This is a genomic window from Mesorhizobium prunaredense (assembly GCF_900156895.1).
Lineage (GTDB): Bacteria > Pseudomonadota > Alphaproteobacteria > Rhizobiales > Rhizobiaceae > Mesorhizobium > Mesorhizobium prunaredense.
On the sequence record NZ_FTPD01000023.1, the window covers coordinates 6,892 to 61,256 of the forward strand.

Consider the following 54,365-nt stretch of genomic DNA (forward strand, 5'->3'; position numbering starts at 1 on the left):
TCGGCCAAGAGCGCCAGCACTTCGCTCTCGCGCGGCGAAAGCGCCGGCCGGCCGGCGCTTTCGCCAAGCGGCTCCTCGTCGGAGAGATCGTCGTCATGGAAAGCGAAATCGTCATGCCGATCGGATAAGGGGCGGCCCTCGCCCGAGATCCGATAGCCAGCCGCCGCCAGTCGCGCGGCGGCGGCGATCAGCAGATCGTCCGCTGCCGCCGGCAGCACGGCAAACACGGTATCGGCCGGCCGCTGCCGGCTCGCTCGTTGCGACAGGAGCACCCGAGGTATCGCGGGATCGTTGGGCCCGCCTTCCAGGCCCCCTCTTTCCAGGTAAACGCCATCGACGATCGCGACATCCGCTCTGTCGGCGCTATTGCCGCTACCGGCCACAATCGGCAGCAGATCGCCGCTCGCGGCAAGGGCGGTGGACAGGTGCTCGGCGCGCACGACGTCATCGAGCGCGATCAGCACCGTCAGCCGCCGCCCAGTGATCCCATGACTTGCCATCGATCTTCTCAGTTCAGCGGCTTTTCGCCGATGGTCAGCACGACGTCGCGCCGTTCGCCGCCGCGCACCACGCCGAGCGTCACCGACGCGCCGGCGCTGTCCGGCCCGAGCCTGCGGATCAACTCGCGCGGGCCATGCACGGCCTCGCCGTTCCAAAATGTGATGATGTCGCCAAGATGCAGGCCGGCCGCCTTCGCCGGGCCATTGTCGTCGAGGCTCATCACCATCGCGCCCTGCGTGTCGCCGGTGCGGATTGGATGCAGGCCGGCGCCGAGATAGCCGCGCGCGACATGGCCCTTCTCGCGCAGCGTCGCCACCGCCCGTTCGATCGTCTCGTAAGGCATGACCAGCGCCCGCCGGCGCGGCCCGAACAAAAGCATGCCGATCAGTGCGCCGTTGGCGTCGAGAACCGGGCCGCCCTCGAAACGGCCGCCGGCATTGACGGCCAGATTGATGCGCCGGTCGATCGTGCCGCCGCGCATCGAGCGCCAGGCCGGACCGACCTCACCGACCGTGCCGAATGCGACGAGCCCCGCACCGTCGCTATTGCCCACAGCGATGGCCAGATGGCCCGGCCGCACCGTGCCCGCCTTGGCCAGCGGCGGCACGTCCGGCGCGCCGGTCGGCTTCAGAAGGGCGGTACCGGTGGATGGATCGCGGCCGACCAGCTCAGCCTTCACCTTGTCGCCCGAAGAAAGCGTCAGCTCGATCTCCTCGCCGGCCTCCACCGCCTCCTCGGCAGCGATAAAATAGCCGTCGCGCCAATGGAAGGCGGTCGCGGTGCGATGCTGATGCGTGGCAAAGCTCGCCGTCGCCGGCGCCGCTGCGGCGGCGATATCGGCGATGGCGTCGGAAAATGCGCTCAGATTGAAGTCGCTCATGTCGGTCTCCTGGGTTTTTATCGCATCGGCCCGAAAATCGGACTCGATTTTCGGAAAGCACGATGCGAGATCTCAAAGTCCTCGAGCGCCCAATGGACGCTCGTCGCTCTAACCCAGATATCGCTCGGCAGCGCGTTGGCGGATACTCGCCTGACGGCTAGTTGGGCGTTGGACTGGCCATCTGGTCAGGTCGCGGCCGATCCGGCCGCTCCGCACATATAGGCATCCTTTGCTCTAAAGACACGGAGCCCTGCCATGTCCCTCCCCGCCCAGCAACTGCAATTCGATGATGCGCTGCTCGACGATTATTCGGCGACGGTCGCCGATGCCGTGGACCGCATCGGTCCCGCCGTCTGCCGCATCGAGCGCGTCGGTGGTGCCAGCGGCCAAGGCTCCGGCTTCGTCATCACGCCGGACGGGCTGGTCGTCACCAATTTCCACGTCGTCGGCGATGCCCGCAGCGTCCGCGTCACCATGCCGGACGGCGTCTCCAGAGAAGGCCGTGTTCTCGGCCGCGACCCCGACACCGACATCGCGCTGGTGCGTGCCGACGGCAGCTTTGCCGATATCGCGCCGCTCGGCGATTCCAAGCGCCTGCGGCGCGGCCAGATCGCCATTGCCATCGGCAACCCGCTCGGCTTCGAATGGACCGTCACGTCAGGCGTCGTCTCGGCGCTCGGCCGCTCGATGCGTGCCTCCACAGGCCGGCTGATCGACGACGTCATCCAGACCGACGCGGCACTCAATCCCGGCAATTCCGGCGGACCGCTGGTGTCGTCGGCTGGCGAGGTCATCGGCGTCAACACCGCCATGATCCATGGCGCGCAAGGCATCGCCTTCGCGGTTGCCTCCAACACCGCCAATTTCGTCATTTCGGAGATCATTCGCTTCGGCCGCGTCCGCCGCGCCTTTATTGGTGTCTCGGCCGACACGACAAACCTGCCGCGCCGCGCCGCCCTTTTGTCGCAAGTGTCGAGCAGCACGGCGGTGCGCCTGCGCAGCGTCGAGGCGAACAGCCCGGCCGCCAGAGCAGGCCTGAAAGAGGGCGACATCATCGCCGCCATCGACGGCCGCCCGGTCACCGGCGTCGACGATCTGGTGCGCTTGCTCGATGCCGACCGCATCGGTCGCGAAACGCTGTGCACGGTGGTGCGCCGCTCCGGCATTGCTCAGGTCACGGTGATGCCGGTGGCGCGAAGCTGACCTTTAACGCGGCGCAAACATCTGGCCAAGCAGCGAAACCAGCAGCACTGCCAACTCACCGGTCGGATCGAGGTCCGGATCGAAAATGGTCATGTCCATTCCGGTACAGCGCGAATCCGCCACCAGCGTCGCGAGGATGGCGATGAGATCGTCGGGATCGATGCCGGGACTGCCTGGTGAATCGACCGCCGGCATCACCGTCTGATCGAGCGCATCGACATCGAAATGCACCCAATAGGGCGAGCCGGTTCGCGCCAGCGTGTTCCAGGTCTTTTCCAGGACCTTTGCCGCGCCAAGCTCCCGCACGGCAAAGACATCGATCAGCGTCATCGCGGTCGAATTGATGTCGGGCCAGGCGAAGTCGGGGTCGCGGCTCTCGCGTTCGCCGACCTGAATCACCTGTTCGTCCGCAACAAGCGGGCGCGCGATCTCAGGCCAGTCGGTCAGCAACGGCTCACCACGTCCGGTGGCGAGCGCAAGGTCCATGCCGGCGGCCGAGCCGAGTGAAGCATCGACGTCGTAGTTGCCCGGATGGCGGAAATCGCTGTGGCCGTCGACATGGACCAGCGCCAGCGGACCAGATCGCCGTGCGCCAGCCAGCGCGCCAAGCAGGACCGCGCAGTCGCCGCCGACGACCAGCGGGAACTCGCCTCGTCTCAGCGCGCCGGCAACAACTTCGGCAAGTCCGAGATTGAAGCTGCGTAACGCATTGCCGTTGCGCAGCCGGGTGCCCGGCTGCGGCTCCGTGCTATAGGCGGGCCAATCAAGATCAACCACTTTGAGGGGCGAAAGCGTCTCGATCAGGCCGGCTTCGGTCAACGCCTGCGGCGCACGCCACGTCCCCGGAATATGACCTGGCCTCAGCGGACGGAGGCCAAGGTTTGAGGGCGCGCGGACAAGGCAGATTTCACGCATGGAACGGGCCTAGGCTGATGAGCTCAGCTTAGACCGCAAAGACGTGGTCGGCCACGCGGCTGGAGGCTTCAGGTGATATCTACAGACAATTCCTGCCAGCCGCTATCCCGCTCAGCCCGCCGCGCCTTCGACAAACTGCTCCAGAAACTCGGCGCTCGGGGGGATCGGCTTGATCACGTCGATCAGCACGCCATTGGGGTCTTTTGTGATGAAATGGCGCTGGCCGAAGGCTTCGTCGCGGAGCGTTCGCAGGATCGGCAGGCCGGCGGCGACGACCCGCTCATAGATTGCATCCGGGTTCTTGACCTCGAAATTGATCAGCAGGCCGGAGGCACGGCCGCGCCCTTCCTCAGGAATCGTTTCATGATCGCCCTGGACGATGCCGAGATTGACGCGGCGATCTTCGGTTGATTGCAGATGCACGTACCAGTCGCTCTGGAACAGCGGCTTGAAGCCGAAGTGCGTGACATAGAAGGCCTTCGTGCCTGCAACGTCGCCCGTCATCAGCACCGGGTAATAGCTTGTCGTCTTCATCTTTCCTTCTCCCGTCGAATAACATACAGTCTGCATGTAAATGCGTATTAACATACAGGCTGCATGTATGCAACAGGAATCTGCGCGCCGCTCCAACCGCGATCGCACCGAAGCGACGCGCGCCGACCTGATCGCCGCGGCGCGAAAACTGTTCACCGAGAAGTCCTATGCGGAGACCGGCACGCCCGAGATCGTGGCTGCGGCCGGCGTCACGCGCGGCGCCCTCTATCATCACTTTGCCGACAAGCAGGCGCTGTTCGCCGCAGTGGTCGAGCAGGAGGCGGCGGCTGTGGCGGAAGAGATCGAGCGCGCCTCGCCGCCCTCGCTGTTTGCCCGCGACGCGCTGATCGCCGGCTCGGATGCCTATCTTGCCGCCATGCGCGCACCCGGCCGCACTCGGCTGCTGCTGCTCGACGGACCGGCCGTGCTCGGCCGCGCCGCCATGGACGAAATCGACAACCGCCACGGCAACCGCTCGTTGCGCGAAGGCCTGGTTGCAGCGATGCGCTCACAGTCCATGATGAGATTGCCGGTGGAAGCGCTGACCGCGCTGCTTGCCGCAGCCTTCGACCGCGCGGCGCTCGCTATCGAAGCAGGCGCTTCGACCGAGGACTACCGCGCCGTTCTCATGGCGCTGATTGATGGGCTGTCGCCCCAGGCGCCTGGTTCGGTTCGAACTCGTTGAAACAGCCAAGCTGGCGCTTGAACTGGTCGATCAGCCAGGCCGCAGCCGGCTTCGGGCTGCGGTCGGCGCGGTGCATGGCATAAAGCGGCGAGCGGACTTCGCGATACGGCTCCAGATCGAGTTCCACCAGCCGGCCGTTGGCCACATCGTCAGCAATCAACCATCGCGGCAGTCCACCCCAGCCCAACCCTTCGCGCATCAGCGCATGCTTGGTTCGCATGTCTGTAAGTCGCCAGGTGCGGTAGGCATAGACGCCGTAGTCGCGCCCTTTGGTGCGCTCGGACTGGTCGCTGACGACAAGTTGGATGTGTTCGCGCACCTCCTCCAGCGGCACCGGCTTGGGAAGCAGCGCCAGCGGATGGCTTGGCGCGGCCGCCGGCACCATCGACATGAAGCCAATGCGCACAAGATGCGCGTCGACCTCGCCCAGCAGGCCGCCAATACCGAGATCGGCATGTCCATTGGCGACATGATCGGGGATCAGCCCGAGCGTGCCGGCATGCAGGCGCAGCATCACGGTTGGAAATTGCGCCTCGAACGCCTTCAACACGCGCACCAGCACGGTGGAAGGCAGTGCCACATCGACCGACAGCGCGACTTCAGCCTCCAGGCCCTGTTTGTGGCTGTCGACGCGAGAGCGGATGCGCTGCAATACGCCGACCATGCGCCGCGCATCTTCCAGCGTCGCCCGGCCGACATCGGTCAGATGCGGCTCGCGCGTGCCCTCGCGCTCGAACAGTTTCAGCCCAAGCTGTGCCTCGAGATTGGCGATAGCGTAGCTGATGACCGACTGCGCGCGGTTGAGCTTGCGGCCGGCGGCGGAGAAGCTGCCGGTATCGGCGACGGTGACAAGGATCTGAAGCTGATCGAGAGTCGGGTTTGGCTGCATCGTCGTATCCACTATTTAGATGGAACATACATAAAATATACCGGTTTTTCAAATGGGTCGGCTCGCCCATATAGGTCGGGACAGTTCAGCCCAACCCTGGAGATCCGCCATGTCCATCCTTCTCGTCACATCCAGTCCGCGCGGCAACGCCTCGCATTCGACCCGCATCGCCACTGAACTTGCAGAAAAGCTGCTTGCTGCCGATCCTTCGGCCAAGCTTGTCGTGCGCGATCTCGTGGCAGACCCGCTGCCGCACATCGATCCGGACTATTCGACCGGCATCTATATGCCCGTTGAGGCCCGCACCCAGCGCCAGGCCGAGGTCGTCGGCGTTTCCGACGCCGTGGTGGACGAGCTGTTTGCGGCCGACACCATCATCCTGGCCACCGGCTTCATCAATTTCGGCATTTCGTCGACACTGAAATCCTGGGTCGATCACGTCTCCCGCTCCGGCAAGACTTTCGCTTATGGCGAGAATGGCCCGAAGGGCCTCGTCACCGGCAAGAAGGTCTACATCGTCCTCGCCTCAGGCGGCATCTATTCGGAAGGCGCTGCCGTGCAGATGGACCACGCCATCCCTTATCTGCGCAGCGTGCTTGGCTTCATCGGCATCACCGATGTCGAAGTCATCCGCATCGAAGGCGTCGGCATGGGGCCGGATGCGGTCACTGCCGCTCTAGCCAAGGCGTCAGCCAAGGTGGATGCTTTGGTGACCTCGACTGTAAGCAAACAGGCTGCTGCGGCGGCGTAGGCCACCAGCCGTCGGTAACTCTAGATTAAAGGCAGGCGCCTGACAGGGCGCTTGCCTTGTTCGTTTTTACGGAAGATGCGCCGGAGACCGAACGGGGTCTCACCCGAACATCTTCTCGCCCTGCTCGTCGACCAGCTGAATGCCCTTTTTGATCGAGATGTCGACAGCGTCGTCGAGCCCGGCAAAACGATCGGCGCGGATGAATTTGTGCTCCTTCATCACGCCGTCGATCTCCTTGGAAACCACGCCGCAGGTCTGGTATTGGCCTTCCGCCTTGTACGGCGTGGCGCTGATCAAAAATCCCTTGTGCTCGATCTGCTTTGCCGGTGCAGCACTCTTTGGCTCGCCCGCGTCACCGCCGCCACCGCCGAAAAGACGTTTCAGAAAAGACATGGGAGCGCCCTCCAACGGCAATCATCCTGCATCACATAGCGTGGTGCAGGATGATTTCACTAGCGGTCCTTAGGCAAACGGGCAAGGGCCGCATCCGGCCCGGAAGTCAGTCGCGCGACAGCCCTTCGAGGGCTTCGGCCGCCCCTTTCAATATCGCGATCGCCTCGGCCTGTTTTTCAGCGGGCGCGTCGACGATGTCGCCGAGGGCTGCGCGCAGCCGGTGGCGCACGGCGCGGAATTGGTCGCGCTTTTCCGAACCGCCGCGGCCGCGACGTCCGCTATCCTCGCCATCGTCATTCCAGCCGAACCAGTCGCGCGCCTTTGCCATCTTGCGGCCGAAACGCTCGAGATGATCGAGCACATGGTCGATCATCTTGCGATTGTCATTGAGATGCGCCTGCCCTGCCTCGGTAATCGAAAACACCTTCTTGTTGCCTTCCGCCGACGAGACGGCATAGCCGGCCTCTTCCAGGAAGGTCAGCGTCGGATAGACCACGCCGGGGCTCGGGCTGTAGACGCCGCTGGTGCGTTCCTCCAGCGCCTTGATGATGTCATAGCCGTGGCGCGGCGCCTCGGCCAGCAGCGACAGCGTGATCAGCTTGAGATCGCCGTCGGCCAGCATACGCCCGGCGCGGAACATGTCGCCCGGCCCGCCGCGCCCGCCGCCCCTCATGCCGTGGCCGAATGACCCGAAGCCGCCGCCACGACCGCCGAACTTGCCGGCCATATGCATGAAAACGCGCTCGGCATGCGCGCCGAAATGATGATGTTCGTGCATTGTCTGCTCCTTGAGTTATGTCTTACGATATATCTCAATTATGCAGGCGAGACCGTTGAGTCAAGATATATCTTACGATGTATCTGAGAACGGTGCCAACCCGATCGATTTCGTCACCGAGCTTGGCTAATACCGGTTACCAGCGGCCCTTGCGCCGGTTCCAGGCATAGAGAAGATCGGCGAAGCGATCATAAGCATAGCGCGTCAACGGCAGCGCGGCGGGGTTACCGAACAGCGTTGCAAGCCAGCCCTCGCCCGGCGTTCTCAGCCAGACGGCAATTGCGACATCGGCGCCAACCAGCAGTTTACCGTCCGCCTCGGTTGCGTGCAGCCGCCGGCGGATGTCCTCCAGCGACACGCCGTATCCGGCCAGTGCCGCCGGTTCGGCATTGACGTCGCGAAACGCGATCCGCCCGGCCTTGACCGCCTCGACCAGCCGCCGCTTTTGCCGGCTGATCCCGGCATCGCAAACCGGGCAACGGGAGTTGTACCAGACGGTCAGCAGAGGCTTGGACATGTGTTTTGAGACGCGAGCTGAAGGGCTGCGCCGATTATCCGGGAAATGCCTCGGCCCCGCGACATTTCCGGATTAGCCTGGCCGCGACGAGCCGTCTTCGGGATATGGAGAAAATGAAGTTCTTTTCGAGCGAGAGCAGCATTCCTCCTCATGATCAGCGGATCGGGCGCCGTCAAGCGGCGCCTGACCGTTCTATATCAGGAACTCGGCAGTTTGCGCAGATCTGTAGCCGCGCACGCCTCAGCCGAGCGAGGCGATGATCTCGCGATAGGCCAATTCCGGGAAAGCCTTGAGCGTCCGCGTCCTCACGTTACCGCCTGTCGCCAGCATCAGCGAGAAACGAGCGAGCACCGCATCGTCGGGCGCTTCGACGACCGCCACCATATCGCATTCGCCCATGGTGAGATAAAAAGCCTTGAACGAGCCGCCCATGTCTCCAAGCAGCTTCTTGGCGGCATCGAGCCGCTTCGGCGACTCGCGCACATTTTTGGCGCCCTGCTCCGTCCAGTTGATCAGCACGATATAGGTTGTCATGCACACCTCCCTCCGGGGCCTCGGAGCACGGCGTCACTGCCGGGGCGGGCATCCGGGTTTGTCGCCCAGAAATTGCATCCGACACGAGATTATCCTCCCACAGCCGGTATGCTGCAAGAACAACCGCACCGTCTGGCAAGATAATCCCTGTGCGACGAACGAAAAAGGGTGCCGCACAGGCTGTGTTAAAACGATGAGGGCCCTGCAAAAGCGCTGGGCCTTCGCTCGATTCTTGACGTCGTGAACAAGCAGGAAATGTCTGAATCGGATGGAATGTCGCCCTTCTTGTCGCCGAACGGAAGGACCAGGGAGCACCATTTTTTTACAGACGTTTCTGGCGCTTCTCCGAAACGGACCTTCGCGTTTCGGCCGTGGTCGGACCGGGAGCGGACGTAATGCGATCGGACCTAGCTTTGCGCGATAGCGTCATCTTAGATTGTCGCTTGGATCAATCTTCGGCGATCGCCTATGGGCGCCTCTCTCTACGAGCCTATCAACGTATACAAACCCGTCGCGACGAACATCGGTGTCGTCGACGGGCCGTTCGAGTATCTGAACGTGGCTGGCGTAAGATTGCCGCTCCCGTTCACGACGCGAATGACGGTCGTGCGTCTTTCGAATGGCGATCTGTTTCTCCACTCGCCGATCAAGTTCGACCAGAGGCTGGCGAACGAGCTACAGGCGCTAGGGACGCCCCGTCACCTCGTGTCGCCCAACCAATTTCACTACGCTCATATCGGAGAGTGGGCGAAGGCCTTTCCCGAAGCGATAACCTGGGCCTCGCCGCGCGTCCGCCAAAGAGCCCGCGCCCGCCGTACAGCGATCGAGTTTGCCAGAGACCTCGGCCCTACTCCGCCTGAAGAGTGGGGTCGGGAAATCGACCAGACGCTTTTCCCTGGTGGGTACTTCAAGGAGTACATTTTCTTCCACAGGGACTCGAAGGCGCTGATCCTCACCGACACGATCATTAACCTCGAGTTGGACAAGATTGCCGAGCCTTGGCGAACGGCCACAAAACTGACCGGTATGTATCATCCTCACGGTCAGATCTTCTTCGGTATGCGCCTGCCGCTCCTTCTTCAGCGGCGGAAGGCGAAGGCAGCGCTGCGAAAAATCCACTCATGGCAGCCAGACCGTATTTTGCTCAGCCATGGCCGATGTTTCGACACCCGCGCCGACGAAGTCATCAGGAGGATTTTTCGAGAGCACCATAGCTGGTAGCTCGCTCCCAAGCGATGATTTGCCACGCCAGGCTGGGAAGGTCTGCTCCCTGACTCGGGACAATTCACGACGTCGAGGCTGCGACAGCCTGTAACTGGACATGACGCAGAAACAGGCTAGCATGCAGCGTCATGCGCAGACTTGCCCACACCTTCGCAATTGTACTGCTCGTAGTGTTCGCAGCAGGCACGGTTGCGCATGCAACTAACGCAACGAGCATGGCATTGGCGATGTCTTCCGCCGCGATGGCTGACGGAGACATGGGCGATTGTAATGCCTGCCCTCCCGACGACAGCGGCAAGCCTCAGCTATGCGGTGCGGCCTGCCTTGTGCCATTCGCAGCAATTCCTGCGCGGATCAGTCTCGTGCTTTCCTTTGTGGCAGCCGAAATTGCGACTTCACCGCTGGTGGAATTGGTCGGCCACACCGGCCCACCCGATCCCTCTCCTCCCCGAACCATCATCCTGTAGCTGACGCCGGCAGGGCTTGCCCCGGTTGCCGGTGTAACGACCATGGGCGCTCGTACCGCCCGTGATCGCAGTTTCGCGTGAGGTGTCTTTCCGCGCCGCCATGTGCGCGAACGACCGACTTTTCAGGATGATTGAACCATGTCCAGATTTCCCATGCCGGCGCTGACGCGTCGAGCCTTTCTTGCATCGGCGGCCGCGAGTACCGCGGATGCGATGCTTCCCGTGTTGTGGCGGTCGCCCGTCCATGCCGCGGCTCCGCAAGAGGTGCAATTGCGGGCGGCGCCGGATCGTACGCGGCTTATGCCCGGACCATCCGGCGAGATTGCCGCCTGGTGCTACGGCGGGACTGTTCCCGGTCCCGAGATACGGGTCCGGCAGGGCGAGCGGCTGCGGGTCGTGGTCGAGAACGGCCTCGCCGAGGAAACGACAGTGCACTGGCACGGCGTGCGCGTGCCGCACGCCATGGACGGCGTCCCGCACCTTTCCCAGAAGCCGATCGGAGCGGGAGAGCGCTTCGTCTACGAATTCGATGCGGTCGACGCCGGCACCTTCTGGTATCACCCGCACCAACGGAGCTTCGAGCAGGTCGAGCGCGGGCTTTACGGACCGCTGATTATCGAGGAACGCGAACCGGCGCGCGTCGACCGCGACGTGACCTGGGTGCTCGACGACTGGCGGCTGACCAAATCGGGCGCAATCAGCGAGGATTTCGGCAACCGGCACGACATCCACCACAACGGCCGCGTCGGCAACACGGTTACCATCAACGGTCGCGTGCCGACCACCTTCGCCGTCAGGGCGGGTGAGCGCATCCGCCTGCGGCTGATCAACGCCGCCAATGCGCGCATCTTCAGCCCCGACTTCACAGGTCTTCAGCCCATCGTCATCGCGCTCGACGGCCAGCCGGTCGCGCCACACGCGCCGGATGGCGGGCTGGTGGTGCTCGGCCCGGCCATGCGCGCCGACCTGATCCTCGACATGACGGGCAAGCCCGGTAGACGGATTTCGATCTTCGACCGGTTCTACGAAGGGCTGGAATACAAGCTCGTCGATATCGCGTATTCCGACACTCCGCTCCGCGAGCGCGCGCCCGACTGGCCGCTGGCCTTGCCGGCCAACCCGCTACCGGAGCCGGACCTCGAAACCGCATCCCGCAACGAGGTCGTTTTCACCGGCGGCATGATGGGCCAGATGGTGGCCCAGGACATGGGTGAAAGCCCGGGTGCGCCGGGCGGCACGACGCGCGACATGAATTCGATGATGGGCGGAGAGAGGATGACGCAGACCATGAACTCCAGCACCGCTTGGTTCATCAATGGCATCGCCGCCGACCAGGCTCGCCACGACATGAAACCGGCGCTGACGCTTGCGCGGAACAAGAACCATGTCATCGCAATGACCAATGCGACAGCCTGGCATCATCCGATCCATCTGCACGGCCATTCATTCCGGGTGATTTCCCGCAATGGCCAGCCCACCCGTCATCGCGAATGGCAGGACACGGTGCTGGTTTCGCCGCGCGAAAAGGTCGAGATCGCCTTCGTCGCCGACAACCCCGGTGACTGGATGTTCCACTGCCACATTCTTGAACACCAGGCCGGTGGCATGATGGCGGTCTTCCGCGTCGCCTAATCTTCCGAAAAACCCGAAAGGAGAAAAAGCATGTCCAATATTCTGAAAGCTCTCGCCCTTGCGTCCTTGCTCTCCAGTGCCGCTCCGGCGCTTGCCGGCGAAAAGGACGTCACGCTTTACAAAAACCCGCAATGCGGCTGCTGCGAAGGCTATGCCGATTATCTCAGGGAGAACGGCTTCGCGGTCACCGTCAAGCCGACGCACGACCTTTCCGCCATGAGCCGGGAAGCGGGCATTCCGGCGGAAGCCGAGGGCTGCCATCTCTCCTTCATCGACGGCTATGTGGTGAGCGGCCATGTGCCGGTCGGCACGGTCAAAAAGCTCTTGACCGAGCGGCCCGATATCAAGGGCGTGACGCTGCCCGGCATGCCGATGGGTTCCCCCGGCATGACCGGCACGAAGGAGGGTCCGTTCGAGATTCTCGAAATCCAGAAGTATGGTGGGACCGGCGGCGTCTACGCCAAGGAATAGGAGGCTGCGATGATGGAAGGCACGAGCGGAATGATGATGTGGGGCATGAGCTTCGCGTGGCTGCTCGCCATGCTTGTGCTCGTCCTTGGGGCGGCCGCACTGGTCAAGTACCTGTTCTTCGGCGGCGGCAAATGAAAAGGACGTCGGTCCTCTTCTCGATGCTCGGCGTGGCTGCGGTAGTCCTTGGATTTTCCTGGCCCTGGCTCGCGAACCGGACGGCCGGCGGCGTCTCGGCTGCCACTGTCGCGCTCGGAAAGACGATCTATGCCGAGCGTTGCGCCACATGCCATGGCGCCAACCTCGAAGGACAACGCGACTGGAAAAGCCCGCTGCTTTCGGGACGCATGCCGGCACCGCCGCACGATGCCTCCGGCCACTCCTGGCATCATCCGGACGGCGTGCTCTTCCGTGTCACCAAAGAAGGACCGGCCGCGGTCGTCCGCGGCGGCTACGAGAGCGACATGCCGGCATTTGCGGGTATGATGACCGACGAGGAAATCCGGGCCGTGCTCACCTTCATCAAGAGCACCTGGCCTGAACGGGAACGACAATATCAGGCGGAGATGAGCCGCCGGGAGCAGGAGCAGGCGCAGTTGGACCGCGCCCCGCCAAATCCCTCCTCAACTGGAAAGCATGGGTTATGAAAGTAAGAATCCTGATCGCAATGCTTTCTCTGTTGCTGGCCGCCGCGCCGCCCGCGCGGGCGCATCATCCGGGCGCCGATCTCGACAAGATGATGGGCAGTGAGGAGAAGTTCTTTCAGATCATCGACGAACCGGCTGCGCCGCCGTTCGAACTGGCCGACGCGGACGGAAAGGCCGTCCGCCTTTCTGATTTCTCGGACAAGATCGTGGTGCTCTACTTCATCTTCGCGAGTTGTACCGATCTGTGTCCGATCCATTCCGAGGTGATCGCGGACATTCAGCGCAAGGTCAACGCTACGCCGATGAAAGACAGGGTGCAGTTCCTGGCAGTGACGACCGACCCGGTAAGGGACACGTCCGAAGTCCTCGATGCCTATGGTCCAGCGCACGGATTGGATGCCGGCAACTGGATGTTTTTGACGACACGGCCGGGCCAGCCGGACGGCACGACCCGGAAATTGTCAGAGGCTTACAATGTACGCTTCGAGCCGCTGGAAGACGGCCAGCAGATGCATGGGGCCGTCACCCACGTCATCGATCGCGGCGGACGCTTCGCTGCCAAGTTCCACGGCCTCAGGTTCGACCCGCTGAATATGGTTCTTTATATCAACGGCCTCACCAACAACGTCCGGAAACCGTCAAAACCCGAGCCCGGCTGGTGGGACAGGCTCAAGGTAATGTTCCGATGAACATTGACCCACTGAAAAGGCACTTTCGGCGATGCCGCGGTTCACGACAACATATCCATGAGGAAGCGCTGCAACGCATGAATGATCGCGGTTCCTCATCAGAAGCCTCTAGGGGATCAGAACCGAAATGGTCGGTCCTAGCCTACAACATCATCCGCAGCATCAACCTCAGACCAGCCCAACCCGCATAGGGCTGCATCATCGAAACGACCCCGCCAATCTGCGGGATCGTTTCGATTCTCACACAGCCTGCGCAGCGCCCTTCAAATTGCTATCCGTTGCCCGGCATCAGCTATCGAGGAAGCTCCGCAGCTTGCGCGAGCGGCTCGGGTGCTTGAGCTTGCGCAGCGCCTTGGCTTCGATCTGGCGGATGCGCTCGCGGGTGACCGAGAACTGCTGGCCGACTTCCTCCAGCGTGTGGTCGGTGTTCATGCCGATACCGAAGCGCATTCTGAGCACGCGCTCTTCACGCGGGGTGAGCGACGCAAGCACCCGCGTCGTCGTCTCGCGCAGATTGGCCTGGATCGCCGCGTCGATCGGCAGGATCGCCATCTTGTCCTCGATGAAATCGCCGAGATGCGAATCCTCCTCGTCGCCGACCGGCGTTTCGAGCGAAATCGGCTCCTTGGCGATCTTCAGCACCTTGCGCACTTTTTCCAGCGGCATGGCGAGCTTTTCCGCCAGTTCCTCCGGCGTCGGCTCGCGGCCGATCTCGTGCAGCATCTGGCGCGAGGTGCGCACGATCTTGTTGATCGTTTCGATCATGTGCACCGGAATGCGGATGGTGCGCGCCTGGTCGGCGATCGAGCGGGTGATCGCTTGCCGGATCCACCACGTCGCATAAGTCGAGAACTTATAGCCGCGGCGGTATTCGAATTTGTCGACCGCCTTCATCAGGCCGATATTGCCTTCCTGGATCAGATCGAGGAACTGCAGGCCGCGATTGGTGTATTTCTTGGCGATGGAAATGACGAGGCGCAGATTGGCCTCGACCATTTCCTTCTTGGCGATCGCGGCTTCGCGCTCGCCCTTCTGCACCTGGTTGACGATCTTGCGGAATTCCAGGATCGAGATCGCCGTTTCGGTGGCGAGGTTCTGGATCTCGGCGCGCAGGTCGCGGATCGCGTCCTTTTCGTTCTTGGTGAATTCCTTCCAGCCGCGCGAGGTCAGATTGCCGATCGAACGCGTCCAGTTCGGATCGAGCTCAGAGCCCTGGTACTCCTTCAGGAATTCCTCGCGGCGCACCCCATAGCTTTCGGCCAGCCGCAACAGCTTGCCTTCGTTCTGCACCAGGCGCTTGTTGATGTCGTAGAGCTGCTCGACCAATGCCTCGATGCGCGCCGTGTTCAAGGATAGCGACTTCACCGCCTTGATCAGCTGGTCCTTCAGCTCCTTCAGCCGGCGGTCCTGGCTGGGCGACAGCGTGCCGGCGGCAGCCAGCCGGTTCTCGACCTGCTGGTCCTGCAGCTTGCGCAACTTCTTGTAGGTGTCGGCGATGACGTCGAGCGTCTCCATCACCTGCGGGCGCAGCTCCGCTTCCATCGCCGCCAGCGACAGGCTGGCTTCGTCCTCGTCTTCCTCGTCGTCGTCAGTCAGACCGCGCGTATCGCCGCCGACATTGGTGATGTCGTCCTCGTCCTCGCGCGAACGGCGCGGCTTTTCGTCGACCTTGGCTTCCTCGATCCGCTCGACCACCGGCGCCTGCTTGGCCTCCGGCCCGGCATAGGTCGCTTCGAGGTCGATGATCTCGCGCAAGAGGATCTTCGATTCGTTGAGCTCGTCACGCCAGATGATGATGGCCTGGAAGGTCAGCGGGCTTTCGCACAGGCCCGCGATCATCGTCTCGCGGCCAGCCTCGATGCGCTTGGCAATCGCGATTTCACCCTCGCGCGACAGAAGCTCGACCGAGCCCATCTCGCGCAGATACATGCGAACCGGATCGTCGGTACGATCGGTCGGCTCTTTCTTGGTGGTCGTCGCAGCAACGGCGGTGCCGGTCTGCTCGGCCAGTTCGTTGGCGTCTTCCTCGGCGTCGGCAGCCGCATCGGCGGCTTCGGGCTCCTCGCCCTGCTCGTCGTCCTCGACCACGTTGATGCCCATGTCGGAGAGCATGGCCATCGTGTCCTCGATCTGCTCGGAGGTCACTTCCTCCGAGGGCAGCACCGAATTCAGTTCGTCCATGGTGACATAGCCGCGCTTCTTGGCGGCCTTGATCATCTTCTTGACAGCATCGTCGGAAAGGTCGAGCAGAGGGCCATCGGTGGCGCCTTCACGTTCGGTCTCGACCTCTTCCTTTTCTTTTGTCGCCATTCTTTATTTTCTCCAAGCGGCCAGGTATCTAGCCGCATAAATATCAAGCCGCGTAAGCTGCCGTACCGGTTAGATCAGATGCGCTCGCGCTAGAACGCGTTTCCCCGGGCCAGTAACTGCATCTCTCGTTAAGTCCAGATTAACCCTGGTATCTGTGGCAGGCTGACTGCCTGTCCAGTGACCGGTACCTCACATCGCTGCATTTCCGTCGACGCCGGCGCGGGTTAACGTTTCGAATCGTCCTGATTCCGTTATTCTGCCAGAAGGTCAAGCGCCTCTCGCATGATTCGCATGAAAAAAGCGAATCAATTACCCGACTTAAAGCGCCGCGGCTGATTCGGCGCGCAAGCACGGTTCTGCACTTTCACTCTTTCGTAAGCTTCGACCTACACCCGCCCGGCCCTGCCCGAAGACACGCCGAACCCTTCAATCAGCGCTTCCGTTGCTTGCACATCACGAAATTGCGCCTGGATCTCGACGAGATGCCGGTAATTTTCGTCTGTGGGATCGCTGGCGAGCGCCGCTTCTGCCTGTTTCAGCTCCTTATGTAAGGTGCGCGCGCTGCGCTGCAAGTGGAGCGCCTGGCTGAAGGCGTCGCGGGCATCGTCAAGTCCGGCCGTTTCCAGCGCCGGCCATTGCCGCGCCCGTTTGATCAGCGCCACCACGCGTGCCCAGATCTCGCCGCAGCCGGCCCGTTCGATCGTCGCGATCACCGCGTTGCGGTCGTTGGCCATGTCATGCGCCATCGCATCGAGGATCGCCGCGTGCAATCGCTTCAGATCAGTGTTGGCGAGGTCGAGGAACTCGACATGCGCGAAATTCTCGTCGATCAGCGCCGGATGATTGACAAGAGCTGCGATGATCGTCGCCTCGCGCACCGACATCCCCTCGCTGCCGCGCTTGACCAGCGCCGAGCGGCCAAGGCTTTCGGTGATCGCGGTGCGTCCACCGGCATTGCCGCCGCGTGCGAACTGTCCGCCAGGAGCTGAGCCCTTGCCCTGAAAGCGCCCGCCGGGCCGCCCATCTTGACGCCCGCCTGGATAGCCTTGGCGCGCGCCGAAAAAGCTTAGCACCCGCTCGCGCATTTCCTGTTGGTAGTGGTAGCGCAAGCTCTCGTCGCGGATGCGGCTGGTCAGTTCGCGCAGCGTTTTTTCCAGTTCCGCCCGTCGTTCCGGCGTGTCGAAGATGCCGCCGGCCGTTTCGCGCATCCACAAAAGGTCGGCGAGCGGCCGCGCCTCGGAAAGTACGGCGCCAAACGCGTCCGGCCCTTCGGCCTTGACCAGATCGTCGGGGTCCTTGCCTTCCGGCAGAAGCGCAAAGCGCACCGAGCGGCCTGCCTGAACCGCCGGCAGCGCCATGTCGGCGGCGCGCCATGCCGCCTTCAGTCCGGCTTGGTCGCCGTCGAAGCACAGCACCGGCTCGCCGGCCATCCGCCACAGCAGTTCGAGCTGGTTTTCGGTCAGCGCGGTGCCGAGCGGCGCCACGACATTCTCGAAACCGGCCTGCGCCAGCGCGATCACGTCCATGTAGCCCTCGACGGCGATCACCGTGCCGCCCTTGGCCACTGCCTTGCGTGCCCGGGCGAAATTGTAGAGCACGTTGCCCTTGTGGAAGAGCTCGGTGTCGGGCGAATTCATGTATTTGGCGAGCGCATCGGCTGCCAGCGCGCGCCCGCCAAAGGCGATTATCTTGCCTCTGGAGTCCGGGATCGGGAACATGATGCGGTCGCGGAACCAATCGTAGGAAACCGGAACGTCGTCGCCATGGCGCACCAGCCCGCATGCCTCGATATCGGCCTTGGGCACGCCCTTGGCGGCAAGATGCTCCTTCAGCGCATTGCGGCTGTCGGGCGCATAGCCGAGCCGGAACGACTGCTGCGTCGCCGGCGTCAGCCCGCGGTCGCGCAGATAGGCGCGGGCTTTTGCGCCTTCCGGCCCCTGCAGCCGCTCCTGGAAGAAGGCGGTCGCCATTTCCATGATTTCGGTCAGGCTGGCGCGTTCCTTTTCGCGCCGTTCCTCCTGGGCATCGCGAACCGGCATCGGCACCCCGGCCATGTCGGCGATCCTCTCGACCGCTTCGGGAAAGCTCATCCCGTCGAGTTCGGTGAGGAATTTGAAGTGGTCGCCCGAAACCGAGCAGCCGAAGCAATGATAGCGTCCCTTCTTGTCCTCGCAGTGGAAGGACGGGCTCTTCTCGCCATGGAAGGGACAGCACGCCCAATAATCGCCGCGCGGCGCGTTGGTCTTCTTCCTGTCCCACGCCACGCGCTGGCCGATCACCGAGGAAATCGGCACGCGGTCGCGTATCTCATCGAGGAAGGCAGGTGGAAAGCGCATCGGGAACGGCTCGTTTGCCTCCATATAATCACGCCGGCGAAACCCGACGACTCCTAATGCGAACCATACCCGGTTTTCACAGGGCAGAAAGAAGGCGGCCGTTGCAGGCCGGCTTCTTCCTATCCGGCATTGTGCCGGGCGAGGCCCTGCAGGGACGTCGCAGCCAGCATCGATACGGCGACGGCGGAATGGATGATGCGTTTCATGACGGGGTACTCCTTGGTTGTCGATGCCCAAGCAATAGAACCCGAAGAATGAACCGAAACTGAACACGCTGATTACGTTTTCGTAATGATTTCATGTATTTATAACAGCGGCTCAAACCTGATCTGAAGGGGTCGTCGCCACTTGACCGCGCGGTCATCCAGAAGCCGGTCGGCAATGCAACCATTTTGCGATCCATCCATTTCCGACACGCCCTGTCGCGCACCAACAGCCGGCCGAATTGGGCAAAATTTATTACCCGGCTAAGAGTAATCGTAGTAGTATCGACCCTTGCAATGTCCTTGATTCGCCCCCTCTTTTGCCTCTTCGCCGTCATGGGTGCTCGCATCGCTGACGCCTGTCGGAATGCGAGCCTGACATGAGCGGTTCGGTCGTTTTGCTGCATCTTGCCGGCGCGGTGGCGCTGATGCTGTTTGCCACCCGCTTGGTGAAGACAGGTGTAGAGCGGGCTTATGGCGATGTGCTGCGCCACAAGCTGCGCGCGACCATGCGCAATCCTTTCATGGCGGTTCTGGCCGGCTGCGGCCTGGCGATCGCCCTGCAAAGCTCCACCGCCGTCACCTTGCTGGTCGGCTCGTTCGCCGGCGCCGGCATCGTCAGCGGCATATCGGGCCAGCTTGCCGTGCGCGGCGCCGAGATCGGCTCGGCGCTGGTGGTCAAGCTGCTCACCTTCGACCTGTCGCTGCTGGTGCCGGTCTGTCTTGTCGCCGGCACGGTCATGTTCATGGCCACCGAGCGGCGCGACTGGCGCCAGTTCGGCCGCATCCTGGTCGGCATCGGCCTGCTGGTGTTGTCGCTGGAAATGATCGGCCAGGCCTCGGAGCCGCTGCGCCAGAGCACTTTGATGCCGGTTATCGTCGACTACTTCTCCAGCGACCCGGTCACCGCCTATCTGCTGGCGGCGCTGGTCACCTGGCTGTTTCATTCCTCGATCGCCGCGGTCCTTTTGATGGTGACGCTCGCCGGCCGCGGCTTCATCCCGCCCGAACTCGGCATCGTGCTGGTGCTCGGCGTCAATCTGGGTTCGTCGATCATCGCGCCGCTGCTCACCCGCAACGCCGAGCCGGGCGTGCGTGTCGTGCCGATCGGCAATCTCCTGATGCGCGGCATGGGCTCGCTGGCCATGCTGATCCTGTTCCTGTGGTTGAAGCCGTCGGTCGCCTTTCTCGGCGCCACCGTGCCCGACCAGATCGTCAACGCGCATATCCTCTTCAACGTCCTGATCCTGGTTGCCGGCCTGCCACTGGCCGGCCTCGTCTACCGCGTTTCGGAAAAGATCGTGGCGCTCGGCACCAAACCGGCGCCGGCAGAAGCGCTCGACGTCGTCGAGCTGTCCGCACTCAACGACAGCGCCCTCGATGTGCCGAGCCAGGCGCTGGCCAACGCCACCCGTGAGGTGGTGCGGGTCTGCGAGACGGTCGAGATCATGCTGAAGCGGATCATCGAGCTCTATGAGAGCGCCGACGCCGACAAGATCAAGGCGCTGGCCGCGCTCGACGACCGCGTCGACAAGAAACATGCGTCGATAAAGCTCTATCTGGCCAAGGTCACCAGGAACCCGCTGAGCGAGGACGAGGCGCTGCGCTGCCAGGAGTTGATCGGCGCCTGCGTCAAGCTCGAACAGGTCGGCGACATCATCGTGCGCAACATGCTGGTGCATGTCAGGAAGAAGCTCGAGCGCGGGCTGGAGTTCACGCCCGAGGGTTGGCGCGAGCTTAGCGCCTTCCACGCTTCGGTGCTCGCCAACGCGCGGCTCGCCTTCAACGTGCTGGTCTCGCGTGATCCGGAGACCGCCCGCCAGCTGGTGCTGGAAAAGGATCGGCTGCGCGACCGCGAGAAGGAGACCAGCGCCAGCCATTTCGTGCGGCTGCGCGACGGCACCGCCAAGAGCGTCGAGACCAGCGCCATCCATCTCGACACTATCCGCGACCTGAAGCAGATCAACTCGCTGCTCGCCTCGATAGCCTACCCCGTGCTCGAGGAACGCGGCCTGCTCACCGGCTCGCGGCTGAAGGCTGGGTAATTCCGGAGCCTTTCCTTCTCCCCTGTGGGAAAAGGAAAAACCGCCGCGCCAGTCCGATCAAGAAAACCTGAAGCGGCGTCGACAAATTCTGGATTGCCCGCCGCTCTCGTTCGTGGTTTGAGCCATCTCATTCAAGGATCGCCTTCCCGCGCCATGCTTCCCCTTATCGCACTGTTCATCGCGGCATTCGCATTCGGCACCACCGAGTTCGTCATCGCCGGCGTGCTGCCGCACGTGGCCGAGGGCCTTGGCGTCTCCATCCCGACCGCCGGCTACCTCGTCTCCGGCTACGCCGGCGGCATCGCAGTCGGCGGACCGCTGTTGACGCTCGCCACCAAGACGATTTCGCGCAAGGCGTTGCTGCTTGGCCTTGCCGCAGCCTTCACCATCGGCCAGGCCGCCTGCGCCCTTGCACCCGACTTCGCCTCCATGTTGCTGCTGCGGATTGCAGTGGCTGTGGCGCACGGCGCCTATTTCGGCGTCGCGATGGTGGTCGCGGTCGGCCTGGTCCGCCAGGACCAGCGTGGAATGGCGGTGGCGCTCATCCTGTCGGGCCTCACGGTCTCCAATGTCATCGGCGTGCCGGCCGGCACGGCGATCGGCAATGTCTGGGGGTGGCGCGCGACGTTCTGGGTGATGTGCGCGCTTGGCGTGGCGTCCATCGCTGCCATGACCGTGCTGCTGCCGCGCAAGACGGGATCGTCGCGCCAGTCCATCAGTTTCGGCAGCGAGGTTCGCGTGCTCGCTCGCCAGCAGGTCTGGACGTCGCTGATCCTGATGCTGATGCTGATGACCGGCCAGTTCGGCCTGTTCACCTACATCACGCCGACGCTTCTTGAAGTCACCGGCCTCGACGAGGGCCTGGTGCCCTGGGTGCTGCTGCTCAACGGTGTCGGTGCGACGATCGGCGTCTTTCTTGGCGGGCGGCTCGCCGACTGGAAACTGATGCCGTCGCTCATCACCATGCTTTTCATGCAGGCGGTGACACTTGCCGTCATTTACGCCGTCAGCCCGTACCCGGTGCCGATGGTCGTTGCGATCACCATCTGGGGTGGTCTCAGCTTTGCCATCGGCACCCCGATCCAGACCCGTATCCTGACCTGGACGGCGGATGCCTCCAATCTCGCCTCATCGCTCATCCCGGCCGGCTTCAATGTCGGCATCGCACTGGCCGCCTCGCTCGGCGCCGCCATGCTCAATGCCGGTTATGGCTATCGCAGCCTGCCGGTGGTTGGCGCCATAGCCATGCTGGTCGCCGTGGCGGTCGCGCTTGCCTCGCATATCTGGGAGTGGCGCCAAAACACGATGCCACCTCTGCCGGCCGCTGCCGAATAGTCGGCAGGCGGTACAGGTCGATGCGATAGCGCAGGCTTTCGGCGCCGCCATAGGCAGCGTCCTCGAAGAATCGCCCGACGAGCCGTCGGCCATTGGCCAGGACCACCTTCTGCGAGGCGAGATTACCCGGCTTGGCAGTGATCTCGACGAAGGGCAGGCCGAGCGCTCTCGCCTCGCCGAGCATCAGCCTCACCGCCTCTGTCGCATAGCCGCGCCGCCGCTTCCATGGCACTACGGCATAGCCGATGTGGCCGAGCACATGTGGCGGCAGCTCGGCGGTGCCGCGCTGCCAGCGAAGGCCGATCGAGCCGGCGACTTCGCCGTCCCAGATCCAGCGCCGGAATCCCGGCAGGCGCGGCACTCTCGTCCCATCAGGCAAGGTGATCGGACCACCCTCGGCATCGGGGTCGTCGAGATCGGCGAGGAAGGCAGTTGGATCCTTTTCGATGGCCGCAAGCTGCTCGCGCGTCGCCTCCATCAGCCGCACATTGTCCGGCGACCAGCCGCGTTCGAGCGCGGCCTTGTACGACGGCAGATGTTCAAGCGCCGGTTTGACGAGTTCAACCATGACGTACGATCGCTCCGCTGCCGCCCTCAGATTCTGAAGTTGATCTTCAGGGGCGGCTTTCTAAAATCAAATGTCTTCGATTGGGTCCACCTGCTTTGGAGTGAACACAATGGCCGACCACAGGTCCGAGAAATCGGCGAAGACCGCCGCCGAGCGGGGCGTTACGAAACCGACCAAACCGCGCAAGGCGACGCCGAAGCCGCAGTCCGGCAAGCAAACGCAGCCGGCACTCCTCGCAGGCGGCAACCCCCAGATCGCGAAGGCTAAAGGCGACGCTCCCGTGCAGGCCTACATCGCGGCCATGCCGGGCTGGAAAAGCGATGTCGGACGGCGTCTCGACGCAATCATCGTGCGCACCGTCCCCGGCGTGCAGAAGGGCGTCAAATGGAACTCGCCGTTTTACGGCATTGAGGGCCAGGGCTGGTTCCTGTCGTTCCATGTGTTCACCCGCTACGTTAAAGTGACCTTCTTCCGGGGCACGTCACTGCGTCCTGTTCCTCCCGGCGAGTCCAAGCACAAGGACGTGCGCTACCTCGACATTTATGAGGACCAGCTCGACGAAGCTCAGTTCGCCGCCTGGGTGACGCAAGCCAGCCAATTGCCAGGCGAGCAACTGTGAGATGCATCGCGAATTAGCCAAGGGCGTCTGCCATCGGAAAGGTGCAACATCGCCGTGATCCCTGATGGTTCTGCCCCGGCTCGCGAGTGCTCTGCGAGCCCATGTCGCCGGTGCGGTGCCGACAATGTTCAACAAGCGCTGCCAAATCGTGCTCCATTTTCGTGTGATCCTCGTTGCAAATCGGGTCTGGAGCGACGAAGATTTCTCCTCGGTGTCGAGAGTCTGTTGCCCGCGCCGGAACGGCAAACGGCTCGTCGTATCGATGCCGTCGTGAGACGCCGGACGCCGACCTGCACAAAGCCACCGGGACCAACCATGACCAAAACGACAACAGCCCTGAAGAAGAGCGGCTCGAAGGAGGGAAAAGGAGGAGACACTCCCTCTCAGTTGATAGATGCGAGAATCAACGAGCTGAGCGATTGGCGGGGCGAGATGCTCGCTCGGATCCGAACCCTCATCAAGCAGGCCGATCCCGAAGTGGTCGAGGAGTGGAAGTGGCGAGGGGTTCCGGTGTGGGAGCACGCCGGAATACTCTGCACCGGTGAGACGTACAAGAATGTCGTCAAGCTGACCTTCGCCAAGGGCGCCTCGCTGGCGGACCCTTCTGGCCTCTTCAACTCCAGCCTCGAAGGCAACACCAGGCGCGCCATCGATATCCATGAGGGCGACACGATCGATGACGAGGCGCTGAAGGCGCTCATTCGCGCCGCCGTGGCACTGAACCTGTCGGTGCGAGCTACCGCCCGCCCCGCCCGCTCTCAGAAACCAAAGAGCGCCTGAGCGCCAATCACATGGGCTGGCGCCTCGCGGTCGCCTCCTCCAATGCCTTATGAGCTCGCTGCAGCGGCAAAATCCTACTGCAGCAGTCCCTTGATGATGCCGCTCGCCTTGGAGAAATCCATCTGGCCCGCGTATTTCTCCTTGAGCACGGCCATAACCTTGCCCATGTCCTTGACGCCGCTGGCGCCGGTCTCGGCGATGGCGGCGCGGATCGCCGTTTCGGTCTCGGCCTGCCCCAGTTGCGTCGGCAGGAAATCGCGGATGATGGCCATCTCGTCGCGCTCCTGCGCGGCAAGCTCCGGCCGCTTGCCGTCGTCGAAAGCCTTGGCCGACTCTTCGCGCTGCTTCACCATCTTGGCCAGTATCTGCAGGATCTCGTCGTTGCTGGCCGGCTCTTTGCCAGCGCCGCGATTGGCGATGTCGCGGTCGTGAATGGCCGCCTGGATCAGCCGCAATGTCGGAAGCCGACGCTTGTCCTGCGCCTTCATCGCGCTCTTCAGGGATTCGCCGATTTTGCCGCGCATGATGCTTTCTCCTTCGAATGCGACGGACAATAGCCGTGCCGAAAGCCCAAGGCAAATTCGACGCCGCCCGGCAAACCGCTGATATTGTTCGACGAAATAAATCGCGCCTGCGGGCGTAGCGTCATTGACCGCTCTGGCGCCTTCCCCTATGTACTGGGCCTTGCATGAACTGAGTTTTTGTTGCGCGCGCTGGCTGCGAAATCGCCGCTGCGCGCGGTTTGCTGCGCAGAATGGTTCGCCGGACCGATTGAAGGGCGCAGCTTTTTAGGAGTGCCGCCATGGCAACGATGACCGCCGCGTCGACCCCCGCTTGGGCCACCGAGGAGCCGACCGCCCTGCTGGTGCTGGCCGACGGCACCGTCATCGAGGGCCGCGGCCTTGGCGCCACCGGCTCCGCCGTCGCCGAAGTCTGCTTCAACACCGCGTTGACAGGCTATCAGGAAATTCTCACCGACCCGTCCTATGCCGGCCAGATCGTCACCTTCACCTTTCCGCATATCGGCAATATCGGCACCAATGACGAGGACATCGAGGATCTCAACCCGGTCGCCCGGGCCGGCGCCGTCGGCGCCGTGTTCAAGGCCGACGTCACCAATCCGTCCAGCTATCGCGCCGCTTCTGGTCTCGACCAATGGCTGAAGAAACGCGGCATCGTGGCGCTTACGGGCATCGACACCCGCGCGCTGACCACGCTGATCCGTGAAAAGGGCATGCCCAACGCCGTCATCGCGCACGCGCCCGACGGCATTTTCGACGTCGACGATCTGAAGCGCCGCGCCGCCGCCTGGTCCGGCCTGATCGGGCTTGACCTGGCCAAGGACGTCACTTCCGGCCAGTCCTCGGTCTGGCGCGAGACGGCCTGGGTCTGGGACGAGGGCTTTGGCGAACAGATCGATCCGTCGATGCATGTCGTCGCCATCGACTACGGCGTCAAGCGCAACATATTGCGCCTGCTCGCTGGCCTGGGCGCCAAGGTCACCGTGGTGCCGGCCAACACCGGCGCCGAGGAGATCCTCGCCATGCGGCCCGACGGCATCTTTCTCTCCAACGGTCCCGGTGATCCGGAAGCCACCGGCAACTATGCCGTTCCGGTCATCCAGGACCTGCTGAAGACCGACATCCCAGTCTTCGGCATCTGCCTCGGCCACCAGATGCTGGCGCTGGCGCTCGGCGGCAAAACCGCCAAAATGCATCAGGGCCATCACGGCGCCAATCATCCGGTCAAGGATCACACCACCGGCAAGGTCGAGATCGTCTCGATGAATCACGGCTTTGCAGTCGACGCCGACTCGTTGCCGAGCGGCGTCGAAGAAACCCATGTCTCGCTGTTCGACGGCTCGAACTGCGGCATCACTCTGACCGGCAGGCCGGTGTTTTCGGTCCAGCATCATCCCGAAGCCTCGCCGGGCCCGCAGGATTCGCATTATCTGTTCCGCCGCTTCGTCAATCTCATCCGCGAAAAGCGCGGCGAGCCGGCGCTGGCGGAGCGCGCCTGATTCAGGTTCGCACCGTCGCGGTCGTGACGTCTTTCACCGCGGCCGGTCTTTCGACCCTGAGCACGAACGCGATCAGCGACAGAGCGAGAAAGATACCGCCGAGCACAAAGGGCGCGCCGCCGAACGTGACCGGCGCGCTTGGGCCGGTGAACCAGGCGAAGATTCCCGTATAAACCAGCGGCGTGATAATACTGGTGATCGAAAACACGCTGGTCATCGCACCCTGCAATTCGCCTTGCGCGGAGGGCGGCACCTTGGCCGCCGCCAGGCTCCGCAGCGGCGGGTCGGCCAGCGCCTCGAGGCAGGTCGCCACGATCACCGCATAGATCATCCAGCCCTTCCACGCCGCGGCATAGCCGAAGGCGGCGAGCGCGGTAAAGGCAAGGCCGATGGCGGCGGTCCGCCATTCGCCGAGCCGTGGGATGACGCGCGGCAGGACAAAACCCATCACCAATGCCCCGCCAAGGCCGAAGACGCCGAGTGAGAAGCCGATCTGCTGCTCGCTCCAGCCGTAGCGGTAGCTGCCGACGAACGACCACACGGCAGGGTACATCATGTGGCCGAGCGTCATCAGGAAGAACACCAGCCCGATCCAGCCGATCCCCTTGTAATTGCGCATCTGCTTCAGGGCGCCGAGAGGATTGGCGCGGCGCCATTCGAAGCGGCGCCGGTGATGCTGCTCCAGCGTTTCCGGCAGAAAGAACCAGCCGACGATGAAGTTCATCAGAGCAAGCACCGCCGCGCCCCAGAACGGCACGCGCGGCCCGAATTCGCCAAGCAACCCGCCCAGCACCGGGCCGATGACGAAACCGACGCCGAAGGCGATGCCAAGCAGGCCGAAATTCTTCGCCCTGTTGTCGTTGGTGCTGACGTCGGCGATGAAGGCGGAGGCGGTCGAATAGCTGGCGCCGCTGATGCCGGCCAGCACCCGACCGATGAACAGGACCCAATAGGACCAGGCCACCGCGCAGATCAGATTGTCGATGGCAAAGGTCAGCACCGAGGCCAGCAGGACCGGACGACGCCCGAAGCGGTCGCTGAGATTGCCGACCAGCGGCGCGAACAGGAACTGCATGGCCGCATAGACGAAGAACAGCCAGCCGCCTTCGATCGCCGCTTCGCTGACACCAACGCCGGTCAGCTCCTGCAGATAGGCTGGCAGCACCGGCATGATGATGCCGATGCCGGTGATGTCGAGCAGCAGCGTGGTGAAAACAAGCGCAAGGCCCCGCCTGGCGGTTTTGGCTTCGATCATGACGGTATCGACTCCTGGAGCCGCCTCGGCGCGAAGGCGGAAGGGTCTTTTATAGGCGAGTCAGCCACACAGAACAATAAGGGAACACGTTAGGAATTTTCATCCTGACATCAACCGTCGACATGAATGCGGCCAAATCGGCATTACCGCCCGCGCTTCAACGATCATTTCGACAGGAAAAGCCCGAACACCTCAGATCGGAGTGTTGAACGTATCGCAATCCGACAGCTTGCCGCTCTTGTAGCCACGCGCCAGCCAGGTCTGCCGCTGCTGCGAGGTGCCATGGTTGAAGCTTTCCGGCACGACATAGCCCTGCATCTTCTTCTGCATCGTGTCGTCGCCGATCTGCTGGGCAGCGTTCAGCGCCTCGTCCATGTCGCCCTGTTCGAGGATTCCCTTCTGCCCGGTGAAATGCGCCCAGACGCCGGCGAAGCAATCGGCCTGGAGCTCGACCTGCACCGACATGTGGTTGGCCTCGGCCTCGCCCATCTGCTGGCGCATCTGGTTGAACTTGGGCAGGATGCCGGTGAGGTTCTGCACGTGATGGCCGACCTCATGCGCGATCACATAGGCCTGGGCAAAATCGCCCGAAGCGCCGAATTGCTGGTCGAGCTGCTGGAAAAAGGTAGTGTCGAGATAGACCTTGCGGTCGCCGGGGCAGTAGAACGGTCCGGCCGCGGAAGAGGCAAAGCCGCAGGCCGAGCGGATCTGGCCGCTGAACAGGACCAGCTTGGGGTCTTCGTAGGACAGGCCCTCGGCCTGGAAAATGCCGGTCCAGGTGTCCTCGGTCTCGGCCAGGACGGTCGAAACGAACTGCTTCATCTCGTCGGAGGCGGGCGCACCGGTGCCCTCCCCGCTGTTGTCGGTGATCTGACCGCCGCCGCCCGGCACCAAGCCGCCGCCGGCCAGGATCTGCAGCGGGTCGATGCCGATGGCCTTCAGCCCGAAATAGAGGACCACGAGAATGATGATGGTCGACAGCGACATTCCGCCGCCGGAGCGGCCGCCGATCGGGATGCGGAGACGGCCGGGGCCGCCGCGCGGCAGGTTGAACCCGCCGCCCTGGCCGCGTTGGTCCTCGACGTTGTCACTTTGACGACGACCTTTCCAGAGCATGGCAACTCCCCGCGATGCACGTATCGGTACTTGCCGATCTCATGGCCCGATCCGACCCAACAAACAATTATCCCAATGGTTGCGCCAAGTCACAGTATTTTTCGCATGAAGGGCCGCAGGCTCTGGGATGGATCGATGCAGACACCCGCGGCTGAGAGCCCTGCCGGCGTTTTTTTTGGTCCTGGACTTGGCGGTCACGCTCAGATCTTCTGCTTGGTGCCGGCGCTCTTGCCGTCCGAGCTTTTCGAACGCTCGTCGAAGCGGGCCGCGCCCTTCTTGAGCGGGCGTCCAGTATCCGCTTCGGTCTTGCGTTCGTCCTTCGCCGCAGCCTGCTTCAATCCCTTGGCCGCTTGCTTGCCCTTCGCTGTCGGTGCCTGTTCAACGCCCATCGTATCCTCCTCGGTCTCGCGCCAATTGCTGGCACGACCTCAAACGCAGCGGCAACGCGGCGGTTCCGGCAGGACTGTCGGCAATGGCGGTAAACTAGGCGTGTCGCGGTCATTGCCTGCGGAACGCTTCAAGCGTCTCGGCGCCGCCGCGGCGAGGCGTCCCGTGCTTGCCGCTCGACATGCGCCGGGGCCCAGAAATTTACCGGCCCTGTCGGACAGGCTTCCGCTCGCACGTCCTTTGGCCGAAATCCGGTCGCAACGGCACGGATGACAAAAAGGGAGAATCCAATGAGGAAGATCACCACCGCGACATTCGTCAGCCTCGACGGCGTCATGCAGGCGCCCGGTGGACCGCAAGAAGACCCGGTCGGCGGCTTCGAATTCGGTGGCTGGACGTTCCATTACTGGGACGACGTCGGGGGCGCCTTTATTGGTGAGACTTTCGCAAAACCCTTCGCGCTGCTCCTCGGCCGCAAGACCTACGACATCTTCGCCGCGCATTGGCCGTACCAGAAAGACGATCCGATCGCCGACCGTTTCAACGCCGTCACCAAATATGTGGCCACCCACCGGCCCGATACGCTGTCGTGGCAAAACAGCCAATCGCTTGGCGACGACGTCGTGGCCACACTGCGCCAGCTCAAGCAGGAGGACGGCCCCGACCTGCTCATCCAGGGTTCGAGCGAGCTGATCCAGACCTTGCTCGCCAACGACCTGATCGACGAGATCAGCCTGCTGACCTTCCCGCTGGTGTTGGGCAAGGGCAAGCGGCTGTTCGGCAGCGGCGCAATCCCGGCGGCTTTCAAGCTGAACCGCTCACAGGCATCGACCACCGGCGTCATCATAGCGAGCTATGAACGTGGCGGTGAGATCAAGACTGGGTCCTTCGCCCAACAACAGCCTTCAGAGGCCGAAATCGAGAGGCGCAAGAACTGGAAATAGGCGACCGCGCATTGCGTTAATAGGGGATGGCCGGGCACCGGCCGTCCCTTTGCAATTTTGCCGATCACGCCGCCTGTTGCCGCCGCGCCAGCCCGTCGCGGATGCAAGCGGCAAATTCCCGCGCCGCCGGCCCGACACCATGCTTCGGCAGGTGCAGATTGATCGAGAAATTCGGCAAGGCTGGAAGCTCCGGATCGGCGGCCAGAATATCAAGGTCGGCCGGCACGGTGGAGGCCAGCCAGGTGGTGACGGCCAGGTCCGAACGCACCGTCGCCGTCGTTGCGTCGAGGTTGCCGTTCTCGAACACGGTCCGCCATTCCAGCCCATGCTCGTTGAGCGCCGCCAGCACCGCTGGGCGGAAGGCGCAGGTGTCGGCCACCATCGAAACCGGCAAAGGCCGCTTGCGCCGGGCTATGCCGCCTTTGGCGCCGACCCAGACCAGCCGGTCGATGGCGAGACATTCGCCGGCGGACGGACCGACCGGTTCCTCGATTACGGCAAGGTCTATCGTGCCAGCTGCCAGGGCCGCCGTAAGCTCCGGCGACGAGGCGCAAACCAGCGAAATCTCGACCTGCGAATAGGTCTCGGCATAGGTCTTCAGCACTGGCGCAAGCATTGTGCCGACAAGGTCGTATGGCACGCCCAACCGCACCTCACCCTCGACCGCGCTGGTCGCCATCTCGGCCCAGATCTCGTCATTCAGGGAGAGCAGGCGCTTGCCCTTACCGAACAGCCGCTCCCCGGAACGGGTCAGTCTCAGGCCGCGCCGATCGCGCTCGAATAGGCTGCAGCCGAGAACCTCCTCCAGCCGCTTGATCTGTTGGCTGACGGCGCCCTGCGTCAGGTGAAGCGCGTTCGCCGCCGCCGTCATGCTGGCCGTGTCGGCGACGGTGACGAAGGTCCGGATCAGGGCCGTGTCGAGATTGCGGATCATGGCTTGTATTATATTCTCTAATGCCAAATATGACAAACATTGCATTTACTGATGCACGCTCATGCTTAGCATGCTGGTTCCCAACAGAGGAAACGGCATGTTTGAGACCATCTTTCCGCTCGTCCTGTTTGCGCTGGTCTCGACTTCCACGCCCGGCATGGCCACGACCTTGTCGACGGCGTCCGGGGCACAGTTCGGCTTTCGCCGCTCTGTTCCGCTGATGGCCGGAAGCGCGGCCGGCCTGGCCACGGTGGCCGCGGCAGGTGCGGCCGGGCTCGCCGGCCTATTGGCGGCGGCTCCGTCCCTGCAGCTGGCGATGAAGATAGCCGGATCGCTCTATCTGATCTGGCTCGCCGTCAAGATCGGCCGCAGCGGCCCACCCAATCTGGACGTGGCCATGGCCAAGCCGAACAGCTTTTTCGGTGGCGCCGGTCTGCAATGGATGAATCCAAAGGGTTGGGCGATGGGATTGGGGGCGGCGGCATCTTTTGCCGCACTCGCCAACGGACCGCTGCAGCTCGCCCTGCTGCTCGGCGCGGTCTTCGGCCTGGCAGCCGCGCTGTCACTGTCGGCGTGGTGCGTAGCCGGCACGCTGCTCGCCCGGTTGCTTAGAACCGAGCGGCAGTGGCGCGTGCTCAACGCAGTGCTTGGCCTGCTGCTGGCCGCCTCGATCATTCCGATGTGGCAGCCAGCATAGATGCGCGATGTTCAGGCGCGTCGCCCTGCAGCGTTTCGAGGACATGGTCGGCAAGGAGCTGGCTGCAAGGCTGCGCACGGCGCTGGATGACATCGCCGCGCTGGATTTTGGTATACCGCCGGCAGCGCCATCAGCCTAAGGCCGCATTCGCTAGGAGTCTGTTTGAAAACTCGCTCTGCCGAGGCGGATGGCGTGGTTTTTCGAGAACCGGAGCGCAGCGGAAATTTGGGTCCGTGAGCACCGGAAGCGGAGAAAACCGCGTCAGGCGTCCGGCAGAGTAGAGTTTGCAACCAGACTCCCAGACTTTATTCGGCCGGCATGGCCACCGCCCGGGCGGACCGGTGGCCGGCCAGCATGACGCCAAGACCCAGGATCGGGAACACCGCTGCGACCAGGCCGAGATCAGCCGGCGCGCCAAAGCGCAGCACCGCGCCGCCGACGACGGCGCCGAGCGCCACGCCGAGATAGAGTGCCGACCCGTTGAGCGACAGCACGATGGGCGCTGCGTCTGGCGCCAGCCTGATGATGCGGCTGGCCTGCGCCGGCGGGAAGGCCCAGCCGACGATGCCCCACGGCACCATCATGGCCATCAGCGCCGGCCCGGCGATGCTGTGCGGCAGGAAGGCCGGAATGACCGAAAGCATCACCAGCATGACCGCACTGAGCGCCAGCGACCAGCTGACGGTGCGCGTCGCGCCGAAGCGGTCGGCGGCCTGCCCGCCGGCAATGTTGCCGATGACGGCGCCAACGCCGAAGGCAAGCAGCATGCCGGGCAGCGCGATCGGGCTCAAGCCGCCGCCTTCGATGGCTAGCGGCGCGACAAAGGCAAAGACCGTGAAGGCGCCGGTGAGCGCCAGCAGCGTGGTCAGCAGGATCGATGGCACGCCGGGGCGAAGCGTTGCGGCCAGCCGCTGCCTGAGCGGCAGTTTGGTGCCGACGATGCCGCGCGGCAGCCGGTACCACAGGATTGCGCCGGCCAGTGCGCCGAGCCCGGCGATGGCAAAGAACGTGCCGCGCCAGCCGGCAACCGTCGCGACAAGCGCGCCGAGCGGTGCGCCGACCGCCACCGCCACCGTGGTGCCGCCAACAACGACGGCAATGGCGCGGGCGCGGTGATGATCATCGACAAGCGCCACGGCCGTCCCCTGCGCCGTCGCCGCAAACAGGCCGGACGACAGCGCCATAACGATGCGCGCGATCAGCAGCAATTCGAAGGAGGAACTGAGCGCCGCCGCCAGATTGCCCAGAACGAAAAACACCAGCGTCCACAAGATGACGCGCCGCCGGTCCCATTCGCCGGTCAGCGTCGCCAGGATCGGTGTGCCAAGCGCATAAGCGAGCGCGAAGGCGGTGATCAGCGTGCCGGCGAGTGGAACGGAGATGCCGGCATCCCCCGCGATGTCGGGCAGCAGGCTGGAGATGACGAAGCCTTCGGTCGCGATCGTGAACGACCCGAGCGCAAGCCAGATGAGGCGCTTGTCCATGAACTTTTCCTTAGTTCAAAAGTTATTGAACAATTGTACATAATGAGGCATGATGTCAATGAGGCCGCCCGAAAATAGCCGAACCCTGCTGACAGCTCTATGTCAGGACAAGGTAGCGGGAGGTGGAAACTTGCTTGCATCCACCAAAAGGAGATGCGTTGAAATCGGCCCTGATTACGCTTAGTTCTCCGGCATGACGCTGCCCCACCCCGCCGCCGACCAGATCAGCCTGCCGAACGTGCTTGCCGTGCTCGGCGATCCCACCCGGCTGGCCATCGTGCGCTATCTCGCCAGCAAGGAAGGCGTGCCGCTGAATTGCAGCCAGTTCCTCGATCTCGGCTCAAAAACCAATCTCAGTTACCACCTGGCCAAATTGCGCGAGGCCGGCGTCACCCGCACCGAGGTCGTCGGCACCAGCCGGCTGATCACGCTGCGCCGCGACGATCTCAATGCCCGCTTTCCGGGCCTGCTCGATAGCGTCATTGCCGCTGCTGTCGACGACCCAGCACTGCCCGCGGTAGGCGCCTCCGAGATCGAAGTCCGCGCCTAACCTAGCAGGACTTGGGTTCCTCGCCCCCGCATAGCAGGGGAGAGGAACCCAAGTCCTGTAGGGCCCGCCCTTTCCCTGCCAGCCATTCGTCAACTCACGGAGCTTCCCATGCGCATTGCCGTTCTCGCCGATATCCACGGCAACGTCCTCGCCCTGGACGCCGTGCTCGACGATCTGCGGCAGCGCGGCGGCGCCGATCTTATTGTCAATCTCGGTGATTGCGTCTCCGGCCCGCTCTGGCCGCGCGAAACCATGGAGCGGCTTGAAGCGCTCGCCCTGCCGACGGTGCGCGGCAACCACGACCGCCGCGTCGCCCGCGATACCGCAGATGAAGCCATGTGGCCGTCCGACCGCTATGCACAGGAACGGCTGACATCGGTCCAGCGTGACGCACTGTTGGCCTTGCCGCTCACGCTGGAGATCGCCCCAGCCGTGACCGCCTTTCATGCCCGACCCGACCATGACGAAAAATACCTGACCGATACGATGGCCGACGGCCGGCTGGTGCGCGCGCCGCTGGTCGCCATCAAGCGGCGGCTGGCCGCGCTCGATCCCGCTTGCCGCATCGTGCTGTGTGGCCACAGCCACCGCAGCGAACTGATCCGTATCCCCGACGGCCCGGTGGTCTTCAATCCGGGCAGCATCGGCTGCCCCGCTTATGGCGACGACACGCCACCGGCGCATGTCTCCGAGCAAGGCTCTCCGCATGCACGCTACGGTATCGTCGAACTGGGTGAGTCGGGCCGCCCCGACCGCTTCGAAGCCATCGCCGTCGACTATGACCATGAGGCGGCAGCGCGGCAGGCCGAACAGGCGGGACGGCCGGAATGGGCCCATGCGCTGCGCACCGGATTTATGTCCGGCTGAACACAACGCGTTCATGTCAGGCTGAACGCGGGACGCGTTCATGTCAGGCTGAACGCGGGACGCGTTCATGCCGCACGCTGAGCTTGCCCATGCCGTGGACCGAACACCATTCCCCAGCCGCATTTTCCGGCTTACATAGCGCCATGTCGTCGCTTATAAAATCGTCGTGGAATGCGGTGGCGATTCGGTGCCTGGCCGCGCCTTCGGAAATGCTTCTATCGCCCACGGCCAAAATGATGAGGCGCACAGTTACGCTCCGGACGACGCTGCTGATTGCCGCCCCTCTCCTGCTGACGGCGCTGCTGCCGGCCAGGGCCGAGGAGGCGCCTTTCGTCTCCATCGTGACCGACCTCGCTCCGGGCGATCTCCTGAACGTCCGCGCCACGGCATCGGCGATGGGCAAGATCAAGGCTCGGCTGCCGAATGGCACGAGCGTCAACAATCTCGGCTGCAACGACGTCAATGGCCATCGTTGGTGCAAGGTCGCAGAAATTGACAACCCGCAACTGGCGGGATGGGCTCCCGCGCGCTACCTGAACCCCGAGAATCCGGCGGCCGTTACGGACATCGAAACGACCGGCGAAAACATGACCGCGGCAGCCGGCGACTCGAACCCGGCAATCGCAGATCAGCCACCGCCGGACCTGACGGCGCGCCTGGACGCGACCGGTCGCGAAGCCACGATGACTGCCGTCGAGGCAATCGGCAGGGCGGCCATCGAGGATGCTTACCGCCTGGCGCTTGCTGCCAGCGAAAATCCTTCGGCCGGCGAGACGCAGGCGCCAGCGGCAGCGGACAAGCGCATCCGCAATCGCGCCGCCAATGCGGCGCCTCCGGCCAACGCGCAAAGTGTTGCGCGGCTGCAGCCGCCAGGCAGGCCCGCGCCGGCGCTGGGTGCCCGCAACGAGATTCCTTGCGCGCGCCATGTCGGCCAGCCGATGACCAGCTGCAAGGCAGGCGTTGTCTACACGGGCGACAAAGCCGAGGTCACCGTGACCTGGCCCGATGGCGGCACCCGCGTCATCAGATTCCAGGCCGGTCGGCCCGCTGGCTCGAACGCATCAGGTGAATTCCGCTACACCCGCGAGGGCAGCCTGAACATGATCCGTGTCGGCGTTTCCGAACGCTTCGAGATTACTGACGCCCTGGCGCTGGGGATTCGTGGCTAAGGGGAATAAGGCAGTAGGGCAGTAGGGCAATATGTTTAAAGGGGGCTCGACCTACTGCCCTACTGCCCTACTGCCCTACTGCCCTACTCGCATTTTAGGGGGTTACATCCGGCAAAACTCTTCCCTATAAGGCCCTCCTAGCCTGATACCAGAATCGCGAGCACAACCGGCCGGGTCTTCCCGTCCGGTTTTTCGTGCAAGCCGCCTGCCAAACGGACCCTCGATATGCCAAGACGCACCGACATCAAGTCGATCCTGATCATCGGGGCCGGCCCCATTGTCATCGGTCAGGCCTGCGAGTTCGACTATTCCGGCACCCAGGCCTGCAAGGCGCTCAAGGAAGAGGGCTTTCGCGTCATCCTGGTCAATTCCAACCCGGCCACCATCATGACCGACCCGGAACTGGCCGACGCCACCTATATCGAGCCAATCACGCCGGAAGTGGTGGCCAAGATCATCGCCAAGGAGCGGCCGGACGCGCTGCTGCCGACCATGGGCGGCCAGACCGCGCTCAACACCGCCCTGTCGCTGCGCCGCATGGGCGTGCTCGAGCGCTACAATGTCGAGATGATCGGCGCCGACGCCACCGCAATAGACAAGGCCGAGGACCGCGCTTTGTTTCGCGAGGCGATGAAGAAGATCGGCCTGGAAACCCCAAAATCGATGCTGGCCAACGCCACCGACGTCAAGAACGCCGACCGCAAGACGCACGAGGCCGAACGCGCCGCGCTGAAGGCCGAGAAGCCCGAAAACCTCGACGCCGCGCTCGACGCGCTGGAAACGCGCTGGAACCTCGGCGAGGGCGACCGCAAGCAGCGCTACATCAGCCATGGCATGGCGATCGCCGCACAGGCGCTCGACCATGTCGGCCTGCCCGCCATCATCCGCCCATCCTTCACCATGGGCGGCACCGGCGGCGGCATCGCCTACAACCGCGCCGAATTCTATGAGATCGTCCAGTCCGGCCTCGACGCCTCGCCGACCACCGAAGTGCTGATCGAGGAAAGCGTGCTCGGCTGGAAGGAGTACGAGATGGAGGTTGTCCGCGACAAGGCCGACAACTGCATCATCGTCTGCTCGATCGAGAACATCGACCCGATGGGCGTGCACACCGGCGACTCGATCACCGTCGCCCCTGCCCTGACCTTGACCGACAAAGAGTACCAGATGATGCGCAACGCCTCGATCGCGGTGCTGCGCGAGATCGGCGTCGAGACCGGCGGCTCCAACGTGCAGTTCGCCGTCAACCCGGCCGACGGGCGCCTGGTGGTGATCGAGATGAACCCGCGCGTCTCCCGCTCCTCCGCACTCGCCTCCAAGGCGACCGGTTTTCCCATCGCCAAGATCGCGGCAAAGCTCGCCGTCGGCTACACGCTGGACGAGCTGGAGAACGACATCACCGGCGGCGCGACGCCGGCCTCGTTCGAGCCGTCGATCGATTACGTCGTCACCAAAATCCCGCGCTTCGCCTTCGAGAAATTCCCTGGCGCTGAGCCGGTGCTGACGACGGCGATGAAGTCGGTCGGCGAGGTCATGGCCATCGGCCGCACTTTTCAGGAATCGCTGCAGAAGGCGCTGCGTGGGCTTGAAACCGGCCTGACTGGTCTGGACGAGATCGAGATCCCCGGCATCGCGCACGGCGCGGCCAGCCACGCCGACGACCGCAACGCCATTCGCGCTGCCCTCGGCACGCCGACGCCCGACCGGCTGCGCATGGTGGCGCAAGCGATCCGCATGGGCACCTCTCTGGAAGACGTGCACGCCATGTGCAAGATCGACCCGTGGTTCCTCGAACAGATCGCCGGCATCCTCAACATGGAAGCCCGCATTCGCGAGCACGGCATTCCCGAAGACGCCGCCAATCTGCGCATGCTGAAGGCGATGGGTTTTTCGGATGCCCGCCTCGCGTCCCTGGTCAGGAAAGACGTCGAAGAGGTTCAAAGCATACGCGAAAAGCTCGACGTTCATCCGGTTTACAAGCGCATCGACACCTGTGCGGCCGAGTTCGCCTCGCCGACCGCCTACATGTACTCGACCTATGAGGTGCCGTTCGCCGGCGCGCTCGCCAACGAGGCGCAAGTCTCGTCGCGAAAAAAAGTCGTCATCCTTGGCGGCGGCCCGAACCGCATCGGCCAGGGCATCGAGTTCGACTATTGCTGCTGCCACGCCGCCTTTGCGCTGCGCGACGCCGGCTTCGAGGCGATCATGGTCAACTGCAACCCGGAGACCGTGTCGACCGACTACGACACCTCGGACCGGCTCTATTTCGAGCCGCTGACGCCGGAGGACGTTTTGGAGATCCTGCGCGCCGAGCAGGCGTCGGGCGAACTGGTCGGCGTCATCGTCCAGTTCGGCGGCCAGACGCCGCTGAAGCTGGCGGATGCGCTGGAGAAGGCCGGCATCCCGATCCTCGGCACGTCGCCCGACATGATCGATCTCGCCGAAGACCGCGACCGCTTCCAGAAGTTGTTGCACAAGCTCGGCCTCAGCCAGCCGAAGAACGGCATCGCCTATTCGGTCGAGCAGGCCCGCCTCGTCGCCGGCGAGCTCGGCTTCCCGCTGGTGGTGCGCCCGTCCTATGTGCTCGGCGGCCGCGCCATGCAGATCATCCACGACGAGAGCATGCTGCAATCCTACCTGCTCGACACCGTGCCCGGCCTGGTGCCGGAGGACATCAAGCAGAAATACCCCAACGACAAGACCGGCCAGATCAACACGCTCTTGGGCAAGAACCCGCTGCTGTTCGACACCTATCTCTCGGGCGCCATCGAGGTCGATGTCGACTGCCTGTGCGACGGCAAGTCGACCTTCGTCTCCGGCATCCTGGAGCACATCGAGGAGGCCGGCATCCATTCGGGCGACAGCGCCTGCTCGCTGCCGGTGCACTCGCTGCCCTCGGAACTCGTCGACGAGCTGGAGCGCCAGACGGCCGCACTTGCCCGCGCGCTCAATGTCGGTGGCCTGATGAACGTGCAGTACGCAATCAAGGACGGCACCGTTTACGTGCTCGAGGTCAACCCGCGCGCGTCGCGCACGGTGCCCTTCGTCGCCAAGACCATCGGCCGCCCCATAGCAAAAATTGCCGCCCGCATCATGGCCGGCGAGAGCCTGGAAGACGCCTTCGCCCATTACGGCGCCATGCCCGACCCGAAAAATCCCGGCCACATCGCGGTCAAGGAAGCAGTGTTCCCCTTCGCCCGTTTCCCCGGCGTCGACATATTGCTCGGGCCGGAAATGCGCTCGACCGGCGAGGTCATGGGCCTCGACCGCGACTTCGCGCTGGCTTTCGCCAAGAGCCAGTTAGGAGCGGGTGTTGATCTCCCCCGCGCGGGCACGCTGTTCGTCTCGGTGCGCGACGAGGACAAGAAGGGCATCCTGCCGGCGGTCAAGCGTCTCGCCGGCCAGGGTTTTAAAGTAATGGCCACATCAGGCACCGCGCGCTTCCTCGCCGAGAACGGCGTCGTCGCCGAGAAAATAAATAAGGTGCTGGAAGGCCGCCCGCACATCGAGGACGCCATCCGCAACCGCCAGGTGCAGATCGTCTTCAACACCACGGACGGCCAGAAGGCGGTGTCGGACTCGAAATCGCTGCGCAGGGCGACGCTGATGCAGAAGGTGCCGTATTACACGACGCTCTCGGGGGCTGCGGCAGTGGCGGAGGCGATCGCGGCGCTAAGGGCGGGGAGCTTGGAGGTCAGGCCGCTGCAGGAGTATTTTGCCTAGGCGATTAGCTGATCTCCCCCCAAGTGGGGGAGATGCCAAGTGCTGGCAAAAAGGGCAGGCCAGAGGGGGGCGCTGTCCCGCGCACGTTGCGGCCATCGCACCGATCTGCCGTCACCCGAGAATGGCCCTCTGCCCGGCTCCGCTAAATCGGTCATCGCCGACGCCGCTCAGTTCAGAAACCCAATGAACCGTCCCGCGAACAGCACCGACGTCCACAGCACCAGCGAGAGCACCGCCAGTACAGAAGCCACCCCGCCGGCGGGCTCGTCGCCACCTTTTGCGTGGCGCATGAAGACCAGAAAATTGGCGCCGGCGAGGAGTATGAGCGTCATCTTGGTGAGAAAAATCGACATCGCCGCATACTCCCTCGCTCTGACTGAAAAGAGCAGCGAGCCGGTGACAAGCGCGCCGGCAAACGCGGTAAATGCGGTGCGGCGCAGCAGCGCGACGAACGCCGCGTAGGGCAGCGAGCGGAAGGCGCCGAGGATCCTGAGGTCCATCAGCCAGACGCTGGTCAGCAGCGCGCCGATCGACATGATGTGGAGCGCATTGAGTATGGGGTAGGCGACGAAGGAGGCCTTCAGCCCCCTTACGATGGCGAGTTGCTCGATGCCGGCGAGGTACCAGTCCATTCAAGCCGGCGGCACGCGGTCGGGATAGACGTCATACGCCTTGCCGTTGACGATGACGCGGGCTGCTTTCATCCACTTCTCGGTCTCGTCGCGCGAGCGGTGGCCGATCGCGGTCACCTCGTCGCCGACTTTTGCGACCTCCTCGGTGAAGCCGGCGGCGATGGTACGCGACGGCGGCGCCAAATCCACCCGCCAGATCTCTCCGTCGGCGTCGACATCCAGCGTGGCGTGCGGATTGCCGATATAGACGGCCGTGATCTTGCCCCGGAGTTCGAAAAACCCATCCTGGGTCCACGACCAGCCGTGATGGGCATAGGCTGCGGTGGCGGCGACAATCATCACTGCCGCTGTCAGCGTGACGCTCCGAATGCGGTTGAAAGGTGACTGCATTGCTCGCCTCCTCGGCTCATCCCGCCAATCGAGAGTAGGTCGCGGCGCGGCAACGTCAAATCACATCGGTGCGAAGGGCATCGGCCACGCGATCGATTGTCGAAGCCGGCGCGCCGCCCCTCATCGCCCTGCCGGGCACCCCACGTCAAACATTCCGCAGCAGGCGCCGCCGGCGAAGCTGCCGATCTCCCCCTTGCGGGGGAGATGCCCGGCAGGGCAGAGGGGGGTGCTGTCCTGGGTGCTGTCCCTCCGACCTGTCAACCGATTATAGCCACGCCCTCAGGCTGTTTCGGGTTGGGAATGGGTTAAAATCGAGCGTTGGCGATCCTTCCCACCCCCTCTGTCCTGCCGGACATCTCCTCCGCAAGGGGGGAGATTGGATGCCGCGTCGGCCTTCGCCAACCACCAACGCTGGAAGGCAGGTCGATGAGCGACAGCGCCAACATGAAGCGATTGCCCTGCGGAATGAACGGTCCGGTCTTGCTTATGACATCCATGCGCGCCATGTTCGGCCCCCACCCGCTGCCCTTCTTCTCCATTGAACGAAGGTCGGAGACTCACATCTGAACGAGGCAAATGATGAGCAGTATGAGAGACCGTCAGGAAGGCTTCGAAAAGAAGTTTGCGATGGACGAGGACACGAAGTTCAGGGCCATGGCGCGCCGCAACAAGCTGCTCGGCCTATGGGCCGCCGAAAAGCTCGGCAAATCCGGTGAGGATGCCGACGCCTATGCGAAAGAGGTGGTGCGCGCAGACTTCGAAGAGGCCGGGGACGACGACGTGTTGCGCAAGCTACGCGCCGATTTCGACGCGGCGGGCGTCGCCCAGTCGGATGTTCAGATTCGCAGCGTCATGAACGACCTGCTGGCGACGGCGGTCGAGCAGATCAAAAACACCTGATAGCGCCAGCCTGGACTATTTTTGCAGCCAGGTGGAGTCACTTGGCGTAGCAGAAATGCAGCTAAAACAAACAGCTAGAGCGGGATGCCAAGTTCTGTCGAACGCATCCCGCTCTAGCTGTGGGCGGCCACCAGATCCTTTATGCGCTCTTCGTGCATCCGCAGCGTCGGTAGTATTTTCTTGGCGAATTCCTTCAGCGCCGGGTCTTCGCCCGACTGCGCATAGGTTGAAAACAGCGCCAGCGCCTGCTTGTGCGCCTCGGTCTGCAGGAGGATGTATTTCGCCTGGAATTCATCGCCATCGAGGTTCTTGAGCTGGTCGAGCATCGCCTGGTCTTTCGGCAGCAAAGCCGGGCCGCTCGCTGTCACCGAGGCCGTGATCTGGCTCTGTTCGAGAGCTGCCTTGAAATCCTCGCCGGCCTTGGTGTGATCCTTGACCATCAGCGCGGCGAAATCCTTCACATCGGCGGCGACATTCTTTTGTTCGGCCAGCTTGCTGCTTTCAATCTCGAACCGGTTGGCGCTGGGGACGGTTCTGGAGAAGGTCTCGGTGTCGATCTTGGTTTGGCCGACAGCAGGTATATCGGCCGGCGTGGCGGATTGGGCGAAGGCCGCCGGCGCGCCGGCCAGCAAGGCGACCATGGCAAGCGTGATATGCGTTTTCACAGGAAATCTCCCTATTGGTGTCCTCCGAGGCCCAACGCGGTAGATGCAGTGAGGTTGCGCGGAGATTGGAGCGCCCACCCTTCTCCAAAGGGGAGAAGGGAAGGCCCACTCAGTGGCAGCACACGCCGTTATACTGCAACTGCTCGTCCCAGTTCGGCCGGCCCTCCGGCGTGAAATCCATCAGGTTCCACAAGGGCTCGCAAGTGCCGACGGCGCGCGGATCCTGGCCGGGTTCGGACGGCGCGAAGCCAAGCTCCGAACTCCAGAAATGGCGGATGCCGTCGGCGTCGCGATGGAACACCGACAGCATCGGAAGTTGCGCGCCGTCGTCGGCCTCGGCGTGGTAGTCGCGCTTGAAGCTGTTGCCGGCCGACGAGAGCAGCCGCATGTTCGTCCAGCCGCGATCGCGGCCAAGCGTGATCAGGTTTTCAAGCGCGGTCTTACCCACCACGGCGAAATTGAAGCCGGCGGCCTCGAGATGGGCAGTGGCGCCGTCGAGCTGGTCGAGCAGCGCCGTGCAGGACGGGCATGGCTGGTCGGCTCGCGCGAGCTTGGCCGTGCCGCCGCTTGTTGCCACGTCGCGCGTCTCCTGCGGGTGGCGCGGAAACATCATCGAGTAGACGATCAGCGTGTCCTTGCCAGGCGAAAACAGCTCAGACAGTTTTATCCGGGCCGGCTTGCCATCGTCGCCAAGCCCGTCGAACACATAGTCCTCAGGCACCAGCCCGCCCGGCGGCAGCCCACGGCGGGCGACCGCCACATCCTCCATGACGCGGCGCAGCTCGATCTCCTTCTGCAAGAGGGTTTCGCGGGCGGCACGATATTCAGCGGATTCATTGGGAAAGGTGATCATCGTCGTCTCCATCAGCCGTGCTTGTGGCCGCGCGCCCCGTACACGGCGACGCGCCTTGCCTCTTAAGGACGCATCGCGAAGCAGGGTTCCGACATTTTTCACGCCTAGCCCGGCGATAAGGCCTTAACGGCTCCGCCTTCGCTAGCGACAGAGGCTACTGCGGTGGCACTGGGCAGTTCGTATCGCCCTCCTGGCAGTTGAGATAGCCCTGAAAGTCCTTCAGCCTGATGTTGGTGAGGCTCTCCTTGCAGCCGGCGATGACCATCGGATACATGCTGCCTGCCATATCGGGCGGGCCGCCCTGGAATGCGCATTCGGCATCGCGAAACGCGACCCAGGCGCGCTGCGCGCCGACCAGCAGGTTCTTCGTCGCAGCGTCGTCCTGCAGCCGGCCCTCGATCTGCCTGTAGGCGTGGTTGAGCTTCTTGTCGGCTTCGGTGAACGACTTGCCGGCGCATTCGTTCATGGCCGCCTGGTCCTGTGCGTCGGCGCAATCGTCGGCACGCGCGACGCCCGCAAGAAGCGGAAGGGCGAGGATCACCAGACCGGTTTTGGCCAGACCGGTTTTGGCCGGACCGGTTTTGAAATGTAAAAGCCGCATCGTGTTTCTCCGGTTTCGGTCGAGACCCCGCCCGCGGCACGAAAGCCGCAGGATCGCAGCTTAACTTCCGAACGGTTGCCGGCAAGATGCAGCCTGCCGCCTTGGTGGACACTTCGTTTCCGCACAATGCTCGCTGATCGACTTCGCCAACCGCTCCTCACCCCGCCCAGTCGACTTCGAACATCCCCAGCCGCTCGTAAAGCCTGACGGCGGCAGCATTCTCAACCGTGTTGGTTTTGAGATCGACATGCGCAGCGCCCCGTGCGTGAAAGGCGGTGAAGACGTGCCACATCAGCGCCTCGGCGATGCCTCGGCCGCGCGCCTCGGGGTGGACGGCAAGGTCTTTGACGAACGCTCTCGTCCAGCACAGTGCCGCCCCCGCCAGCCGACCCTTGCTGTCGATAACCAGGAAACACAAGCAAGGGTCGAATTCCGCGTCGCTTGAAATGCGCGGCCACCATTCGTCGAACGGCCCGTCGGCGCCATCGTCGAAGACGGTGGTCAGCAGCGCATGCAAAGCGAGCGCGTCGGCGGCCTCAAAACCGCGCATGACAAAACCTTCCGGCCAGCGCGGCGGGGCAAGCGTGTCATCGAGGATCTTGCGCAGCCTTATGTCGTTCGGCGCCGGCGGGCGCGGCTCAGGCATGGCGTTCAGGCATCGGGCTGGAGGCGACGCCGACTGCGGTCGCGGCCTAGGCCGGTTTGTTCCAGCATGCCCTTGCGCTTGGCGTCGTAATAATAGCCGCTCTGGTAGAGCCGATCGGCGCGCTTGGCGTTGCCGCCGGCCACCAGCCAGGCGCCGCGCAAATATTTCACCGCATATTTCAGATTGGTCTCGGCATCGAACAACCCGCTCGCCGGCCCGTCATAGCCCATGCCGCGCGCCGTCGCATGCTTGATCTGCATCAGCCCCCAATGGCCGCGATTGTAGGCCTTGGGATTGAAGGTGCTCTCGCGCTTGACGACGCGGCGCACCAGATCGGCCGGAACCTGATAGAGGACGGCATATTTCTCGATCAGCCGCTCGATCTCGCCGCGCGGTCCCGCGGAATACTCTTTGGCAGGGCTGGTCGAAAGCAGGGCAGACTGATTCCCGGGCACGATGTAGGCGGCCTGCTGAACGCCGGGCATCGTCTTGCCTGTCTCGCCGGTGACCGGCATCGCTACGGCGGCGGTCGCATAGACAGGCGCTGTGCCGGCTGGCGCGGCATCGGCAGTCATGGCTGCAGGTGCAGTTGCGGCCAACGGGGTCGGGCCGGCAAAGGCGGCTGGCTGGGCAGGCGTCGCGGCGGGATCGACGGCCAGCGCCGAGGTCTGGACGGGCGTGACGCCGGACGATTCCGACAGCACCGAAACCGTGTCGGGCAGCGCCAGCGCATAGCCGGCATCGCTACCAGCTGCGGCGGTTTCAGTCAGGGAAGGCACGGCCTTGGTCTGCGCGGTCGAAGTGCAGCCGCTGAGACCGGCCGCAGCGAGCATCACGCCGATCGCGGGAAAGATGATTTTTGCTGGCAAGCCGCGCTCGGGGTCCGGTTCGTCTGTTAAGAAGTCCTTACACCAGCGGCTTTCCTCCGGCAATCCGCAGCCAGTTGGGATCTCGAATGGTTTTCGGGTGGCAACAGACCCCTGAAAATGCGATATCTCGTTCTCGATATGTACTGGATTGCCATTCGTTCCTTCGGAAAGGAGCACATCATGGAAAGCACCTCTCAAGCCATCGCCGGCCACGCGGTCTTCGAAACCGTGATCGGCTTCATGGGCATCGCCTGGAGCGATGTCGGATTGACCCGGCTCTGCTTGCCCCAGCGCAGCCGCGACGCGGTGGAACGGCGGCTGCTGCGCCATGCCGGCAACGCCGCTTCGAGCGCCCGACCGCAATGGGTTGCCGAGCTGATCGCGTCGATAAAGGCCTATGCCGCCGGCGAGGACGTGGATTTCTCCGGTGTGCCGGTCGATCTCACCGGTGTCGACGATTTCCGCCTCGCAATCTACGACGCGGCGCGCAAGCTCGCCTTCGGCGAAACCACCACCTATGGCGAACTGGCCAAGCGCGCCGGCCATGCCGGGCTGGCGCGAGAGACGGGCGCCGCGCTCGGCGCCAACCCGGTGCCGCTGGTCATCCCTTGCCACCGCATTCTTGCCGCCGGCGGCAAGATCGGCGGTTTTTCAGCGCCGGGCGGCTCGACCACCAAGGAGAAGATGCTGGCGATCGAAGGCGTGCGCGTCGGTCCGCCGCCGCCGGCGCAGGTTTCATTCGGCTTCTAGGGTGTGACCTGAATCTCGACACACCTCGGCGCAGATCTCGAAGACCTAGTTCGGAAAGATGCGCCGGCGGAAATGCCGGTCTGTTTCCACGCGCTTGCACTTGTAGACGATGCAGGAGTTGGTATCGGCGCTCGGCACCGAAGCGCGTGCCCTGACCTCGCCCATGTCACAGAAACTCTGGCTCCGCACATAACGGTCGTAGAACGGCAGCCCCGGCGTGCGCGTCGACTGATAACGCAGGATGACGGCGCCTTCCCGTGCAATCGTCGCGCGCACCGTGCCGCAGCTCATGCGGCTCGGGTCATAGCGCGAGATCGCCTGCGCCTCGGCGGCGACCAGCGTCAGGCAGGCGGCAAACAGGACAGTTTTCATGGTCCTCTCCCCAAACAGGACCGGACGCTCGGAGGCGGCACGATGCTTCCCCGCAGCGTGCGCGATAGGCCATGCGACCCGGCGCAACGCCAGACGTTGCAACGCTTTCACGCGATTGGGGCGGCCATTGGGCAGCGCCGCATCAGCGCCTTTTTTCGTGCAGTCTTGTTTTTTGCGGAGAAGCGGGCTATATGAGGTCCATTGATATTTCGGCCGATCGATCCGGGCCTCGCGATATTCGCGTTTGCTGACGTCTATCTCCAAAATCTCGATACAAACCGGCTGGACTTCGGTTCAGTCAAGCTAAAGCAAACGTATAAGGACTATCGAAATGGCAACAGGTACGGTCAAGTGGTTTAATTCCACCAAGGGTTTCGGCTTCATCCAGCCTGACAGCGGCGGCGCGGACGTTTTCGTCCACATCTCCGCAGTCGAGCGCGCTGGGCTGTCGACCCTGGTCGAAGGCCAGAAGATCAACTTCGAGATCGAGCAGGACCGCCGCACTGGCAAGTCGTCCGCTGGATCTCTGAGCAAGGCAGCCTGATTTTGCGAATGGCGCGCGCCGGGCGATAGCTCGGGGCGCGCGGCAAGTCACGGATGTACTGACGGTCGCGCGAGAAGCGCGCCGGAGCGGAAAGAACCGACAAGCCGAAGCAGCAGATTGCTGCCGGCCCGGCCAAAGCGCTCCCGATCAGGCTACCAAGCATGGGAAGGCGGGATTTTGTCCCGCCTTTTTGCTATCCGGATTTTAGACGCCGACAATTGGCGAAACCGGCGCTGGCGGCGTCCTTCTCCCTGTCACTATACGGGGAGAAGTGCCCGGCAGGGCGATGAGGGGCAGCGCGACGCATCAGGATTAGCTACCCATCGCAGAGCCAAGCACGACATTGCGATAGAGGCTGGCGCCGCCCCTCATCTGGCTGCCGCCATCTTCTCCCCGTATAGTGACGGGGAGAAGGACGCTTTCGCCGAAGATTTCGCCAACCGTCGACGTCGCTCGGAACATCGGAGAACTGTGCTAACGAACAGTTGGACAGCTGCTCTTTCCATGCCGGGCAACGTCTCCGATGGACTGGTAACTCAACCCAGCCACTCCATCGGCACATGCCCAGGATCAGTCTCGACCCGTTTCAGCCAGGCCGCCACCGCCGGGTAGGCGTCGAGTTGAAAACCGCCCATCTCGGCCGTATGCGTATAGGCGTAGAGCGCGATGTCGGCGACGCTCAACGCCTCGCCGGCAAAGAACGCACTGCCCGCCAGATGCTTGTTCATCACGCCGAGCGCCTTGTTGCCGCGCTCCAGCGTAACCGCCAGCCGTTCCGGTGTCGCGTCCTTGGCCCGTTCGGGAAAGGTCAGCAGCGCCTTGCGCACCGCGATATAGGGTTCGTGGCTGTATTGCTCGAAGAACAGCCATTGGTAGGCCAGTGCCCGTTCGTATTTGTCGGCCGGCAGCAACCGCGTGCCTTCGGCGAGATAGAGCAGAATGGCATTGGATTCGGCAAGCCGCCGGCCGTCGTCGAGCTCGAGCAGCGGCACCATGGCGTTCGGGTTCTTGGCGACATAGTCTGGCTTGCGCGTGTCGCCGGTGTGCGAGCTGACTTCGACATTGGTGAAAGGGATGCCGAGCTTGGCCATCAACAGGCGCGGCTTGTAGCAATTGCCGCTGTCGATCATTCCATAGAGTATGGTCATTGGTGCTCCCATCGCCGCTCCCCCCTCGGCGGAGCCGTCTTTACCGGCAATTATCCCGGCAGCGGCGGCTTCATCCAGTGATTTGTTTTGGCGCAACCATCAGCGCTGCTGATAGATCACCCAAACAACGGCACGACGTTGTTGGCCATGCCAAGCAGCCTGTCGATGAGCAGCGGCTCCTCATCGAAGACCGTGCCGGCCAGCGCCGGCCGGGCAAGGTAAAATCCCTGCATCAGGTCGACGCCGCCGTCCAGCGCGACGCGCAGATGCGTGGCTTGCTCGATGCCTTCGACCAGCACCTTGGCGCCGCGGTCATGCAGCGCCGAGACCAGCGGCCGGAAAAACCGTTCGGCGGCGGCATGGCGGCAGAATTCCCCGAACCAGGTGCCGTCGATCTTTACGATGTCGGGCTGGACAAGGGCGACCCGTTCTTCCGTCGAATGCCCGGTGCCGAAATCGTCGATGGCGATGCGGATGCCGTCACGCCGCATCTCGCGCGCCAGGCTGACGAGCACCTTGTCTTCGGCCGCCTGCTCGGTGATCTCGCAGACCAGCATGCCGGGGTGCAGGTCGAACTCGGCGAGACGCCTGGTCATTAGCCTGATTTCTGCCAGCGCCCACCGGGGGTCATCATTGATCAGCGGATTGTAGTTGAAGAACAGGTCGAGCCCGCCGACGCCGATGTTGCGGAAATTCCTGAGATGCAGCACCCGGCACATCGTCTCGACGAACAGGCGATCCGCCACGGGGATGCCCGCGAAGAATACGCGCGGCGCGACCGGCCTGCCGGCGCGGTGCGGCTCGATCAGGCCTTCGACGGCGACGGCCTTCAAAAACCTGCCACGCGGCGCAAAGATCGGCTGGTAGGCGCTCCTCAGCCGGAACGCGCCATAGACGCCATATTCGATCCCGACTTCGTCGGCAAAGATTGCCTCGCCGACATTGCGCCGCCTGTCGGGCCGCCCGGTCACGGCACCACCTTGCGCCCGAAAGCCCGTTTCGGCCGCGGCGAAGGCGAGACGGTCGCTGGCGCCTCGCCGGCGTCAGGCGCTGTCACCGGCGTCTGCCTTTCCTTGCCGAAGACTTGGCTTTCGTTGCCGAAGACGTGAAAGCTGGTCGGTGCAAGCTCCGGGCGCGCCAGCGCGAATCCCTGCACCATCGAGGCTCCCGATTTCTCGGCCAGTTCAAGCTGCCAGCCCTCCTCGATGCCCTCGAACACGGTGCGGATGCCTTGCTGTTCGAAACTTGCCACCATGGCGGTCAGCAGCGCGAAGCCGGCGCCGGACTCCATCAGTTGCATGATCCAGTTGGCGTCGAATTTGACGATGTCAGGCCTGAGCTCCTTGATCCGGTTGATGTCGGACTCCTCGGCGCCGTAGTCGTCGACGGCGATGCGAAACCCGTTGGCCCTGAGCGCCTCGACGAAATTGTAGAGCGTTTCCTGCGACGCCGATTTTTGCTCGGTCACCTCGCAGACGACGCGGTTCGCATCGATCCCGGCCTCATGCAGCACCAGCCGCATGTCGCGCAGCGCCTGGTCGGCGATGCTGCGATCGGTGAACACCGACGGATCGAAGTTGATGAAAATGAATGCCTCCTGCGGCAGGCAGGCGCCGGCGTTCAAAAGGTGCAGCGTCCTTGTCAGCGCCTCGATATGCAGGCGGTCGACCGTCGGACAGGCGTTGAAAAAACTCACCGGCGATTGCAGCTCGGCGTCGCGGAACGGCCGGATCAGGCCCTCGAATCCGGTGATGGACAATTTGCCGTTGCTGAAGGCAAAAATCGGCTGGAAGGCGCTTTGCAGCGTATAATTGCCCCAGACACCGCTAGCGGTGCCGTCGTCGTGACGGACGATATGGGCAAGCCCGATGCTGCGCGACACGGTTCCTCCCGTTGCGAGACTGGTGGAATGGGTCGTGATCCAGCCAACCGGAGTTTTACCGCGTGTAAGTGAATTTATTGTTGCCGGATTTGCCGGGGATTTGAGGTCTGGCTCATCCGACAATGCTTGCGCTTGGCGGGATGATGCGACATGAGAGACGCCGCGGTCGGACGGACCGCCTGGCCCTACAGGAGACAACGCCGTCATGGCCTTTCTTGCCGACGCCCTTTCCCGCGTAAAGCCTTCCGCGACCATCGCAGTGACGCAGAAAGCGCGCGAGCTGAAAAACGCCGGCCGTGACGTGATCGGGCTGGGTGCCGGCGAACCCGACTTCGACACGCCGGACAACATCAAGAACGCTGCGATCGAGGCCATCCGCCGCGGCGAAACGAAATATCCACCAGTTTCCGGCATCGTGCCGCTGCGCGAGGCAATCGCCAAAAAATTCAAGCGAGAGAACAATCTCGATTACCGGCCGGAGCAGACCATCGTCGGCACCGGCGGCAAGCAGATCCTGTTCAATGCCTTCATGGCGACGCTGAACCCCGGCGACGAGGTCATCATTCCGAGGCCGTACTGGGTCAGCTATCCCGAGATGGTAGCGATCTGCGGCGGCACCCCGGCATTTGCCGACACTTCCATCGACAACGGCTTCAAGCTGACGGCGGCGGCGTTGCAAAAGGCGATCACGCCGCGCACCAAATGGCTGTTGATGAACTCGCCGTCGAACCCGTCGGGCGCCGCCTACAGCGAGGCTGAGTTGCGCGCGCTGGCCGACGTGCTGCTCGAACACCCCAATGTCTGGGTGCTGACCGACGACATGTACGAGCACCTGATCTACGGCGATTTCGTCTTCACGACCATCGCCGAGGTCGAGCCGAAGCTTTATGAGCGCACGCTGACCATGAACGGCGTGTCGAAGGCTTATGCGATGACTGGCTGGCGCATTGGCTATGCGGCCGGGCCGGTGGCGCTGATCAAGGCGATGGACATGATCCAGGGCCAGCAGACCTCCGGCGCCTGCACCATTGCCCAGTGGGCATCGGTGGAGGCGCTGAACGGTCCGCAGGATTTCATTGCGAAAAACAAGGCGATCTTCCAGGCTCGCCGCGATCTCGTCGTGTCGATGCTCAATCAGGCGCGCGGCATCACATGTCCGTCTCCCGAAGGGGCTTTCTACGTCTATCCGTCCTGTTCCCAGTTGATCGGCAAGAAGACCAAAGCCGGCAAGCTGATCGACAGCGACGAAGCCTTCTGCTCGGAACTGCTCGAGGCCGAGGGCGTGGCGGTCGTGTTCGGTTCGGCATTCGGCCTCGGCCCGAACTTCCGCATCTCCTATGCCACGTCGGAGGCGTTGCTCGAAGAGGCCTGCTCGCGCATCCAGCGCTTCACCGCCTCGCTGACCTGATCAGGCGCATCTCGAACACCAAACCCGACTCGCAATCGGGTTTGGTGGGCTCAAAAGCCTCAGCCGCCATACTGCTCGTCTGTCACCTTCTCCAGCCAGTCGGCATGGACGCCGTCGAGCGCCTCCTGCATGGCGATATGGGCCATCGCCGATTTTGGACCGGCGCCGTGCCAATGCTTTTCGTCAGGCGCAAACGAGATGACATCGCCGGCCCTGATTGCCTGTATCGGCTCGCCCCAGCTTTGCGCTAGGCCGGCGCCTGACACGACATAGAGCGTCTGGCCCAGCGGATGCGTATGCCAGTGGGTACGTGCGCCGGGCTCGAAACCGACCATGATGGCGCGTAGCCGCGCCGGCGCTTCCTTCTCGATGATCGGCGTCTGCCACACGCGGCCGGTGAAGTACTTTTCCGGCGCAATGACGGTCGGCACGCTGCCGCAAGCAATGATCTTCATCGTCGCGAGACCTCAAGCTGATGGCGGATCGGTCGGCGACGACCGCTCCTTTTTGTCGCAGGAAGGGGCATTTTCATCCGATAACCATCATGGCGCAACCGCTTTTGCGGCTGTTCGGCGACGGGCCCTGTCACGGGATTGACGCGAAGCCCAGGCCCGCACCCGACGGCTCGCCGATCATGGCTCAACATCCGCGACATCCGGCGATCCTCCGATCTCAAATTACTTGCCCTCCCGGCTAACCCGTGGGACGATGCCTTTGGGTAGGCGGCAAACTGAAAAAAGCCCCGCCCGCGACGGTCGACAGGCCGGCCGCCGCTCCCAGGGAAACGCCTGAGTGGAGGTCAGTCATGGGAACTCGCGCCGGAGGACGACGCACGGGACCGAAATGCATTGCCATAGTCGGTCCCTTTGCAAGCGGTAAGACGACACTTCTCGAAGCCATATTGGCCCGCACGGGCGCCATCCCCCGCCAGAATCCGGTCTCCTCGGGAAACACCGTTTCCGATCATTCGCCCGAGGCACGCGCCCACGCCATGAGCGTTGAGGCGACGTTTGCCACCACCGACTTCAAGGGCGAGCAACTCACCTTCGTCGATTGTCCCGGCTCCATCGAATTCTCCTTCGAGGCAGAGCCGGTTCTGGCCGCCTGCGACATCGCCGTGGTCGTCGCTGAAGCCGATGAGAAGAAGATCCCTGCCCTGCAGCTGATCATGCGCAAGCTCGACGATCTCGGCGTGCCGCGCATCATGTTCCTCAACAAGGTCGACAAGGCGATATCAGGCGTGCGCGACACGCTGAAGATGCTGCAGCCGGCGAGCTCGGTGCCTTTGCTGCTGCGCCAGATCCCGCTGCGCAAGGACGGCGTGGTGATCGGCTCGATCGATCTGGCGCTGGAGCGCGCCTATATCTATCGCGAATATGCCGAAAGCGAAGTCGCCCAGATTCCCAGCGACGACAAGGCGCGCGAGCTCGAAGCGCGCTTTTCCATGCTGGAGACGCTCGCCGACCATGATGATCAACTGATGGAGCAGTTGCTCGACGAAATCGAGCCGCCCAAGGACGCCATCTTCGACGACCTGGCCGCCGACTTGCGCGATGGCGCCGTGACCCCGGTGCTGATCGGCACCGCCGAGAAGGGCAATGGTGTGCTGCGGCTGCTAAAAACGATCCGCCACGACGCGCCTGATGTTGAAGCGACACGCAAGCGCCTCGGCGCGCCTGACGGCAATGCGACCGTGGTCCAGGTGATGAAGACCATCCACACCGCGCATGGCGGCAAGCTGTCGATCTCGCGCATCCTGTCCGGCCAGCTTGCCGACGCCTCCGAGCTCTTCCTTTCGAACGGCGCGACGGCAAAGGTCTCCGGCATCTACAGAATGCTCGGCAAGGACCAGACCAAGCTCACCTCGGCCCCGGCCGGCGACACGGTCGCGCTCGGCAAGATGGACGAGGTCACGACCGGTCAGACCTTGAGCTCGATCAAGGGCGGCATCAAGCCCTTGATCACGCTGACGCCGCCGCAACCGGTCTATGCTTTTGCGTTGCGACCGAAGGAACGCAAGGACGAGGTCAAGATGTCGGCGGCCATCCATCGCCTTGCCGAAGAAGATCCCTCGCTCAGCGTGCGCCACAATCAGGATTCGGCTGAAACCGTGCTGTCGGGCCATGGCGAAATGCATCTGCGTGTCGTGCGCGAGCGGCTGGAGGGCAAGAACCAGATTCCGGTCGAGGGCCATCCGCCGGCCGTGCCTTACCGCGAGACGATCCGCAAAGCGGCGCAGCAGCGTGGCCGTCACAAGAAGCAGTCGGGCGGCCATGGCCAGTTCGGCGACGTGGTGATCGAGATCAAGCCGCTGCCGCGCGGCTCCGGTTTCCAGTTCACCGACACCATCACCGGCGGCGCCGTGCCGAAAACCTATATCCAGTCGGTCGAGGCCGGCGTGCGCGATTATCTGAAATCGGGCCCGCTCGGCTTTCCAGTGGTCGACGTCGCCGTCAACCTGTCCGACGGCTCCTATCATTCTGTCGATTCGTCGGACATGGCCTTCCAGATGGCGGCAAAGCTGGCGATGAAGGAAGGCATGGCCGCCTGCTCGCCGGTGCTGCTTGAACCGATCATGAAGGTTGAAATCGTCACGCCGTCCGACGCGACATCGAAAATCATCGCCCTGATCCCGCAGCGGCGCGGCCAAATCCTCGGCTACGATGCGCGGCCCGGCTGGCCGGGGTGGGATGTCGTCGAGGCGACCATGCCGCAGGCCGAGATCGGCGATTTGATCATCGAGCTGCGTTCGGCCACCGCGGGCGTGGCCAGCTATCGTGCCAGCTTCGACCATATGGCCGAACTCACCGGCCGCTTGGCCGACGAGGCGTTGAACGCCAATGGCAAGGCCGCCTGACACTGGAACTTGGCGACAGTCAGGCTGCAGAACACAAGGAAACGGCGTCCGGAAATGATCCGGACGCCGTTCTCTTGCGGACCGTCTTCGTGGGAGGCGAAACGGCAGGCCCGCCGCACATGCAGCCAACGCTTGACAGCATCAGCAGAAGAATAGTTCGGACGCGGTAGCCGCCTGAGCCCGGATCGTCCGAGTGATGCCCCCATCTCCCGCACGAACCACACCGCGTCCTATGATCTGCTTAGTCGATGCTGCGCGCCTGCGACATGTTACCTGAGGTTACATGTCACTGTTACATGACAATTTCGGTCGGCTTTGCGTCAGCCCGGCAGGTTCGGGATACAAAAAAGCCGGATCAACGAAGATCCGGCTGAGTTGATTGGAAGTGCCTGTTAGGGCTAACCTCCAGAGGGGAACACTCGAGGGCGCTAATGGGAGGAGAACGCGCCCAGGAGATGATCCAAATATGTGCTCATCATGCCCAAGAAACAAGCATCTATTTTGCAACACTCGCATGCAAAATGACACAGGCTGTGGTCTAACCCGTTGCTTGGCCTCGTAGGACCAGAAGAATCGCGAAATGCGGTGCGCGGTCAGTCAAGAATCATTGTGAAATAGCCAATCAGCGCCGATTTTCGCTCCAGAACGCAGAAAACAACGAATGATGGCGAATCAGGCAGCACGCGTTTATTTTTGCGGCAGCCATGCATCGGCCCGAAAATCGCGACCAAGGAAGCCCCGATGAGGACCCGTCAGGCGATCGCCGGCAGCGCGCTGTTCTTCATCGCAGCGCCCGGTG

Annotated in this window: 58 protein-coding genes and 1 pseudogene (1 of these 59 running past the window's edge); 28 read left to right on the plus strand and 31 right to left on the minus strand. The window is 63.4% G+C overall.

Annotated elements, in window-relative coordinates; genetic code table 11:
* Both BQ8794_RS17680 and BQ8794_RS17685 read right to left on the minus strand, forming a co-directional pair.
* Positions 1-500 (minus strand): helix-turn-helix transcriptional regulator (locus BQ8794_RS17680; RefSeq protein WP_244555017.1); only part of this gene is annotated, 500 nt, incomplete at its 3' end.
* A gap of 8 nt (positions 501-508) precedes the next feature.
* Entirely contained in the window at positions 509-1,381 is an 873-nt protein-coding gene (locus tag BQ8794_RS17685) for a S1C family serine protease (RefSeq protein WP_077379796.1), read from the minus strand.
* A 255-nt stretch (positions 1,382-1,636) separates the two neighbouring features.
* On the opposite strand from BQ8794_RS17685, the gene BQ8794_RS17690 reads away from it, so the two are divergent.
* Positions 1,637-2,584: a S1C family serine protease gene (locus BQ8794_RS17690; RefSeq protein WP_077379798.1), complete on the plus strand. Its 948-nt coding sequence runs from the start codon at positions 1,637-1,639 to the stop codon at positions 2,582-2,584.
* A gap of 3 nt (positions 2,585-2,587) precedes the next feature.
* Here the strand turns inward: BQ8794_RS17690 and BQ8794_RS17695 are convergent, their stop codons facing one another.
* Positions 2,588-3,403, minus strand: a complete 816-nt coding sequence (locus BQ8794_RS17695) for an arginase family protein (protein ID WP_244555018.1) — start codon at positions 3,401-3,403, stop codon at positions 2,588-2,590.
* 207 nt (positions 3,404-3,610) lie between these two features.
* Positions 3,611-4,033, minus strand: coding sequence for a VOC family protein (locus tag BQ8794_RS17700; protein WP_077379800.1), 423 nt, complete (start codon positions 4,031-4,033; stop codon positions 3,611-3,613).
* 67 nt (positions 4,034-4,100) lie between these two features.
* Here BQ8794_RS17700 and BQ8794_RS17705 point away from each other — a divergent pair, with 67 nt between their 5' ends.
* Complete coding sequence (locus BQ8794_RS17705; protein WP_077379802.1) at positions 4,101-4,718, plus strand: TetR/AcrR family transcriptional regulator; 618 nt, start codon at positions 4,101-4,103, stop codon at positions 4,716-4,718.
* Here the strand turns inward: BQ8794_RS17705 and BQ8794_RS17710 are convergent.
* Positions 4,660-5,607 (minus strand): LysR family transcriptional regulator, encoded by a 948-nt coding sequence (locus tag BQ8794_RS17710; RefSeq protein ID WP_077379804.1) that lies wholly within the window; start codon positions 5,605-5,607, stop codon positions 4,660-4,662. The genes BQ8794_RS17705 and BQ8794_RS17710 overlap by 59 nt on opposite strands.
* A gap of 109 nt (positions 5,608-5,716) precedes the next feature.
* Between BQ8794_RS17710 and BQ8794_RS17715 the strand changes: the two genes are divergently transcribed.
* Positions 5,717-6,358 (plus strand): FMN-dependent NADH-azoreductase, encoded by a 642-nt coding sequence (locus BQ8794_RS17715; protein WP_077379806.1) that lies wholly within the window; start codon positions 5,717-5,719, stop codon positions 6,356-6,358.
* A gap of 99 nt (positions 6,359-6,457) precedes the next feature.
* Here the strand turns inward: BQ8794_RS17715 and BQ8794_RS17720 are convergent, their stop codons facing one another.
* The 4 genes from BQ8794_RS17720 to BQ8794_RS17735 all read right to left on the minus strand — a co-directional run bounded on the left by BQ8794_RS17720 (position 6,458) and on the right by BQ8794_RS17735 (position 8,580).
* Positions 6,458-6,751 (minus strand): HlyU family transcriptional regulator, encoded by a 294-nt coding sequence (locus BQ8794_RS17720; protein WP_065009209.1) that lies wholly within the window; start codon positions 6,749-6,751, stop codon positions 6,458-6,460.
* A 106-nt stretch (positions 6,752-6,857) separates the two neighbouring features.
* Positions 6,858-7,529 carry a PadR family transcriptional regulator gene (locus tag BQ8794_RS17725; protein ID WP_077379808.1) on the minus strand — a complete coding sequence of 224 codons (672 nt, stop codon included), beginning with the start codon at positions 7,527-7,529 and terminating at the stop codon, positions 6,858-6,860.
* Between the two features lie 136 nt (positions 7,530-7,665).
* On the minus strand, positions 7,666-8,046 hold the full coding sequence (locus tag BQ8794_RS17730; RefSeq protein ID WP_174654467.1) for a thiol-disulfide oxidoreductase DCC family protein: 381 nt from the start codon (positions 8,044-8,046) through the stop codon (positions 7,666-7,668).
* 240 nt (positions 8,047-8,286) lie between these two features.
* A complete protein-coding gene (locus tag BQ8794_RS17735; RefSeq protein WP_077379810.1) occupies positions 8,287-8,580 on the minus strand; it encodes a GYD domain-containing protein in 294 nt (97 codons plus the stop codon).
* 468 nt (positions 8,581-9,048) lie between these two features.
* Here BQ8794_RS17735 and BQ8794_RS17740 point away from each other — a divergent pair, with 468 nt between their 5' ends.
* The 7 genes from BQ8794_RS17740 (at position 9,049) to BQ8794_RS17760 (ending at position 13,707) form a co-directional block, all read left to right on the plus strand.
* Positions 9,049-9,801: a DUF4336 domain-containing protein gene (locus BQ8794_RS17740; protein ID WP_077379811.1), complete on the plus strand. Its 753-nt coding sequence runs from the start codon at positions 9,049-9,051 to the stop codon at positions 9,799-9,801.
* Between the two features lie 131 nt (positions 9,802-9,932).
* Positions 9,933-10,271, plus strand: coding sequence for a hypothetical protein (locus BQ8794_RS34850; protein ID WP_143744604.1), 339 nt, complete (start codon positions 9,933-9,935; stop codon positions 10,269-10,271).
* 138 nt (positions 10,272-10,409) lie between these two features.
* Complete coding sequence (locus BQ8794_RS17745) at positions 10,410-11,903, plus strand: multicopper oxidase family protein (protein ID WP_077379813.1); 1,494 nt, start codon at positions 10,410-10,412, stop codon at positions 11,901-11,903.
* A gap of 30 nt (positions 11,904-11,933) precedes the next feature.
* Positions 11,934-12,374: a DUF411 domain-containing protein gene (locus tag BQ8794_RS17750; RefSeq protein ID WP_174654469.1), complete on the plus strand. Its 441-nt coding sequence runs from the start codon at positions 11,934-11,936 to the stop codon at positions 12,372-12,374.
* A 9-nt stretch (positions 12,375-12,383) separates the two neighbouring features.
* Positions 12,384-12,509, plus strand: coding sequence for a hypothetical protein (locus BQ8794_RS37060; protein ID WP_280174603.1), 126 nt, complete (start codon positions 12,384-12,386; stop codon positions 12,507-12,509).
* On the plus strand, positions 12,506-13,018 hold the full coding sequence (locus BQ8794_RS17755; RefSeq protein WP_077379815.1) for a c-type cytochrome: 513 nt from the start codon (positions 12,506-12,508) through the stop codon (positions 13,016-13,018). The genes BQ8794_RS37060 and BQ8794_RS17755 overlap by 4 nt, the downstream gene beginning before the upstream one ends.
* Positions 13,019-13,050: 32 nt before the next feature.
* Positions 13,051-13,707, plus strand: a complete 657-nt coding sequence (locus tag BQ8794_RS17760; protein WP_244555019.1) for an SCO family protein — start codon at positions 13,051-13,053, stop codon at positions 13,705-13,707.
* 288 nt (positions 13,708-13,995) lie between these two features.
* On the opposite strand, the gene rpoD is transcribed toward BQ8794_RS17760, so the two are convergent.
* Both rpoD and dnaG read right to left on the minus strand, forming a co-directional pair.
* Positions 13,996-16,017 (minus strand): RNA polymerase sigma factor RpoD, encoded by a 2,022-nt coding sequence (gene rpoD / locus BQ8794_RS17765; protein WP_077379817.1) that lies wholly within the window; start codon positions 16,015-16,017, stop codon positions 13,996-13,998.
* A 386-nt stretch (positions 16,018-16,403) separates the two neighbouring features.
* Positions 16,404-18,353 (minus strand): DNA primase, encoded by a 1,950-nt coding sequence (gene dnaG, locus BQ8794_RS17770; RefSeq protein ID WP_077380382.1) that lies wholly within the window; start codon positions 18,351-18,353, stop codon positions 16,404-16,406.
* Between the two features lie 583 nt (positions 18,354-18,936).
* Here dnaG and BQ8794_RS17775 point away from each other — a divergent pair.
* Both BQ8794_RS17775 and BQ8794_RS17780 read left to right on the plus strand, forming a co-directional pair.
* A complete protein-coding gene (locus BQ8794_RS17775) occupies positions 18,937-20,601 on the plus strand; it encodes a Na/Pi cotransporter family protein (RefSeq protein ID WP_077379818.1) in 1,665 nt (554 codons plus the stop codon).
* Between the two features lie 153 nt (positions 20,602-20,754).
* On the plus strand, positions 20,755-21,936 hold the full coding sequence (locus tag BQ8794_RS17780) for an MFS transporter (RefSeq protein WP_077379819.1): 1,182 nt from the start codon (positions 20,755-20,757) through the stop codon (positions 21,934-21,936).
* A 13-nt stretch (positions 21,937-21,949) separates the two neighbouring features.
* Here the strand turns inward: BQ8794_RS17780 and BQ8794_RS17785 are convergent.
* A pseudogene (locus tag BQ8794_RS17785) lies at positions 21,950-22,504 on the minus strand (GNAT family N-acetyltransferase); the annotation flags it as partial.
* Positions 22,505-22,613: 109 nt separating this feature from the next.
* On the opposite strand from BQ8794_RS17785, the gene BQ8794_RS17790 reads away from it, so the two are divergent.
* Together BQ8794_RS17790 and BQ8794_RS17800 are read left to right on the plus strand one after the other, a co-directional pair.
* Complete coding sequence (locus BQ8794_RS17790) at positions 22,614-23,123, plus strand: DUF1801 domain-containing protein (protein ID WP_077379822.1); 510 nt, start codon at positions 22,614-22,616, stop codon at positions 23,121-23,123.
* Between the two features lie 315 nt (positions 23,124-23,438).
* Positions 23,439-23,903: a DUF1801 domain-containing protein gene (locus BQ8794_RS17800; RefSeq protein WP_077379826.1), complete on the plus strand. Its 465-nt coding sequence runs from the start codon at positions 23,439-23,441 to the stop codon at positions 23,901-23,903.
* A gap of 74 nt (positions 23,904-23,977) precedes the next feature.
* On the opposite strand, the gene BQ8794_RS17805 is transcribed toward BQ8794_RS17800, so the two are convergent.
* A complete protein-coding gene (locus BQ8794_RS17805; protein WP_077380383.1) occupies positions 23,978-24,427 on the minus strand; it encodes a GatB/YqeY domain-containing protein in 450 nt (149 codons plus the stop codon).
* Positions 24,428-24,705: 278 nt separating this feature from the next.
* On the opposite strand from BQ8794_RS17805, the gene carA reads away from it, so the two are divergent.
* A complete protein-coding gene (carA, locus tag BQ8794_RS17810; RefSeq protein ID WP_077379828.1) occupies positions 24,706-25,923 on the plus strand; it encodes a glutamine-hydrolyzing carbamoyl-phosphate synthase small subunit in 1,218 nt (405 codons plus the stop codon).
* Between the two features lies 1 nt (position 25,924).
* Here carA and BQ8794_RS17815 read toward each other — a convergent pair whose 3' ends face one another.
* The 3 genes from BQ8794_RS17815 to BQ8794_RS17825 all read right to left on the minus strand — a co-directional run bounded on the left by BQ8794_RS17815 (position 25,925) and on the right by BQ8794_RS17825 (position 28,683).
* The gene (locus BQ8794_RS17815; RefSeq protein WP_077379830.1) at positions 25,925-27,178 is read right to left on the minus strand and encodes a TCR/Tet family MFS transporter; all 1,254 of its coding nucleotides are present in this window, start codon (positions 27,176-27,178) and stop codon (positions 25,925-25,927) included.
* A gap of 192 nt (positions 27,179-27,370) precedes the next feature.
* Positions 27,371-28,294, minus strand: coding sequence for a KPN_02809 family neutral zinc metallopeptidase (gene ypfJ / locus BQ8794_RS17820; RefSeq protein WP_077379832.1), 924 nt, complete (start codon positions 28,292-28,294; stop codon positions 27,371-27,373).
* Between the two features lie 200 nt (positions 28,295-28,494).
* On the minus strand, positions 28,495-28,683 hold the full coding sequence (locus BQ8794_RS17825) for a hypothetical protein (protein ID WP_077379834.1): 189 nt from the start codon (positions 28,681-28,683) through the stop codon (positions 28,495-28,497).
* Positions 28,684-28,971: 288 nt separating this feature from the next.
* On the opposite strand from BQ8794_RS17825, the gene BQ8794_RS17830 reads away from it, so the two are divergent.
* Positions 28,972-29,625 (plus strand): dihydrofolate reductase family protein, encoded by a 654-nt coding sequence (locus tag BQ8794_RS17830; protein ID WP_077379836.1) that lies wholly within the window; start codon positions 28,972-28,974, stop codon positions 29,623-29,625.
* Between the two features lie 64 nt (positions 29,626-29,689).
* Here BQ8794_RS17830 and BQ8794_RS17835 read toward each other — a convergent pair whose 3' ends face one another.
* Complete coding sequence (locus BQ8794_RS17835) at positions 29,690-30,559, minus strand: LysR family transcriptional regulator (RefSeq protein WP_077379838.1); 870 nt, start codon at positions 30,557-30,559, stop codon at positions 29,690-29,692.
* A 97-nt stretch (positions 30,560-30,656) separates the two neighbouring features.
* Here BQ8794_RS17835 and BQ8794_RS17840 point away from each other — a divergent pair, with 97 nt between their 5' ends.
* Together BQ8794_RS17840 and BQ8794_RS37065 are read left to right on the plus strand one after the other, a co-directional pair.
* A complete protein-coding gene (locus BQ8794_RS17840; RefSeq protein ID WP_077380384.1) occupies positions 30,657-31,256 on the plus strand; it encodes a LysE family translocator in 600 nt (199 codons plus the stop codon).
* A 7-nt stretch (positions 31,257-31,263) separates the two neighbouring features.
* Positions 31,264-31,395, plus strand: coding sequence for a hypothetical protein (locus tag BQ8794_RS37065; RefSeq protein WP_280174604.1), 132 nt, complete (start codon positions 31,264-31,266; stop codon positions 31,393-31,395).
* Between the two features lie 166 nt (positions 31,396-31,561).
* Here BQ8794_RS37065 and BQ8794_RS17850 read toward each other — a convergent pair whose 3' ends face one another.
* Positions 31,562-32,740: an MFS transporter gene (locus BQ8794_RS17850; protein ID WP_077379840.1), complete on the minus strand. Its 1,179-nt coding sequence runs from the start codon at positions 32,738-32,740 to the stop codon at positions 31,562-31,564.
* A gap of 193 nt (positions 32,741-32,933) precedes the next feature.
* On the opposite strand from BQ8794_RS17850, the gene BQ8794_RS17855 reads away from it, so the two are divergent.
* From BQ8794_RS17855 to carB, 4 genes are all read left to right on the plus strand, one after another.
* Complete coding sequence (locus BQ8794_RS17855; protein ID WP_077379841.1) at positions 32,934-33,290, plus strand: ArsR/SmtB family transcription factor; 357 nt, start codon at positions 32,934-32,936, stop codon at positions 33,288-33,290.
* A gap of 108 nt (positions 33,291-33,398) precedes the next feature.
* Positions 33,399-34,157 carry a metallophosphoesterase family protein gene (locus tag BQ8794_RS17860; RefSeq protein ID WP_077379843.1) on the plus strand — a complete coding sequence of 253 codons (759 nt, stop codon included), beginning with the start codon at positions 33,399-33,401 and terminating at the stop codon, positions 34,155-34,157.
* A 236-nt stretch (positions 34,158-34,393) separates the two neighbouring features.
* Positions 34,394-35,326, plus strand: a complete 933-nt coding sequence (locus BQ8794_RS17865; protein WP_077380385.1) for an SH3 domain-containing protein — start codon at positions 34,394-34,396, stop codon at positions 35,324-35,326.
* Between the two features lie 225 nt (positions 35,327-35,551).
* Positions 35,552-39,049, plus strand: coding sequence for a carbamoyl-phosphate synthase large subunit (gene carB / locus BQ8794_RS17870; RefSeq protein WP_077379845.1), 3,498 nt, complete (start codon positions 35,552-35,554; stop codon positions 39,047-39,049).
* 167 nt (positions 39,050-39,216) lie between these two features.
* Here the strand turns inward: carB and BQ8794_RS17875 are convergent, their stop codons facing one another.
* From BQ8794_RS17875 to BQ8794_RS17885, 3 genes are all read right to left on the minus strand, one after another.
* Positions 39,217-39,681 carry a DUF6644 family protein gene (locus BQ8794_RS17875; protein ID WP_077379847.1) on the minus strand — a complete coding sequence of 155 codons (465 nt, stop codon included), beginning with the start codon at positions 39,679-39,681 and terminating at the stop codon, positions 39,217-39,219.
* Complete coding sequence (locus tag BQ8794_RS17880; RefSeq protein ID WP_077379849.1) at positions 39,682-40,071, minus strand: DUF6152 family protein; 390 nt, start codon at positions 40,069-40,071, stop codon at positions 39,682-39,684. It abuts the gene before it with no gap.
* Between the two features lie 305 nt (positions 40,072-40,376).
* Positions 40,377-40,610, minus strand: coding sequence for a hypothetical protein (locus BQ8794_RS17885; protein WP_077379850.1), 234 nt, complete (start codon positions 40,608-40,610; stop codon positions 40,377-40,379).
* 40 nt (positions 40,611-40,650) lie between these two features.
* Here BQ8794_RS17885 and BQ8794_RS17890 point away from each other — a divergent pair, with 40 nt between their 5' ends.
* The gene (locus tag BQ8794_RS17890; RefSeq protein ID WP_077380386.1) at positions 40,651-40,971 is read left to right on the plus strand and encodes a DUF1476 domain-containing protein; all 321 of its coding nucleotides are present in this window, start codon (positions 40,651-40,653) and stop codon (positions 40,969-40,971) included.
* Between the two features lie 113 nt (positions 40,972-41,084).
* Here the strand turns inward: BQ8794_RS17890 and BQ8794_RS17895 are convergent, their stop codons facing one another.
* The 5 genes from BQ8794_RS17895 to BQ8794_RS17915 form a co-directional block, all read right to left on the minus strand.
* Positions 41,085-41,636, minus strand: coding sequence for a DUF4142 domain-containing protein (locus tag BQ8794_RS17895; RefSeq protein WP_077379852.1), 552 nt, complete (start codon positions 41,634-41,636; stop codon positions 41,085-41,087).
* A gap of 109 nt (positions 41,637-41,745) precedes the next feature.
* Entirely contained in the window at positions 41,746-42,489 is a 744-nt protein-coding gene (locus tag BQ8794_RS17900; protein WP_077380387.1) for a DUF899 family protein, read from the minus strand.
* Positions 42,490-42,643: 154 nt separating this feature from the next.
* Positions 42,644-43,090 carry a lysozyme inhibitor LprI family protein gene (locus BQ8794_RS17905; RefSeq protein WP_077379854.1) on the minus strand — a complete coding sequence of 149 codons (447 nt, stop codon included), beginning with the start codon at positions 43,088-43,090 and terminating at the stop codon, positions 42,644-42,646.
* 157 nt (positions 43,091-43,247) lie between these two features.
* Positions 43,248-43,736: a GNAT family N-acetyltransferase gene (locus BQ8794_RS17910; RefSeq protein ID WP_077379855.1), complete on the minus strand. Its 489-nt coding sequence runs from the start codon at positions 43,734-43,736 to the stop codon at positions 43,248-43,250.
* Positions 43,737-43,741: 5 nt separating this feature from the next.
* Complete coding sequence (locus BQ8794_RS17915) at positions 43,742-44,605, minus strand: lytic transglycosylase domain-containing protein (protein ID WP_143744605.1); 864 nt, start codon at positions 44,603-44,605, stop codon at positions 43,742-43,744.
* Positions 44,606-44,785: 180 nt separating this feature from the next.
* Between BQ8794_RS17915 and BQ8794_RS17920 the strand changes: the two genes are divergently transcribed.
* On the plus strand, positions 44,786-45,355 hold the full coding sequence (locus BQ8794_RS17920; RefSeq protein WP_077380388.1) for a methylated-DNA--[protein]-cysteine S-methyltransferase: 570 nt from the start codon (positions 44,786-44,788) through the stop codon (positions 45,353-45,355).
* Positions 45,356-45,400: 45 nt separating this feature from the next.
* On the opposite strand, the gene BQ8794_RS17925 is transcribed toward BQ8794_RS17920, so the two are convergent.
* Positions 45,401-45,727, minus strand: coding sequence for a hypothetical protein (locus BQ8794_RS17925; RefSeq protein WP_077380390.1), 327 nt, complete (start codon positions 45,725-45,727; stop codon positions 45,401-45,403).
* Positions 45,728-46,058: 331 nt separating this feature from the next.
* Between BQ8794_RS17925 and BQ8794_RS17930 the strand changes: the two genes are divergently transcribed.
* Positions 46,059-46,271, plus strand: a complete 213-nt coding sequence (locus BQ8794_RS17930) for a cold-shock protein (protein WP_023678332.1) — start codon at positions 46,059-46,061, stop codon at positions 46,269-46,271.
* Positions 46,272-46,807: 536 nt separating this feature from the next.
* On the opposite strand, the gene BQ8794_RS17935 is transcribed toward BQ8794_RS17930, so the two are convergent.
* From BQ8794_RS17935 to BQ8794_RS17945, 3 genes are all read right to left on the minus strand, one after another.
* Entirely contained in the window at positions 46,808-47,419 is a 612-nt protein-coding gene (locus BQ8794_RS17935; protein ID WP_077380391.1) for a glutathione S-transferase family protein, read from the minus strand.
* A 116-nt stretch (positions 47,420-47,535) separates the two neighbouring features.
* Entirely contained in the window at positions 47,536-48,390 is an 855-nt protein-coding gene (locus tag BQ8794_RS17940) for an EAL domain-containing protein (RefSeq protein ID WP_077379857.1), read from the minus strand.
* Positions 48,387-49,301: an EAL domain-containing protein gene (locus BQ8794_RS17945; RefSeq protein ID WP_077379859.1), complete on the minus strand. Its 915-nt coding sequence runs from the start codon at positions 49,299-49,301 to the stop codon at positions 48,387-48,389. The genes BQ8794_RS17940 and BQ8794_RS17945 overlap by 4 nt, the downstream gene beginning before the upstream one ends.
* Positions 49,302-49,506: 205 nt before the next feature.
* Here BQ8794_RS17945 and BQ8794_RS17950 point away from each other — a divergent pair, with 205 nt between their 5' ends.
* The gene (locus BQ8794_RS17950; RefSeq protein WP_077379861.1) at positions 49,507-50,709 is read left to right on the plus strand and encodes a pyridoxal phosphate-dependent aminotransferase; all 1,203 of its coding nucleotides are present in this window, start codon (positions 49,507-49,509) and stop codon (positions 50,707-50,709) included.
* 59 nt (positions 50,710-50,768) lie between these two features.
* Here the strand turns inward: BQ8794_RS17950 and BQ8794_RS17955 are convergent, their stop codons facing one another.
* Positions 50,769-51,164, minus strand: a complete 396-nt coding sequence (locus tag BQ8794_RS17955) for a (R)-mandelonitrile lyase (protein ID WP_077379863.1) — start codon at positions 51,162-51,164, stop codon at positions 50,769-50,771.
* A gap of 350 nt (positions 51,165-51,514) precedes the next feature.
* Here BQ8794_RS17955 and BQ8794_RS17960 point away from each other — a divergent pair, with 350 nt between their 5' ends.
* Complete coding sequence (locus tag BQ8794_RS17960; protein WP_077379865.1) at positions 51,515-53,566, plus strand: elongation factor G; 2,052 nt, start codon at positions 51,515-51,517, stop codon at positions 53,564-53,566.
* Positions 53,567-54,307: 741 nt separating this feature from the next.
* On the plus strand, positions 54,308-54,365 hold the 5' end (the start) of the coding sequence (locus BQ8794_RS17965; protein WP_077379867.1) for a methyltransferase family protein. Its footprint extends 461 nt past the window's final position; only the first 58 of its 519 coding nucleotides appear in the window; it begins with the start codon at positions 54,308-54,310; the stop codon falls past the right edge of the window.

What these genes read in the sequence shown, in the direction of transcription:
- BQ8794_RS17685 (WP_077379796.1), bottom strand. Translation starts at nt 1,381, where the DNA reads ATGAGCGACTTCAATCTGAGCGCATTTTCCGACGCCATCGCCGATATC.
- BQ8794_RS17690 (WP_077379798.1), top strand. Translation starts at nt 1,637, where the DNA reads ATGTCCCTCCCCGCCCAGCAACTGCAATTCGATGATGCGCTGCTCGAC.
- BQ8794_RS17700 (WP_077379800.1), bottom strand. Translation starts at nt 4,033, where the DNA reads ATGAAGACGACAAGCTATTACCCGGTGCTGATGACGGGCGACGTTGCA.
- BQ8794_RS17705 (WP_077379802.1), top strand. Translation starts at nt 4,101, where the DNA reads ATGCAACAGGAATCTGCGCGCCGCTCCAACCGCGATCGCACCGAAGCG.
- BQ8794_RS17710 (WP_077379804.1), bottom strand. Translation starts at nt 5,607, where the DNA reads ATGCAGCCAAACCCGACTCTCGATCAGCTTCAGATCCTTGTCACCGTC.
- BQ8794_RS17715 (WP_077379806.1), top strand. Translation starts at nt 5,717, where the DNA reads ATGTCCATCCTTCTCGTCACATCCAGTCCGCGCGGCAACGCCTCGCAT.
- BQ8794_RS17720 (WP_065009209.1), bottom strand. Translation starts at nt 6,751, where the DNA reads ATGTCTTTTCTGAAACGTCTTTTCGGCGGTGGCGGCGGTGACGCGGGC.
- BQ8794_RS17725 (WP_077379808.1), bottom strand. Translation starts at nt 7,529, where the DNA reads ATGCACGAACATCATCATTTCGGCGCGCATGCCGAGCGCGTTTTCATG.
- BQ8794_RS17730 (WP_174654467.1), bottom strand. Translation starts at nt 8,046, where the DNA reads ATGTCCAAGCCTCTGCTGACCGTCTGGTACAACTCCCGTTGCCCGGTT.
- BQ8794_RS17735 (WP_077379810.1), bottom strand. Translation starts at nt 8,580, where the DNA reads ATGACAACCTATATCGTGCTGATCAACTGGACGGAGCAGGGCGCCAAA.
- BQ8794_RS17740 (WP_077379811.1), top strand. Translation starts at nt 9,049, where the DNA reads ATGGGCGCCTCTCTCTACGAGCCTATCAACGTATACAAACCCGTCGCG.
- BQ8794_RS34850 (WP_143744604.1), top strand. Translation starts at nt 9,933, where the DNA reads ATGCGCAGACTTGCCCACACCTTCGCAATTGTACTGCTCGTAGTGTTC.
- BQ8794_RS17745 (WP_077379813.1), top strand. Translation starts at nt 10,410, where the DNA reads ATGTCCAGATTTCCCATGCCGGCGCTGACGCGTCGAGCCTTTCTTGCA.
- BQ8794_RS17750 (WP_174654469.1), top strand. Translation starts at nt 11,934, where the DNA reads ATGTCCAATATTCTGAAAGCTCTCGCCCTTGCGTCCTTGCTCTCCAGT.
- BQ8794_RS37060 (WP_280174603.1), top strand. Translation starts at nt 12,384, where the DNA reads ATGATGGAAGGCACGAGCGGAATGATGATGTGGGGCATGAGCTTCGCG.
- BQ8794_RS17755 (WP_077379815.1), top strand. Translation starts at nt 12,506, where the DNA reads ATGAAAAGGACGTCGGTCCTCTTCTCGATGCTCGGCGTGGCTGCGGTA.
- rpoD (WP_077379817.1), bottom strand. Translation starts at nt 16,017, where the DNA reads ATGGCGACAAAAGAAAAGGAAGAGGTCGAGACCGAACGTGAAGGCGCC.
- dnaG (WP_077380382.1), bottom strand. Translation starts at nt 18,353, where the DNA reads ATGCGCTTTCCACCTGCCTTCCTCGATGAGATACGCGACCGCGTGCCG.
- BQ8794_RS17775 (WP_077379818.1), top strand. Translation starts at nt 18,937, where the DNA reads ATGAGCGGTTCGGTCGTTTTGCTGCATCTTGCCGGCGCGGTGGCGCTG.
- BQ8794_RS17780 (WP_077379819.1), top strand. Translation starts at nt 20,755, where the DNA reads ATGCTTCCCCTTATCGCACTGTTCATCGCGGCATTCGCATTCGGCACC.
- BQ8794_RS17790 (WP_077379822.1), top strand. Translation starts at nt 22,614, where the DNA reads ATGGCCGACCACAGGTCCGAGAAATCGGCGAAGACCGCCGCCGAGCGG.
- BQ8794_RS17800 (WP_077379826.1), top strand. Translation starts at nt 23,439, where the DNA reads ATGACCAAAACGACAACAGCCCTGAAGAAGAGCGGCTCGAAGGAGGGA.
- BQ8794_RS17805 (WP_077380383.1), bottom strand. Translation starts at nt 24,427, where the DNA reads ATGCGCGGCAAAATCGGCGAATCCCTGAAGAGCGCGATGAAGGCGCAG.
- carA (WP_077379828.1), top strand. Translation starts at nt 24,706, where the DNA reads ATGGCAACGATGACCGCCGCGTCGACCCCCGCTTGGGCCACCGAGGAG.
- BQ8794_RS17815 (WP_077379830.1), bottom strand. Translation starts at nt 27,178, where the DNA reads ATGATCGAAGCCAAAACCGCCAGGCGGGGCCTTGCGCTTGTTTTCACC.
- ypfJ (WP_077379832.1), bottom strand. Translation starts at nt 28,294, where the DNA reads ATGCTCTGGAAAGGTCGTCGTCAAAGTGACAACGTCGAGGACCAACGC.
- BQ8794_RS17825 (WP_077379834.1), bottom strand. Translation starts at nt 28,683, where the DNA reads ATGGGCGTTGAACAGGCACCGACAGCGAAGGGCAAGCAAGCGGCCAAG.
- BQ8794_RS17830 (WP_077379836.1), top strand. Translation starts at nt 28,972, where the DNA reads ATGAGGAAGATCACCACCGCGACATTCGTCAGCCTCGACGGCGTCATG.
- BQ8794_RS17835 (WP_077379838.1), bottom strand. Translation starts at nt 30,559, where the DNA reads ATGATCCGCAATCTCGACACGGCCCTGATCCGGACCTTCGTCACCGTC.
- BQ8794_RS17840 (WP_077380384.1), top strand. Translation starts at nt 30,657, where the DNA reads ATGTTTGAGACCATCTTTCCGCTCGTCCTGTTTGCGCTGGTCTCGACT.
- BQ8794_RS37065 (WP_280174604.1), top strand. Translation starts at nt 31,264, where the DNA reads ATGTTCAGGCGCGTCGCCCTGCAGCGTTTCGAGGACATGGTCGGCAAG.
- BQ8794_RS17850 (WP_077379840.1), bottom strand. Translation starts at nt 32,740, where the DNA reads ATGGACAAGCGCCTCATCTGGCTTGCGCTCGGGTCGTTCACGATCGCG.
- BQ8794_RS17855 (WP_077379841.1), top strand. Translation starts at nt 32,934, where the DNA reads ATGACGCTGCCCCACCCCGCCGCCGACCAGATCAGCCTGCCGAACGTG.
- BQ8794_RS17860 (WP_077379843.1), top strand. Translation starts at nt 33,399, where the DNA reads ATGCGCATTGCCGTTCTCGCCGATATCCACGGCAACGTCCTCGCCCTG.
- BQ8794_RS17865 (WP_077380385.1), top strand. Translation starts at nt 34,394, where the DNA reads ATGAGGCGCACAGTTACGCTCCGGACGACGCTGCTGATTGCCGCCCCT.
- carB (WP_077379845.1), top strand. Translation starts at nt 35,552, where the DNA reads ATGCCAAGACGCACCGACATCAAGTCGATCCTGATCATCGGGGCCGGC.
- BQ8794_RS17875 (WP_077379847.1), bottom strand. Translation starts at nt 39,681, where the DNA reads ATGGACTGGTACCTCGCCGGCATCGAGCAACTCGCCATCGTAAGGGGG.
- BQ8794_RS17880 (WP_077379849.1), bottom strand. Translation starts at nt 40,071, where the DNA reads ATGCAGTCACCTTTCAACCGCATTCGGAGCGTCACGCTGACAGCGGCA.
- BQ8794_RS17885 (WP_077379850.1), bottom strand. Translation starts at nt 40,610, where the DNA reads ATGGAGAAGAAGGGCAGCGGGTGGGGGCCGAACATGGCGCGCATGGAT.
- BQ8794_RS17890 (WP_077380386.1), top strand. Translation starts at nt 40,651, where the DNA reads ATGAGCAGTATGAGAGACCGTCAGGAAGGCTTCGAAAAGAAGTTTGCG.
- BQ8794_RS17900 (WP_077380387.1), bottom strand. Translation starts at nt 42,489, where the DNA reads ATGATCACCTTTCCCAATGAATCCGCTGAATATCGTGCCGCCCGCGAA.
- BQ8794_RS17905 (WP_077379854.1), bottom strand. Translation starts at nt 43,090, where the DNA reads ATGCGGCTTTTACATTTCAAAACCGGTCCGGCCAAAACCGGTCTGGCC.
- BQ8794_RS17910 (WP_077379855.1), bottom strand. Translation starts at nt 43,736, where the DNA reads ATGCCTGAGCCGCGCCCGCCGGCGCCGAACGACATAAGGCTGCGCAAG.
- BQ8794_RS17920 (WP_077380388.1), top strand. Translation starts at nt 44,786, where the DNA reads ATGGAAAGCACCTCTCAAGCCATCGCCGGCCACGCGGTCTTCGAAACC.
- BQ8794_RS17925 (WP_077380390.1), bottom strand. Translation starts at nt 45,727, where the DNA reads ATGAAAACTGTCCTGTTTGCCGCCTGCCTGACGCTGGTCGCCGCCGAG.
- BQ8794_RS17930 (WP_023678332.1), top strand. Translation starts at nt 46,059, where the DNA reads ATGGCAACAGGTACGGTCAAGTGGTTTAATTCCACCAAGGGTTTCGGC.
- BQ8794_RS17935 (WP_077380391.1), bottom strand. Translation starts at nt 47,419, where the DNA reads ATGACCATACTCTATGGAATGATCGACAGCGGCAATTGCTACAAGCCG.
- BQ8794_RS17950 (WP_077379861.1), top strand. Translation starts at nt 49,507, where the DNA reads ATGGCCTTTCTTGCCGACGCCCTTTCCCGCGTAAAGCCTTCCGCGACC.
- BQ8794_RS17955 (WP_077379863.1), bottom strand. Translation starts at nt 51,164, where the DNA reads ATGAAGATCATTGCTTGCGGCAGCGTGCCGACCGTCATTGCGCCGGAA.
- BQ8794_RS17960 (WP_077379865.1), top strand. Translation starts at nt 51,515, where the DNA reads ATGGGAACTCGCGCCGGAGGACGACGCACGGGACCGAAATGCATTGCC.